Genomic DNA, 56,918 nt, shown 5'->3' with positions numbered 1-56,918 from the left:
GAAGGCCAAGCTCGCGAAACTGGTCGGCGCGGTAGGTCTCCATGAAGAAGCCGCGCGCGTCACCGAACACTTGCGGCGCCACCATCACAACTTCATTCAAGTGGACGGATTCTATGGTAAAGGGCATGAGACGGCCGGCTCCAGAAGAATGCTGTTCCAGGCGCCCAGCGCAAGGACGTGAGCGCCTGAATTGAACTTTGGAAAGCCAAGTAAATATAGCATTCTCTCCAAAGAGCCGGCCGCGGGACGGCGAACGCTTTCTTGCAACACCCGGTGATTATGCCTAGTGCCGCAATTCGGTGAGCTTGTCCAATTGGGCCGGAGTCAGCGTGTTTTTGATGCGGACCATCAGTAAAACCTGGGCTTTCTTGATATCGCGTTCCAGGTTCAGGACGCGGTCCACCTGCGCCAGCACGGCGTTTTCGTCCGAAGGACGGGCGCTCAGCAGCTTGACCAGCTTTTCTACTTCAGACTGCATTTCCCATTGCAAGTCCAGGAATCTGCTCTGCGACTTTTGGATCAGCTCCTTGATCGCGCGTGATTGGTTTTCGTCGAGCCCGATTTCGTTGTGGTACTTCATGATGAGCTCGGGAGCAACGAGCACGTGTTTGAAGACGTCCTCGGCGTTCGGACCCTGTGCGCGCAGGGCGGTGGCGGGCAAGAGCAGCATCAACAACAAGGTCAAGGTAGAGACAGCGCGTTTCATTATTGGTTCCTCCCCAATGAATTGATTTCAACTCTTCTTTTTGCCGGCCGGCGTGGGACTTTCCGCCGGCGGCGGCTCGGTCGCCCATGGACCAAACGACGGCGTCTGCAGCAGACCGCGGCCAGGCGTTTCCAGCAGAAAATCCGTGGGCGACTTCCATTCCGTAATGGACTGCGTTGGCGGCGCGGGCCTGGGATAAAACTTGACCAGCAATACTGCGGCGACGATCACCATGGCCGCCGCAGCGGCCCATCTGCTCCAAGCCGGCCGTCCGCGGCGCGCACGGCGCTGCACGACATCGAAATCCGGCGCATGCGAGGCGTCTTCCCGGCGTAGGGCAGCGAAGCGCTCTCGCAGATCGCGGTCATTGTTTGAGTCATTTGACTTCATGGTGCTTCCTTTGTTCGGCATAATCCGATCCAATAAAATCCTCATTCGCCAAAATCGTCATTCGCTAATCTTCTATTCGCTAAAATCTTCATTCGCTAAAATCAGGCGCAAGCGCTTCTTGCCGCGCTCAAAATGGGTGCGCGCCGTTCCCACGGAGACGCGCAGAGTCACCGCCGCTTCTTCCACCGTCAACTCCTGGTAGAAGACCAGATGCAGCACTTCGCGTTGACGCTCCGGCAGTTGAGCCAGCGCAGCGCGTAACTCGCGATTGCGGCCGGCCTCGCCCAACGCCGCTTCCGGACCCGGCAGCGCGGCCGCTTCCGGCTCGTTCAAAAACCACTTCAGCAGCAGCGCATCACGCAGCCATCGTCGCCGGCGCTGCTCCGCCGCGGTGTTGCGGACCACCCCAAAGAGCCACGTCTGGAAACTGGAGCGGCCGTCAAATCGGGCGCGGCCCTCCAGCACCTTGAGGTACACGGTTTGCAGCACATCTTCCGCATCTTCGCGCCGCTGGCGGCAACACCATAGCGCCCAGCCAAAGCTTTGGGGATGGAGCCGCTCGAGCTCTCCCCGCAGGTCGTCATCGCGAACGGCCGTTCGCGGCAAGCCTTCGTTTTGCAAAGCTTCTTTCTGCAAGACGTCCTTCTGCAAATCGTCTCCCCGCAAATCTTCGTCCGGTAAATCAGCGAGATGCATATCGTTCCGGGGCTGGCTCGCGTTCGTCTTCATGGTATGGGTGAGTTATCGGGCGATCTTATATGACACGGCCAGGCGAGGAAATGCGCGCGGGACGTGACACATTTGCGGCCCCGTCGTGCTCTAACTATTATGATTGCGTGAAGACCGGGGGCTGTTCATGAAGAAATCAATTGCAGGATTCTTGCTGGTATTTGTTCCTTTCTCCGTGGCCGTTGCGCAGTCGCCGCTGGACAAACTCAAAGAGAAAATTGGAGTCTCCAACAGCAGCAATCTGAGCGATGACAAAGTCGTCTCCGGCCTGAAGGAAGCGCTCAAGGTCAGCACCGGAAAAGCCGTGGCCAAGACGGGCCGGCCGGACGGCTACTTGAAGAACCAAGCCATCAAGATCCTGCTGCCTCCCAAATTGCAGACCGTGGGCAAAGGCCTGCGCATGATCGGCCGGGGCAGCCAAGTGGACGAGCTGGAAGTCGGCATGAACCGCGCCGCCGAGCAGGCCGCGCCCGAAGCCAAGGCAATTTTTCTTCGCGCGGTGACCAAAATGACGTTCGACGACGCGCGCAAGATCCTCACCGGCGGCAGTGACACGGCCGCAACGGAATACTTCAAGCGCACCAGTTCACCCGAACTGACCAAGACTTTCGCGCCCATTGTGCACAAGTCCATGGAAAAGGTGGGCGTGGTGCAGCAATACAACCAGCTGATGCAGAACTCCATCGCCGCACCGCTGGCCAAGGACAAGAGTTTCAGCCTGGACGACTACATCGTCGCCAAGGCCCTGGACGGCCTTTTTTACATGCTGGGCGAAGAAGAGAAAAAAATCCGCAAGGACCCGGCCGCCCAGACCACGGCGCTGCTTAAAGAGGTATTCGGCGGCCTTCGCAAATAATCACGTCGCCGTCCAGGACTTTGATTTTTTTCTTGTAACGCCGCGCCCGGCAGCCCGCACTAACCATCAGGTTCAGGTTGGACCTGCTGGCCCAGCCTCCATGCTGATTAACGCATGGCCCTTAATTGACTGGATGCCGTTCATCCAAAGCCAGGTTGACCCCGTGCCAGGTGTCGCCTGGCGAACGCAAAGCAAGAAGAACAATGAGTTCTCCTTGGTCCAGTGACGTGCCGGAGGAAGGAGTCCGGCACGTCTTCTTGTCTTCCCCTACAACTAAAGATATTAGGTGGCTAGCAACCCCATGATCGCACTGCGGCGAGTGATGCACCGTCCCTGGCGCGCGACGATTCAGCGGGACGGTTGCGATGCGCGGGCCAGGATCATCGCCGCCGCCGACCTGCCCCAGGCGGCGTAGGTTTGCGCCGAAGGGTGGAAGCCGTCGGTAGCCAGCATGCCGGGCTCGGTCAGGTTGCGGAGTTCGACCAGGTCGCATCGGCTCATTGTGGGAACAAATTCACGCAGGGCGAGATTGAAGCGATGCGCTCGCTGGCCTAGAATCCAGCGCAGCGGCTCCGGCAGCGCCGCGAACTTGTGCATGGGCGGCAACGCGGTGAGCATGACGGTCCGGACCTGAAACCGCGTTCGCAGCAGTTCCACAAGTTGCGTCTGCAGCCGCAGCCACTCGCTCACCGACAAGCCTGACGTGACATCATTCACGCCAAGACTGGTGACGGCAATGTCAAAAGTCTCCGCAGGACAAGTGGCAAGTTCGCTAAGGGCGCTTTCCGTAGTTGCTCCGGTCTTGGCGAAGAGGCGCCAGTGGACCGCAAATTCTTCCTGGAGCGCCGCTGTGAGTTGTCCGGAAAACGCTTGCTCCTGGCGATCCACGCCGACACCGGCCGCAGCAGAGTCGCCCACGATGAGGATGCGCACAGCTGAACCGCGGCCTGCGTTGCCGGCGCGAGATCCAGCAGCTTCCGGCAGCTTAAGGGTGACCGCGCGGGTGTAGATGCCTTGCAGGAAAAACAACGGCGCAAGCAGAAGCAGCGCGGGGTTTTCTTCCCACATGGCCGCCATAAAACGGAGCACGGTTCGCATAGCGCTACGGCTTGGCGCCGCTGCGGCGCTGCCACTCACTCCAGGGAACAACGCCCATTTCTAGCTGCGGCGCGTCCGTCAGCATGGTGATGTATTCCAGCAGATGGCCGTCGGGGTCGCGGAAATAGATGGAAGCAGCCGGCATCCATGCCAGGACAACCGGCTCGGCGGCGCGATTGCCGTCAAAATCCAACGGCGCGATTCCCGCCGCCTGCAAGCGTTCGGGCGCATGCAAGAGATCTTGCAGGTCCACGGCGAAGGCCAGATGCAAGCTCATACTCATGGGCGCGCTGCCTGCTTGCCACAGTCCAAGCATGGATTTCCCCCGTCCGCCAATCCAGTAGAACGCAGCTTTGCGTTCAGGAAAAGTCTGCGCCAATTCCAGTCCAAGAGCGCCGCCGTAGAACCTCATGGACCGCTCAAGATCAGCGACGACGAGATGGCCTTCAAAAAGATGATGCGTGGGGATCACGGCAGAAAACTCTATCCTTCGCCCGACTGGCGGCTCAGCAGAAGCAGTTCGTTGGCGCGGCGGATCAGCTCGCTGCGGTCAGCGTCGCGGTATTGTTTGGGCAGCAGGTTCTTGCTGGTGCATTCCAGCACGGCGACGATGTTCTGCAAGTCAATTTCCGTCGGATACGAGGGCGGGATGAAGTCTTCCACCGCAGCTTTCAGGTCGCCCTCATCCACGGCGGTCTTTTTCTCCAGCGCGGCGCGCATGCGGCTGCGGATCAGCACGGCTTCTATGTCAGCGCCGGAAAGATTTCCTGAGTGATCGAGAAAGAATTGTTCCAGGTCGGCGGAAAATGACGGCAACCCAGTCTTTTTGAGCATGGCGCGCAGCAGGGCGCGGCGCTCGTCCGGCGTGTCCGGGTAGAACAACGCGATGTGTTCTTCCGCGCGGCCCTGGCGCTTCAAGTCCACCGGCAGCAGGTCAGGACGGCAGGTGAGCAGGAACCAGATGACCTTGCCGCGATACTCAGTGTTGCCCATGAACTGCGCGATCTGGGCGAACACACGGTTGCTCACGCCGCTGTCGCCGGAGCTGGAGCGGTCGCCGAGCTGGGCGTCGGCTTCGTCCACAATCACCGCGATGGGACTCATGGCCTTGAGCAGGTTGAGCACGCGTTCCAGATTGCCTTCCGTTACGCCCTGCCACATGCTGCGGAAATTTTTGAGCGTAACCGCCGGAATGCCGACTTCGCCGGCAAAACAGGTGGTGATGAACGTCTTGCCGGTGCCGACGGGGCCGCAGATGACGTAGCCCATGGGCAAATAGTCGGTGGCGCCGATGCGGATGGCCGCCGCGGCGTCCTGCAATTTCTTTTTGGCCTGATCATTGCCCGCGACGTAAGTGAGATCGAAGCGGCTCTGCACAAACTCCAGCAGCCCGCCCGACTCGGCTTCAATCAGGTCTTTCTTGCGGTCGGTAAGAAATTTGAGGGTGAAGGGCTGCTTGTTCTGCACCGCGTGCGAAAGCAGGCTCTGCAGTTGCACGCGCTTCAGGCCCGCGCCCAGCTTGGCCAGCACGGCGTCCGTCACTTCCGACCCCGCCGGCAGCGGACGGTCTTTCAGCTGCCACTGCACAAACTCCAGCCGCTCCTGCTCGTCGGGCAGGGGAATCTCAATGGACGCCACGCCCGGGTTTTGCACGATGCCCTGGTTCAGCTCCGTCTGATTTTCTGAAATCAGGCAGATGGTGACGTCAGCGTTGAGAAAGTCGGCGTTGCGCGCCCAGCGCTTGAAGATGACCAGCGAGTTGCGGTCTTCGGCGGACATGCTGGAGACGTCGCCCGCGGGCGCGATGGTCTCGGCAAAGTCCACCACCAGCGCGATTTTCTTCGCGTCGGCAATGCGCAGGCGCAGGTAGTTGTCCAGAATGTTGAGGACGGCGTCAGGGTTCCGCGGCAGGCCGCCTTTGGCGAAGCTGGTGCCGTGAAAACTGTCATAGCCTTCCAGCGCGCGGCGGAAGTCAGACTGGCTGTTCGGGTTGCCGAAGCTCAGGCCGCCGCGGTCGTAGTGCAGCACCAGGTCGCGCTGGCCGAAGAGGGCGCTGGAGAGAAATTGGTCCAGAGAAAGAAAGTCGAGCCCGTTCTGCTGGCGAAAGGGGATCACGTCACGCACGTTGCCGTAGAGCACGAACATGGCGTAAGAGCGCGAATAGTACTTTTCTGAGAGATCGCGCGCCCACGCGGGCAGGGCGTCCATGTATTTTCCGGTGGTGGTTGGCGATGACATGGTTAAGACCAGATTGGTAATTCAGTAATCGGGTAATTGAGTAATTGAATTTGGTAATTGGGTAAATTGGCAAATGAGTAAGTTGAAGAGCCGCTGTTGACCGGCATTGTTGCGAATGCTCTCCGGTTTTTCATTTACAAAATTACCAAATTACACATTTACCAATTCTAACGTCCGCGAATAGAGCGGCGATCAAAACATGCCCAACGTGCTCGCAAGCCCAGCAGATCTAACTTCCAATCTTTGTCCTCTGCGGCGAGGTTGACGTAGTATCCGAATCCGGCGTTTGCATGATGCCTTCCATGTCCGGCGTCAGGCTGCTGAAGATGGCCTCCACCTGCTGCACGGTCTGCTCGGTCTGCTCCACGTCATGCACCAGGTTGGCCAGCTGGTCGCTTACCTGTTGCGGGTCACGCATGGTGACGGACTGGTCGCGCACCAATTGCAGCACGTCTTCCACCGCGGCGCACTGGGCGTCCACCACTTGGCGGTTCTCCAGGATCTTCTGGAATTTCTCCAGCCGCTTGCCCAGGATTTCAATGCGCTTCTTGTTGATCTCCTGGACCTTGGGCGGATCGCTGGTCAACCGCTGCTGCAGTTGGGCGATTTCTTTTTTGATGCTGTCAGAGTCAGACGTCTTTAGATATTGCCTTTGCTGCCAGGCGGCCAGCAACAGGCGCGCGTAGCCGTGCAGCAGGCCTTGCAGCCGCGCGTCCATCTGCTGAACAAAAATCTGCGAGGTGGCGGTTAGCTGGGAATAGTTATTGCGGATGGACGCGCACACCTGGGCCAGGTTTACGTAGCGCTGCTGCAAGTCGGGAGGCAAGGTGCGCAGCAGATCGCCCAGGTTGCGCTCTTTGGCTTGTTGTCCTTGCGCAAATTTCCATGAGCGGACCAGCCGCTGGAAGCGTGAATTCTGGGAAACCGTGGCCAGGTACATCAGTTCCAGGCCGCCGGCCATGATCAGCGGCAGCACGCTGGCGGACACCAGGGCCAGGGCGCCCATCCCCGCCAGGGCGATCCAGTTGTACTGGATATTGAACGCCTCTTTGACGAAGTTGATGTCTTTTTCGCCGGAGTCCGGCCCGGGCGCTTCCGGCATACCGGACCCTCCCTGGAACCCGCCGTAGCTCATCAGATACTCACCCTCACGTTGCCGCCGGCGCCGGGAGCCCGCCGCAAACGTCCCAGGACGTAGTGCTGCAACTCGTGAAACTCGTTCTTTTCTTTGAGTTCGAGTTCGCGCGGACGGTCGAAGGGCACCTCAACGTCTTCCACAATGGTCCCCGGATGCGAGCTCATAATAAAGATCCTGTCCGCCAGGTACACGGCCTCTTCCACGTCATGCGTGACAAACAGAATTGTACACGCGGTCTCATCCCAGATTTTCAGAAGAAGTTGCTGCATTTCGCTGCGGGTCTGGGCGTCCAGGGCGCCAAAAGGCTCGTCCATCAGGATGACGGACGGACGCAGGGCCAGCGTGCGGGCGATGGCCACGCGCTGCTGCATACCGCCGGAAAGCGTGTCCGGATAAACGTCAGCAAATTGCGAAAGCCCCACAGCGGTGAGCAGGTGGTTGGAAGTTTCCGCGCGTTGTGGGGCGGGGACGCCGTTGATCTTCATCCCATATTCCACGTTCTCGCGCACCGTGAGCCAGGGGAACGACGTGTATTTCTGGAAGACCATGCCGCGGTCTTTGCCTGGACCGGTGACTGGCTGGCCGTTGACCAGCACTTCACCGCTGCTGGGCTGGTCCAGGCCGGCGATCATGCGCAGCAAGGTGGATTTGCCGCAGCCGGAAGGCCCCAGGAGCACGCGGAATTCGCCGATGTCGCGCCCGGCGGAAGAAAAAGCATCTTCCACGTCCAGGTTGATGTCTTTGAGCGCTTCAATCTTTTCGCCCTTGGGTGAGTAAAAAGTGCGGGCCAGGTTGCGGATGGTGATCTTGGATTTCTTATTTTCCATCAGGCACCGCCTTGCCGCGCCGCACGCTGGGGACAGACACGCGCGCTTCCGATGCCTGCGTCACCTGGCGCCAGGGGAACAGGACTTTTTCCAACAGCGTTAAGGCGAAGCGGAACAGGAACGCCGCCACGCCAATGGCGATGATGCCGGCGTACACCAGGTCCGGCCGGTGAAATTCATACGCCGATTGCACCATGGCGCCCACGCCTTTCTTGCGGTTCACGATCTCCGCCAGAATCACGTACGTCCATCCAATGTCATAAAGGATGCGGAACGAAGCGAAAATGCCGGGTATCGAAGCCCGGAACATCAGCCACAGGACTTGCATTCGCTTGGCGCCCAGCGTGTAGGCCGTCTCCAGTAAAGAAGTGTCCACGCGGTTGACTTCTTCCACCACCACCGCCAGCAGGTAAAAGAACATGCCGAACCACAGGAACGCGACTTTCATGGTCTCGCCAATGCCGAACAAGCCGATAAACGCCGGAAGAAATGCGGTAATCGGCATGGAGCGCATGGGCGCGGCCACGGGATTGATCAGGTCATACAGCCAGCGGAAGCTGGCCATCAGCAGCCCCAGTGGAATGGCGATGACGGCGCACCACAGGAAGGCCTGGCCAATGCGCAGCCAGCTGGCGTAAACGTTCTCCAGCAAGCCACGCTCCCGGAAGAGCGGAGCAAAAGCCTGCAGTACTTCGCCCGGCGTGGGGAAAACGTAACTGCTGATCAGTTCCCATTTGGTGATGAGCACCCAGGCCAGGATGACCGCCACCCATGCCACTACGGCCAGCGTGATCTTGGTGCCGCGCGTTGTTTCCCTGCGAATTGTGAGGAGTTCAGCCATGTTTTAGCTTTTCCGGGGCTGACGCCCCGAGTATTAACAGCTATTACCAGGTTACAGAAAAACAAGTGTCATCCTGAGCGACTCCGAGTCCGGGCAAGCCCGGACGAGGGGGAGTCGAAGGACCCCGACAATTTGTTAGCTACCATGCAACATCAGGGCATTTTCTAGAGAACCCCTGACGCTGCGTCGTGGGTACGTAAATCCTCGGGGTCCTTCGACTTCCCGCCTGTCTGTGAGTTTTGCCGGCAAATTCTCGTGGCGCTTCGCTCAGGATGACAAATCCCGATGACAGTTCCTGACGTGATGTCTTCTTCCCGCACGATTTTCTTAAGCTCCGTTTCCGCCCTACTCGCCCGGGTTCGCGTACACCTTGATGTCCGTGCGCCGGTTCTTTTCGCGGCCTTCCGGAGTCGCGTTGGTTTCCAGCGGCTTGTCCGGGCCGTTGCCGGCAATGCGGAAGCGGGCGCCGGGGAAGCCGTACTTCTCCATCAGGTATTGTTTGACGGCGTCGGCGCGCTGGCGCGAGAGCTGCATGTTGTAAGCGCGGGCGCCGGTGGAATCCGTGTTGCCTTCAATGTCCACAATGGTGTTTTCGTAGGCGCGCATCTGCCCGCCGATTTCGTCCACCACCGCGCGCGAGTCCAGGCTCATGCGGGCGGAGTTGGGATCAAAGTAGATGGAGCGGTGCTGCGTGGCGATGGGAACCGCGCCCTTGGACGGCGCCCGGTACTCGATGGGCGCCTCCGACGAAGCCGTGGAGAAGCCGCTGTTGGCCAGCGCCTGCACGTATCGGCGGTCCAGGCTGTCTTCCGCGTTGCTGGTGTGCTTGATCATCCGCAGCTCGCGATACATGCCCTGCGCCTGGCCAAAAATGTTGGCGTAGTCGGACTTGCCGTTGTTGGCGCCGAAGAAAGAGGTATTGTCCGCGTAGTCAGCCAGCTTCACGCCGCCCAGCATGGTCTTGGCCAGGTCAGAAGGAATGTTGAAGTCCTTGACCGTGCCGATCAGGTTGTAAGCGCGCTCCGGCTGGGTGCGCACGAACTCCACACCTTCCAACCATCCCTGGGCAAATTTGAGCAGTGTTTGGGGATGGGCGGCGGCAAAGCGGTCGCTCACCACCAGGATGTCGGCCACCAGGCGGTTGGCGATGCGCGTGTCATAAATCTTCTTGGCTCCCGCGCGCTTGGTCACCGCGTCACTCATATCCGGGTCCCAGGCCACGGCGGCGTCAACCTTTTGCTGGGCAAAGAGCACGGCAGGCTCGATTCCGTCTTTGGTGTGGACGGCGTTTTTGAAAATGTCATTCTTCTGGTCGGTGCTCAGTCCGGAAGTATTCAGGCCGTTCCACAACAGGAAGTGGGACGGCGTATACGGCGCAAACGCCACGGTCTTGCCGGCCAGGTCTTCAATGCTGTTGATGCCCTGCTTGCCGATCACGCCGTCGGCGCCGCGTGACCAGTCCACCATGAGAAACGCATGCGAGCCGAAGCCCTTCTCCTGGAACTGGCCGTAGTCTTTGGCGTAGACGTCCAGCGTGGTGAGCATGACGTCAACGTTGTTGGTGGCCAGCGCGGAGGCGCCTTCCGTCCAGTCGTCAATGATCTTGAAGGAGACTTTCAGGCCCTTCTTGCCGAAGATGGAGTCCGGCGCGGTTTCCAGGCCGCCGTTGGCGACCAGACCGCCGACGCAGCCCACCCAGACGTTGACGCGCACGCGGATTTCCGCGCTGTCACCGCCGCCGCTGCTGCCCGAAGAAACCGGCACTTCGAGCGGCTTGGACGTGTCAATCTTGCTGCCGGAGGAGCCCTTGCTGCCGCCCGTCCACTTGCTCATGTCGAGGTAGCCATAACGGTTCAGGCCGTAACCCACCAGGACCAAGCCAATAATGAAGATGAGGATCCAGCCACCTTTTTCGATTTTCACGGCCATTCATTCTCCTTGTCGCTTCGCTCCAAACCGCTTACGAGTGTCGTATGCGCCGCGATCTCCCGGCGCTTGATGCAGGCGGCTCGGCAAGCTAGCCGGCCTCGCCGCTCAATCCTTATTGCTATGACGTCTTCTGCGGCTCTTTGCCGCCGATGGTTTTCTCCGACGAGCCACCCGCCGCAGGCGCGGCCATTCCCATTTCAATCTTGAACTGCTTCACCAGTTCGGCGGCCTGCAGCTTTTGCGCGTCTTCTTCAATCTTCATCTTCTGCTGGTCAACGTTGCCCATGGCCATGTCCATGCGCGCTTCGTTGACGGCGGTCTGCTCTTCGATCTTGCGCAGCATTTCGTCGTGCGTCTGGCTGATGCCGGCGACGTTGAATTGTTCCATCACGTCAGCCACTTTCTTCTGCCACTGGGCGCGGCGATAGTCGGCAATGGCGCTGAGCGCTTCCTGCGTCTTGCGGTCTTTTTCGTCCATAAATGCTTTTTTGACCGCCATGGCCTTGTCAAAGGCGGCGCGGGCCGTGGTGAGCTGTGCTTGGGTACGTGCCAGCGCGGCCTTGGTGGTCTGGAGTTGCGCTGCATAGCTGCCGGCAATGTCGTCGCGGTTGCCCTGGATGGCCGCTTTGACCTTGGCGGTCAGGTTGGCAACGTCCGTTTGATACTTGGCTTCTTCGCGCTCCAGCAGCGTGGCGTTGGCTTTGACCATGGCGATACTCTCATTCATGCGCGGCACCTGGTCATTCATGTCACGAATGTTCTGCTGCAGGATCATCTCCGGGTCTTCCGCCACGGAAATGAAGAAGCCGATGAAGGACCGGATCATGCGGGTGAAACGTTGCCACATAAAAGAGCTCCTTTAGCTTAGGTCTTGGAACCGGGTTTGGGCGCGACGGACGCCGCGGGTTTCGGCGCCGCAGGCGCGCTGCTGGTGGTAATCGGATTTTCGCTCACGAACGGGGCCACGGCCTCATAGATTCTCTTTTCTTCCTGCTGTTTCTTCAGGCGCCAGCCGAAGAAGCGCTCTTTTTCGCGCGTGACTTCATCGTTGTTGGCCTGCATCTTGGCGCGCTGCTCGGAGACGAACTTATCAATGTCCGCCTGGATCTGGGCGTTTTCCTGATTGTTTTTGGTTTCCAGCTCGGCCGCGGCTTTTTCCTGGACGTGCTCAAAGGTATCGAGCGCGCGGTCGCGGCGGACGGCGTCCTGGATCACGTCTTTGATGTCCACGCCGGCGGCATCCAGGGCCACCAGGATTGAAGATTTCTTGACGTCGGCGGGCATGCTGCGGATGTGCTCGCTCTGCATCATCTCCGCTACCTTGACGATGGAGTAGCCGTGCGGCGGGTCTGGGATCTCGGCGGCCTTGTAGATTTCGTCGAAAGAGGCCGCGTTGGAGACGGGGCTGGTGAACTTGGGTTCGGAGGTGGCGAAGCCCGCCGCGATTTCCGCCACGGTCTGCGCGGCGCTGGGCGCGCCGTCACTTGGGCCTGCGCCACGGCCAGGGGTTGCGGCGGCATCGGCCTGAGCGGCGGCCGCGTTGGCATCGTCTACCGATACGAAATAGTTGTACCACTTCTTGGTCATGCGACCTCCCGCCCGGCAGTTGGCTGCCGACGCAGCTTCCGGTCATTTTGGGGGAAGAGCCCGCGCAAAGAAAGCAAACTCAGGACTGAAAAAACTACTTCCGATCCAACCGTTTGTCAATTTCCATCCGCGCCCGGACTCGGCTTCCCACACTGCCAAAAAATCATGTACAAAGATTATTAAGAAGTAATCAAAAAATTGCGGTCTGCGAATACCCCGGACTCTTGAACAACTCCATTTAAGCTGCACCCATTAAAGCCGCTATGGGGCAAGAAATCAATTCAGCTACAATGTGCTTTTTCACCGTTCAAAATGACGCTGTTTTTGAACTGACAAAATCCTGGTTCCGGGATACATAAGTGCCTGCCAAAACCCTGTCCAACGTCCTCAGCCGCGTGGTGGAAGCCAAAGCCGAATACGACCTGCGACTGCTGGCCCAGCAGCTGGGGACCAACTACCGGTCCTTAATGTACTGGCTGCGCGGCGACCGCCATCTACCCGCGTATCTGCTGCCGCGGCTCTGCCTGCTGGTGAAGAACTTTGAAGCCTTGGATTTGCTGGAAAGCCAGGCGGGACGCGTGGCCTTCAAAATCCCGGACGCCCGGCAGACTTCCGAAGCGCAGTTCCGGGCGATCTCCGCGCTGATCCGCGAGGTGGGCGAAGCCCTGGAGAGCATCGCCAACACCATGGCGGACGGCGTGGTGGAAGAGCACGAGCTGGCAGCCACCGTCCCCAAGCTGGAGGCAGTGATCCAGGAGTGCGCGTCACTGAAGTACAGCCTGGAAGAAATGGCGCGCCGGAAGAAGAAGGCCAGAAAGTAGCTGGCGATCCTCCCGTCCGCGCGCGCCACAGCCTACTTCACTTTGTGGTCTTTGTTGTCCAGCTTGAAACCCGCAGGGACTTCAAACAGGCTGGCGTCAATCGGCTTGACCGAAATGGACGTGACTTCCATGCTCATGTCCATCAACGAGCCCGCAACCCCGGCGGGAGCCTTTTCCTGATCGTCGTCATCGTGCTTTTTCTTTTTGCTGAACACTCCGCCAATGCCCCGGGTGATGGGGTTGCCGGACGACTCTTTCTCCTCGCTTTTCGCCGGACGCGCAGCGGCGTCAGCCGTGCCCATACCCACGCTTACCAGCGACTGCAAGGGCATCCCGTTTAAGTCGTTGGCGCTCTTGCGATACTCCACCATGGCCGGGCTGATCTGCGCGTTGCCTCCCAGCGCTGCTCCGGGGACCCAGTCCAATTCTTTGGCCATGCGCATGTAGAAATGCTTGACTTCGTCATAGCCCCGCACCGGGGCAATCCAGGAATCCGCGCTCACCCACATGTTGGCGCTCTGGTCTTTATATTTCGGGTCTTGCGATTGCACTTCCATGTCCACGCGCGTTTTGACTTCTTTGGCGGTGTAATCCAGGATCTTCTTGGTGTCTTTGCCGGGGACGATTTTCACACGGGGAATGATCTTCACCTGCGGGTCTTCACCTTTGCTCTTGCCGTGTTTGGCCTGTTCGGCAGCGGCTTTCCTGCGGGCTTCTTCCATTTGCGCGCGCATTTCGTCGAACGTGACCTCGTAATAGGTCTTGTGCTTCAGGTCCAGGTGGATGATCTTGCGCGCGTCCAGGTCATAGATGGCGACTTCGCCTGCGCTTTCGTCGCGACGCATCTTATTGCGCTTCACGCTGACGGTGGCTTCCATGCCTTTGGTGGCCTGGCGCGCGTCTTTGCTGAAGATGCCGGCCATTTTCATGGCTCCGGCCGCGGCGCCGCCGGTCATCTTGCTGGTTTCTGTGTATTGAAAATCTGCGAAACAAGGTGCGGACAGGGAAAAGATCAGCGCCAGCGCGAGCACGCCGGAAAAAGCCCTATACATGATGGGTGATGCCTCCTGGTTGGAACAAACTGAGAAGCATTATAAAGCACGCCTCCAAAACGGCCGTGTTCGAATCCGCCGCGGAGACGCAACCATCAGTTCATGGCCCGACACAGCCAACCGTTCGCGGCTAGGGACTGTTGGCGCGGCAAACCCTCGTTCGGCGAAGTAGAATAGAAACATATGAGTCCGAATCCACTGGCCAACACCGCCCGGCGCACCATGCTCTTCAGCGAGATCGTGAGCATTGCCGTGGATTCCTTCCGCACCAGCAAAGTGCGCTTCGCCCTGACCGCGCTGGGGATGGTCATCGGCACCGCGTCGTTGATCATGGTGGTGACCATCGGCCTCACCGGCAAACAGTACGTGATGAACCAGATCCAGGCCATCGGCGCCAACCTGATTTACGCCTACTATGAAGGCGCCACCAACACCACCGGCGGCAACAACGGCACAGACTACCTGACCATTGAAGACATGCAGGCCGTGGTGCTGCAGGTCCCGGGGATTCGCGCGGCATCGCCCATGCTGGAGCTGCATGACCGCATCGGCGTGGGCGGCGGCAAAGAGCGCGACATCCTGGTGCTGGGCGTGGCCCCGCAGTATTCCGCCGTGCGCAACCTGGAGATCCTGGCCGGCAGGTTCTTTGACGAAGAAGACGCCAAGTCGCGCGCCCACGTTGCCGTGGTGACGCAGCAGTTCGCCCAGCGGCTGTATGGCTCACAAGAAGCAGCGAAAGGCCAGGGCATCAAGATCCGCAGCCTGCCGTTCGTCATCATCGGCACCTTCCGCGAGCGGGTGGAGACCTTTGGCCAGTCGGAGATTGCCGGCGACACCATCCTGATTCCCTACAGCGTGGGCCGCTATTTTACCGGCAACGACGCCGTGAAACAGGTGTTCTTCTCCATCTCTGACGCCGGCCAGGTCCCGCAGGCCACGGAGTTGATCCGCCACGTGCTGCAGTCGCGCCACCGTCCGGAGTCGGTGTACCGCGTGGAGAACCTCACCCAGCTTCTGGACGTGGCCGCCAAAACCGCCAACGCGCTTACCCTGGTGCTGCTGGGCGTGGCCGTGCTGGTGCTGGCGGTGAGCGGCGTGGGCATCATGAACATCATGCTGGCCAACGTGCGCACCCGCATCCGCGAGATCGGCATCCGCAAGGCCATCGGCGCCACCAACCGTGAAATCCGCCTGCAGTTTTTGACCGAAGCCGTGCTCATCTCCCTGGCCGGCGGCGTGCTGGGGACCTTGATCGGCCTGGCCATACCGTTTTCCGTGCGCTTTTTTAGCGAATACCGTGTGCCGATTTCCGGTTTGTCGGCGATCATCGCCCTGGCGACGGCGTGCCTGGTGGGCGTGGTCTTCGGTACGCTGCCCGCGACCCGCGCCGCCCAGCTTGACCCGGTGGAAGCGCTGCATTATGAGTGAATCTGCTTTTTGCCTTTCCGATCACCGGATGACCCGATCACGGGCGATCACCCGATCTTTCTTCGCCCCCCTCCCCTCCCCGTTCATCCCCGGAAAATAAGGGGTTAGCTCAAGTCATCCCCGGCGATACGCTTGTCATTCCGAACGGAGTGAGGAATCTGCTTTCCTCTTCCCGATTACGGCGATTTCGGCGATCACGCGCGATGTCGGCGATCACCCGATCTTTTTCGCCCCCACCCCCCATAGACTCCTTCTTATTGCAAACAAAGGCTCAAGTGGATTCAACCGGCCGGTCACCGGCCAGTCATCGGTCGGTCACCGAACGGTCACGGCTCCGTCGAAGCCTCTGTTGAGGAATCTTTGGAGTTTGCTTTGGCTTTTGCTGGTAGCCAATTTGCTAAATTGCTGATTTTCAAAGAGCGATTTCCCGCCGCCTGGGCGGCCCGGGTTTTTCCGACTTTGCCTTAAGCTAGTTGCCAGTGGCTAGGAGCTAGTCGCTAGCTTATCGTCTTTTGTTCGCTAAAGCAAGGACGAAGTAGTTCATCGTCCCAAAAACCTCGATTGTCCCGTGGAGTGCGTGAATCTGTGGAGCGTGTCCGCCCACGGCCGCGGCTTTTGTTTCGCTAACGGCTAATGGCTTCTTTCCTCGCGCCGCAGGCCGTCGCGCAGGGTAACGGCGCGACCTAAGAAAGCCCAGCCGAAGCGCAGCGCGCTAGAAATCTAGCATTTGGTCACAGCCGGGAATAGAATTCTCTTTCTTCACTAAGAGCGAATTGAAGATTGGGGAATTCATCGAATGGCCCGAAAGAAAGGGACGAGCGCCCCACCCCGCAAGCGTCCCATCGAGAGTTACGAACACACAGACAAGAAGCGCATCAACAATCCACCTGTCGGGCTGGCTACGCCGCAGACTGATCCGGTTGCGCCCACGCACAAGGTCTATGACTACGTGACGCCGGTGCCTTACTGGTGAGGGATGAAATTCTACGTCGCCATAACGGACCTTTCTTGGTACTCGTACCTAGCTGACCAAAGGCCAGATGAGGTCAACTTCTGGCGACCGTCGGGCCTAGACACGTTCCGAGCTGTTGAACCAGGCGAACCGTTTCTGTTCAAGCTGCATAGTCCGCGAAATTTCATAGTCGGCGGTGGTTTCTTCAGTCGTTTCACTCAATGCCCGGTTCATTATGCGTGGGACGCATTCCAATACAAGAATGGAACGCCATCGTTTGCAGAATTCCGTGAACTCCTCGGCCAACGTCGCCACCTACCGGGCCCAATCGGGCAGGAGGAGATAATCGGCTGCATTCTGCTACAGCAACCGTTCTTTTTTAAGCCCAATGAATGGATTCCTGCCAGTGATTGGCGTCCGGGAATCCAACGAGGAAAAACGTATGACACTGAAACGTTCGAAGGGCAGAGCCTTTGGCAGGAAGTTCAGGCCCGTCTGGCGGGATCCTCCCCTGCTTTAGATGAGTCCGTTAGCATCGCTATTCAGAAATACGGCAAACCTCAAGTTATCCTCCCACGCCTAGGTCAAGGAGCGTTCCGAATCATTGTCGCCGACGCGTACAAGCGTCGATGTGCGTTCTCCGCATCGCGGGTTTTGCATGTACTCGAATCAGCGCATATCAAGCCCTACGCTTCGAGCGGCACGCATTCCCCTACGAATGGCATTCTGCTACGCGAAGATATCCACACCCTGTTTGACTTGGGCTACCTCACCGTGACGCCTGATTACAAAGTTGAGGTGAGCAAGAAAATCAAGGAGGAGTTCGACAATGGTGTCGAATACTACAGCATGCACGGCAAAGAGATTCGTCTGCCAGATATTGAACAGTTTAGACCCGCTAAGGAGATGCTGACTTGGCACAATGAGAAGATTTTTCGTCCTTGATAATCACGAGCCGGTATCCGAGCGCCGAGCACAGTGTGAGATTGTGCCGGCGATATGATTCGAATGGACCACGGATGCCGCCCGCAGTTGGGTTTAGCGCGCTCCGCTTCGCTGCGCGCGGGCCTGCGGCGCGAGGAAAGAATTCTGATTCGCGCTATACGGCACGGTTTCGCTACGCTTCATCCAGGGCTTAAAGCCCTGGACTACCGAGCCGGTGCCCTGATACCTACAGAGGCTAAGCCCTCCGCACTAAACTTAGCTCGACCGTCGCCGCTTTGACGGCTTGGCTTTCGCGGACGCGGGCGACTCATTCTCCTTCTCGCATTTCCCGCGTGCGAGGTCAAGGCTGGAGAACCGGCCGCTTTCGCGCTGCTCGATCCACTCCGCCACGTCGCTATTGATGCCGGCGCGGACCTCCTCGATCATGGCCTGGGCATGCCGCAGGGTGGTCCTGCACGGGGAAGTCTCCTTGACCAGTTCCGCCAGCGCGTTTACGGCCTGGAGCAGGCTCCGGTTGGCCAGATACAGATTGCGGAAGACGTGCAGTTTCATCGGATGACTCTCATACTTACTGGCAATGCGACAGGCCGCCAACTGTTACTTAAGATAATCATATTAAGTATAATTAAAGACATAAAATTGAGCAATGCCGATGATGCAGGAGTGGCCGGCAAAGTCAGCAAGAAGCTCAAGCGCAAAACGGAAACCCTGGGACAGGCGATTGGCGCTGTTATCACACAGCTCCGGCTTGAAAGAAATTGGTCCCAAGTCGACCTCTCGATCAGGTCTGGCTATTCGACTGGCTGGATCAGCCAGCTTGAAAACGGCAAGATCAATCCCACGCTTGAACTGGTCATTGCTTTCGCCGACACCTTTAAACTGAAGCTCTCGCAGTTCTTTGCCCGCGCCGAACGAAAGCACTTGAAAAAGCCTGTCGCCGCATCCCCTTCCGGCAAGCTCAAAAAGAAGAGCTAAATATCAGGCATCTCTTGTATATTCTTGCCGATGCCGCGGAAAACACCGTCGCTATTCGTTCATTTGCGCCTGAAAAAGGAACTGGTGGAGAAGCTCGACGAATTCCGGTTCACCCACCGGTTTGAGTCGCGGACCGAGGCCATCCACTGGCCGCTGGAGTTTGCCTTGCGCCAGGATCCTAAGCCGAAAAAATAGGATCCTATCGCGGCCCTTAAAGGGCCGCTCTTCCACCGACAGCCGAGGGCGGCTGTGCTACACGTGCATCGCGCGGGCTACAGGCGCGAGGAAGGAATCTTCTTTCGCTCTCTTCCCGGCTTTTCACTTTCGTTTATTCTGGGATAAATCCCAGACCTGGATCTTCTTTCTCGCGCAAAGCGGGACTTGGGTAACGCACCTCGTTTCGCCCTTCGGGCTCAGGCAGGTCTGAAGGTCCTGCCCTACCAAAAGCTATTTGATACAAGGGCACTGGCCATATTTATGGCACCCGTGCGATAATCACCCCATGAAAGAAGAATCAGTACGCACCACGGTTGATATTCCAGCGCCTCTCTACCGCCAACTGAAAGAGCAAGCTGCCGCCCGGGGCCGCTCCGTCCGCGACCTTGTTCTCGCCGGTGTTCGCACTGTCCTGCTTCAAGGTAAGCGTCCGCGACCCAAGCGAGTGCAGTTTCCACTCATCGTTTCCGAAGGGCCAAAAGTAAACCTAACTAGCGAACAGATCTATGAACACGTTGAATTTCCTTGATGCCAACGTGTGGTTGGCGCTTCTTTGGAGCCGGCACGCGCATTCAGAGAAGGCCAGGTCTTGGTTCGAGCAGGCCGCCAACGAGCAGTTCTTCTTCTGCCGTTTTACTCAAATCACCGTTCTCCGGCTCCTAACAACTGAGGCGATCATGGGCCAAGACGTTAAGACCATGTCTGAAGCATGGGCCTTGTGGGACCGCCTGTGGGCTGACAGCCGCATCATGTTCCTCGCTGAGCCCGACGACCTCGATAAAGCTTTTCGCGCCTTCTCGCGCATGTCCAATCGCTCGCCCAAAGTCTGGGCTGACGCCTATCTTCTGGCCTTCGCCTCGGTAGCGGGTTTGAAGCTCATCACGTTTGACCGAGCGCTGAAATCCTACGATGCGAATGTGCGTTTGCTCTAGAAACGGTGCATCGGGCAAGTCGCAAACAAAGTTCCCCTTTTCTTCGCTACTCGTGTATATTTATAATCGCCTGCGGTAACAGGCACACGCCGTCCGATAAAAAAGCGATTTCAGCGCAGGAGTAGCGCGCTACCCGGAGAGAAAGAATGGCTGACGAAAGAGCAGAGAAGAACCGAGCGATTGATCTTGCGCTGTCGCAGATTGAAAAGCAGTTTGGCAAGGGGTCCATTATGCGGCTGGGGAACAAGGAGGCGATTGTCCCCATCGCGGTGATCTCCACCGGCTCCATTTCCTTTGACGCCGCGCTGGGCGTGGGCGGCTTCCCCCGCGGACGCGTGGTGGAAATCTTTGGCCCGGAATCCAGCGGCAAGACCACCGTGGCGCTGCAGGTGGTGGCCGAAGCTCAGAAGGCCGGCGGCATGGCCGCATTCGTTGACGCTGAGCACGCCCTCGATCCCGCGTACGCCAAAAAGCTGGGCGTGGACGTGGACAACCTGCTGGTCTCCCAGCCTGACTGGGGCGAGCAGGCGCTGGAAATTGCCGAAGCCCTGGTCCGCTCCAACGCGATTGACGTTCTGGTGGTGGACTCGGTGGCCGCGCTGGTCCCCAAAGCCGAACTGGAAGGCGAAATGGGTGACAGCCACATGGGCCTGCAGGCCCGGTTGATGTCGCAAGCGCTGCGCAAGCTGACAGGGATTGTTTCCAAGTCGCGCACCTGTCTGGTGTTTATCAACCAGATCAGAGAGAAGATTGGCGTGATGTTCGGCAACCCGGAAACCACCACCGGCGGACGCGCGCTGAAGTTCTATTCGTCCGTCCGCGTGGATATCCGCAGGATTGCGGCGATTAAAGACGGTGATGTGGTGGTCGGCAACCGGACCAAAATCAAAGTCGTCAAGAACAAGACCGCGGCGCCCTTCCGCGAAGCTGAATTTGACATCATGTACGGTGAAGGCATCTCCCGCGAAGGCGACCTGATTGATCTGGGCGTGGCCAAAGAGATGGTGGAGAAGTCCGGCTCATGGTTCAGCTATAAGGGCGAGCGCATTGGCCAGGGCCGCGAAAACGCCAAGCAGTTCCTGAAAGACAACCAGGACGTGATGGTCAAGCTGGAAACCGAGCTGCGCAAAGAGCTGGGATTGAAATCACTTGTCCCCGAGCCGCCCGCGCCCACGCCGGAGCAGAAACAGGCCGTCGCCGTGACGCACGGGAAAGTGGCGACGGTGGGGAAGAGATAGGTGCAGCTTTCGTCTACGGCACCTTGACCCAGGCCGTGGTGGTGCCAATGAGCCGCGTGCTGCGGTCCACCACGCCCAGCACCAGGCTGTACTTGCCCGGCTTCAGGTCAATGGAGCGTTCGCAGCCCAGCGCGCCTTGCATGAGTTTAGGAAGGTCTTCCTGCTTCACGGAGGCGTTCATGCTGTTCATCTCCTGCTTCACGAAGACGCCTTTTTCCGTATACGCGGCCACCGCGCAACTCACCGCGGCTTGCTGGTGCGAATCGTCCTTTTTGCTGAACGCCAGCGAGTGCGGATCAATAGCGAACTTCACCAGCACCTTGGGCGTAACCGCGGCCACCTGGGCCTTGAACTGTACGGACGTGGCGCCGGGAGCGTCCAGGCTGAGCGCGCTGCTGAATTCGCGCCCCAGGGTTTTCTCCGTGTCCTTGCCGCCGCCAGCGGGATCGAGCGCGTAATAGCCTTGGCGATGGCGCAAACTCACGCCGTTCCGCGTGAGCTTCACCTGGACGACGCGAAATTTTCCGTCCCAGGTCTTGTTCTCCGGATAATAAGCCAGCGTGTAATACGTGGAGCCGTCGTCCACGCTGGTGCGGACGCCCAGTTCCAGATTGTTGCGTCCAAAATAAGCTTTGCCGCCGGTGCGTTCAGCCAGGCTCTGCATGGTGCCCATGGCGTTGAATCGGTTCGTGTTCTCCAGGCCCGCGGCGTCCACGGGATAGATGGCCACTTGCGCGGCCATCATCAGGTTGGCCACTTTCTCCACTTCGGCGGAGAAGTCGCGGTCGGTATCGGTGCGGGAAGAAGGATCGTTGGCAACCGTGGCCGGAACAATCGGCCCGGCGCCGGGTCCGGTGAACGGGTTGGGATCGTTCATGATGATGTCCGGGAACAAGGTGAGCGGGAAAGCCTCGGAGAGCCAGATCAGGTTCTTGCGTCCGGGATAGCCAGTCAGCGCCTGGGCCAGGTTGTTCAGCGCGCCCAGCGTAGCATCCGTGCTGCGGCCGCTGCTCTTGAAGTCGCCGCCTTTGCGCGCAAACGGCGAAGCGCTGCTGTACACGTCCATCACGTGCGTGCCGCCTTTGGGCTTGTAGTCGGCGATGACATCTCGCAGAACTTTGGTGTTGGTGGTGAAACCGTAAAGCAGCGTGAGCTTTGCTTCCAGCGCGTAAATCGCCGTCGGTTGGACGGAAGGGTTGCTGTCAAGATATTTGAGTAACTGGTCGCGAGCGTAGGCATAGCTGCCAAACTCCGCGTTCAGGTAGTCCAGCAGAATGACGTTGAGCGACTGCGCATCTTTATACTGCGGCGCGTTGGAAAACACGCCGGGACTGTTGCTCGCGGACGCGGTTGGAGCCGCGCCTCCGTGCTGGAAACTGAAGCTGCTGATCTTTTGCGGCTTGCCGTCTTCGTACACCACGAAATCAGCGGCGTTCAAACCCAGAGCGGGTGAGCCCTTGCTGTCCGTGGCCACCACGTCCACGACGACTAAGCGCGTTGTGGACTTCAACGTTTCCGGCGACTGGAACACCGGCTGGTTGGCCGGCTGTTTTTGATCGGCAGTAGGTTCTTGCGCCAAAGCGCTTGAGAGCAGCGCCGCGCAAGCCAGAGTGACAACAGCAATACGGCCATGATGGAACGATGACGGCATAAAAAACTCCTCTACGAACGAACTCGCTTTACTTAACTTTGACCCAGGCAGTGGTGGTCCCGATCAGGCGTGAGCTGCGGTCCACCACGCCCAGGACCAGGCTGTAGTTGCCGGGCTTCAGTTCTATGGCGCGTTCGCAGCCCAGCGCCGCGGCCATCAGTTTTGGCAGCTCATCGTGTTTCACCGTGGTGTTCATGCTGGTGATCTCCTGCTTCACAAATGCGCCCTTTTCCGAGTAAGCCGCGACGGCGCAACTGACGAAGGCCCGCTCCTGTCCTTTATCTTTGCTGCTGAAGACCAGCGAATGCGGATCAATGGCGAATTTCACCAGCACTTTCGGCGTGGTCTGCGCTATCTGCGCTTTGAACTGTACCGCGGTGGAACCAGGAGAATCCAGGCTGAGCGCGTAGCTGAACTCGCGCCCCAGCGCTTTCTCCGCGTCTTTGTCGCCCGGCGACGGATCCAGCGCGTAGTATCCCTGGCGATGGCGCAGCGTGATGCCGCCCCGCGCGGTCTTCACCTGCACCACGCGGAACCTTCCGTCCCAGTTCTTGTTCTCCGGGTAGTAGGAGAGCGTGTAGTAGGTGGAACCATCATCAATGCTGGAGCGGACGCCCTCTTCCAGATTGTTGCGGCCGAAGTAGGCCTTGCCGCCCGTTCGTTCCGCCAGGCTGCGCATGGTGCCCATGGCGTTGAAGCGGTTGGCGCGTTCCAGACCCGCGGCGTCCACCGGATAAATGGCCACCTGTGCGGTCATCATCAGGTTGGCCACTTTCTCCACTTCTTCCACAAAGTCGCGGTCCGTGTCAGTGCGGAAGGAAGGATCATTCGCCGTGGTCGCCGGAACAATCGGCGTTGAAGGTCGATGGGTAGCTGGATCGAATGCCGCCGGGTTCGGATCATTGGAGATGATCTCCGGGAACAGCGTGAGCGGAAAAGTCTCGGAGAGCCAGATCAGGTTCTTGCGTCCCGGATATCCCGCCAGCGACTGCGCTAGGTTGTTCAGCGCGGCAATGGTTACTTCCATGCTGCGGGCGCTGGTCTTGAAGTCGCCTTTGCGCGCAAACGGTGACGCCGCCGAATACACATCCAGCACGTGCGTCGGGGCCTTGGGCCTGTAGTCCAGAATCACGGCTTTCAGCACCTTGGTGTCTACGGTAAAGCCGTACAGCAGAGTGAGTTTCTCTTCCAGCGCGTAAACCGCGGTCGGCTGGATGGATGGCCCGCTATCCAGGTACTTGATCAACTGGTCCCGAGCGTAGGCGTAGCTTTCGAACTCCGCGTTCAATGCGTCCAGCAGGATGATGTTGAGGGAGTGAGCTTCTTTGTAAGCGGGCGCGTTGGAAAAGACGCCGTTGGGTGTGGCCGGGGCCGCTACCGGAGCTGCGCCTCCGCGTTGCAGGCCAAAGCTGCTGATCTTTTGCGGCCTTCCGTCCTCGTAGACTACAAAATCATCCGCCTGCAAGCCCAGCGCAGGTTGCCCCTTGTTGTCGAACGCCACCACGTCCACAACTACCAGCCGGGTTGTGGACTTTAACGTCTCCAGCGACTGGTAAACGCCGGCTTGCTGTTCCGCGGGCTTCTGTGGCTCTTGGGCTGCGGCGGTGGCCAGCAACGTGATGCAAGCCAGATGTAACGCGAGAACGCGGAGCTGGCCACACGAGAACGATGGCATAAATGAACTCCTACAAAGAGTGACCCAAATTGTTGCCGCAACCTTATTCGGCAATTCTAGTCCGTTTTCGCCGCGAAGTAACAGCTTCAGGGGACGGTCACTTCCGTGGTGGTGCTGCCGATGAGGTTGGTGGTACGGTCCAGCACACCGAGCCGAAGCTTGTAGTGGCCGGGCTTGAGTTCCATTGTCCGCTGGCAAGGAAAGCGGCTGCGCATGAGCTGCTGGAAGACGTCTTCCTTCAGGGCTGCGGTAGCTCCGCCTTCAGAACGGACGGGCTCGCCCTTCGCGGGGTAGGCCCAGACCACGCAATTTACGGCTGCATGTTGCAGGTCGTCACTCTGTTTCTCAAAGGCAATGGTGTGCGGGTCAATGGCAAACCTGACCAGCAATTTGTTCTGCGTCTTCGGCGATGGCGGCGTTACCTCCGCCAGAAAACGCACGGAGGTGGACGAAGGGAAGTCCAGGTCCATGGCGTGGCTGAAGTCGGTGGCCGCGGTAGAAGCGTCGGTGTGTGCTGTGCTGTTCGGGGCCAGCGCGTAGTAGCCCTGGCGATACCGCAGCTTGACGGACGGACGGTCCACCTTCACTTGAATGCTGCGGAACCTGTGGTTCCAGTCTTTGTTCGCAGGATAGTATTCCAATGTGTAGTAGCTGGATCCGTCGTCGATGCTGGTGCGGACGCCCATATCAATGTCATTGCGATTGTAGAAAGTCTTGCCACCGGTGCGCTCCGCCATGGCTTCAAGGGCCGTCCGGGCAGAAAACCGGTCGTTTATGCTCACGCCCGCGGCATCAATGGGATACAAAGCCACCTGGGCGTCCATGAGGGCGTCGGTAATCTTCTCGACCATGGGCGAATAGTTTTCAATCGCTACTACCTGCTCGCCCATCAGCGCTTCAGGAAAAAGGTTCAGCGGAAATCCTTCGGAAAGCCACAGCAGGTTCTTGCGTCCGGGATAACCCGCCAGCGCGCGCGCCAGGTAGTTAAAAGACTGCAACGTAAGTCGCCTGCTTTGGTCGGTCACCTGGTATGAACCCCGGCGAGAAAATGGCGACGCCGCGGCATACACGTCAGCGATGTGTTGTGGACCTTGCGGTACAAAGTGGGCCAGAGCATCGCGCAATGCTTTGGTGTCCGTGGTGAAGTCATGCAGCATGCGCAGCTTGCCGTCCAGGGCGAACACCGCCGTCGGCTGGATGGGCGGTCCGGTTTCCAGATACTTGATCAGCATGTCCTGGGCGTAAGCATGGTTGGAAAAATCGGTGTTGATGGCATCCAGCAGAATCACGTTCATGCAGCTGTTGCTGCTGTACAGAGGATTGTTGCCGGTCACATTGGACGGCAATGCGACAGGCGCCTGCGCCGATGCCCCAGGACGATGAAAGCTGAAGTCGGAAATCTTCTGCGGCTTGCCGTCTTCGTTGACGATGAAATCTTCCGCTTTGAGGTCGGGAATGAAGTTCCCTTTTTCGTCCGTGACCACTACGTCCACCACCACCAGGCGCGTGGTGGACCTGAGAACTTGCTGCGATTGGAACACCACCAGCGGGTCCGGCTGGGGCTTTGGGCTGGTCTGCGGCTCTTGCGCCACCGCGGACGCAATGAGGACCAAAGAAAGGACTAGCTCTGTCAACCTGCCAAAACTACGCCCGAATGCATGCATCGCCTACCTCCGAACTTGGCGTAAGTATATAGAAAATCTTAGATCGTCTTTGCTTCCTGATAGTACGCCGCTAGTGCGTTGTATTCTCCAGCGAAGCTGCGAAAGTGCGGATGGCCTCAACATATTTTGCTCCGGCAACTATTTCCAGGTCGTTATGGCCGGCGCCGGGAAAGCCGACGAATTGTTTGGGCTGGTTGGAGATGGCGAACAGCTTCTGTCCGTGCCGGAAGGGAATGACTTCGTCTGCCTCGCCGTGAATCACCAGCAGTGGGCAGTGGACGTTGCGAATATCACGAGCATTGGGAAAACGGTCAAACGGCAGAAGGGGAACGCGCGTCAACACGCGAAATGCCGAGAGAAAGGGACTCTGCAGGATCAGCCCTGCAACCGGTCTGCGCGCAGCAATGTGCACCGCCGGACCTGAGCCCACCGATCGCCCATAGATAATGATCCGCTCGGGCGGCGTGGCCAGCTGCTTGACCAGATAGTCGTACGCCGCGTTCTCATCTTCGTAAGCCCCTTGTTCCGTGGGCTTGCCTTGGCTGGTGCCGTATCCCTGGTAGTCAAACGCCAGCACGCTGAACCCGGCGCGGCGCAAGTCCTCAAGCCAGTAACGGTCATCGCCCAGGTCTTCGGCGTTGCCGTGGCTCACCAGCAAGGCGAAGCGCGCCTGAGGATTCTGCAGGTACACCGCGGAAATCCTCGCGCCGTTGGCGCTGCTGAGCTTGATGATCTCCGGCGAGTCGCGATACGAAGACGGATGCGGCAGAAACATTAGGCCCTCCGAAGAGAAGAACGCCATGGCCATGAACGCCAAGTACACCATTGCCACCGTCAGCAACACTCCCATGAGGACCTTCTTCAGAGGCCACAGCCTGTTCTTGGGTTTACCGCCATCAAATGACGTCATCTCCTGAAGAACGCATCTTTACTTCTTTCCGCGCGGCAGGAAGCTCATTTTTCGGCGAAGAAATAGGCGAACGTCGCCGGCCCGACGCGCGACATTGCCAGGATTCGCAGCACGGCTCCGCCCAGTCTCTTCAATGGTTTGGCCCAAGCCAGGAGGCTTCTCAACATTAATTCCTCTCATTTTCACAAGAGGAAGCGTCTTCTTGCTGTTTCTGCGTATGGAATTAGTGTAAGCTCTTGCCACCTGCTTCGTCTTCCGAATATCGCCATGAAGAAACTTGGACAAGGCTTTAACCGTCTGTTGACGGTGCAGGGAAGAATTCTGTACAAGCTCAGCCTGGTTGCGCTGGCGCTGGCCCTGGTGGGTTTTCTCTACCAGGAATACGTCCTGCACGCCTGGGCGCAGACGGACGCCATCATCAGCGGGGCCACCGCGTCGTACGCGCTGGATAGCGCCGCCACCACCTGCACGGCGGACTACCGCCTCAAATACAAAGTCGGCGAAAAAGAATATGTCGCGGTGGACCGTAACCGCGCCGGCGCTGACTGCGCCGCGTGGGGCAACCAGATGGACGCCCGCGTCGGCACAACGGAACACATCTACTACAACCCGCTGGATCCCTCCGCGATCTACCTGCGCGCGGGATACAACACGGAGTTTTTCTTTCTGCCGCTGCTGCTCGCGAGCCTGGCCGCTGGGTTGTGCATCCTGGGCTTCTTCTGCATACGCGCCGCGGAATGGAATGACATGGAAGAGACCACCAGGATTGATCTCTCTCCAAAATCGCCCGTGCGCGCCCGCCGGACGGCAACGCCCCTGCGGCGACGCGCGTAAAGCGAGTCTGTGGGGCCCTGAGCTAGTCGGCGCTTTCCAGCGCTGCGGCCAGCTCTTCCCATTCCGCCATGCGCTGTTCCATCTCAGATCGCGACCGATTCAGCAAGTCCGTTTGCCGCTGGGTTTCTTCCGCGCTCACAAAATTCTGCAACGCGGTTTCCGCCAGCGCGATGGCCGTCTCCAGCCGCGCGATCTCCTCTTCCAGCTCGTTGCAGCGTTCCCTCATCTGCTTGAGCTTGATGGGATTCACGCGCTTCCTGGCTTCCCCATCAGGAGCAGCATCTGCCAGATTCGCCGATTGCGATCTCTCCGCCGGCGCCGGCGGCCGCGCGCCGTTATTCGTGAACTCGTTTCTGACGAAGCCATCGTTCTTCGCCGAACCGTCTTTTGCGAACCCAACATCCGGCGCCGGCTTGGCCTTGCCTTCCTTGCGCCACAAGTAGTCTTCGTAATTGCCGGGAAAAATCTCCACGCGCCCGTCGCCAATCTCAAAGACGCGCGTGGCCAGCTTGTCAATGAAGTAGCGGTCGTGGGAGACGAACACCACCGTCCCGGTGAATTTCTGGAGGGCATTCAGCAGCGTGTCTTTGGCGCGCAGGTCCAGGTGGTTCGTGGGCTCATCGAGCAGCAAAAAGTTTGACGGATGCAGCAGCATGCGCGCCAGCGCGTAGCGATTGCGCTCCCCGCCGGAAAGCACGCCGATGGTCTTGAAGACATCATCTTCAGAAAACAGGAAGCAGCCCAGCAGGCTGCGCAGTTCGGTCTGCGTGGAGCGCGGCGCCGCCACGAACAAGTCGTCCAGCAGGCGGGCTTCCGTGTCCAGGGCTTTGTATTGGTCCTGGGCAAAATAATCCACGTCCACGTTGTGGCCCAGCTTGATTTCGCCTGCTGTCGCTGGCTCATGCCCGGCCAGCAGCTTGATCAGCGTGGATTTTCCCGCGCCGTTCACCCCCACCAGCGCGATGCGGTCGCCCCGCTCGATGACAAAATTCACCTTGGAGAAAACATGTTTTGGCCCGTAGCTCTTGGCCAGGTCCTTGGCTTCCACCACGGTGCGTCCGCTGACCGGTGGCTGCGGGAAAGAAAAGTGGATGGTCTTCTCTTCCGGCGGAATTTCCACTTTCTCCATGCGCTCCAGCTCTTTGATCCGGCTTTGCACCTGTTTGGCTTTGCTGGCGGTGTAGCGGAAACGGTTGATGAACAGCTCCAGTTGTTCGATTTTCTCTTTCTGGTTGCGATACGCGGCTTCCAACTGCTCACGGCGCTGCGTCTTCTGCGCCAGATATTTTTCGTAGTTGCCGGTGTAGAACCAGACTTTCTTGTTCCAGATTTCCGCGGTCTTGTTCACCGTCACGTCCAGAAAGTAGCGGTCATGCGAGATCAGCACGTACGCGTAGGGATAGTCATGCAAATACTCTTCCAGCCAGTTGCGTGTCTCCAAGTCCAGGTGGTTGGTCGGTTCGTCGAGGAGCAAGAGATTTGGCTTTTCGAGTAACAGCTTGGCCAGCGCGATGCGCATCTGCCATCCGCCGGAAAACTCTTCTGTCCGCCGCTCCCAGTCTTCTTTCTTGAAGCCCAGGCCGTTGAGCACCGTGCCCACTTCCGACTCAATGTTGTAACCGTCGCGCGAGTGGATTTCCGCCTGCACCCGGTGGAAGCGCTCGGCAATCTGCTGGTATTCGGCACTCTCGTGTTCCACGGTTGCCATGCGATGGGAAAGGTCCTCCATCTCCTTTTGCATGGCATGGACGTCACTGAACACGGACAGGCACTCGGCAAATACCGTGCGTCCGGAGAGCGAGAGGCCGTCCTGCGGAAGGTAGCCGCAGCGTATGCCGCGCTGGCGGTTCACCGCGCCATAGTCCAGACCTTCGATCCCGGCCAGGATCTTCAGCAGCGTGGTCTTGCCCGTGCCGTTGCCGCCGACCAACCCTACGCGGTCCTGCGGCGTGATGAGCCAGTCAAGGTCCTGGAAGAGGACTTTTGGGCCAAAGCGTTTGCCGGCGGCGGAGAGCTGGAGCATCTGCTTCTATCTAAACACAGTCGGCGGAAAGTCCACCACGGAGACGCGGAGGCCGGAAGAACTACGCGGAGGAGAGCAGGGAATGGGGCCTCGCTGAACAACGGTTGGTCCTGCTTCGCGTGACACGGGCAGATCTTCACTTCCGCGGCGGGTCTAGCACCCTGGCCTGGCGGCCCACAAAAAGCAATCCCGGAGAAGAAACGTCCACCCCGAATTGGTGTAGTTTCTCAACCGCTTTTTTCAAATTATCAGGAGTGTGCGCATGAAACGCTGTATTCCGCTTAGCTTTGCAGTTGTGTTTGCGGCCGGCGTGTTCTTTGCTTACGCGCTGCCCGCATCGGCCCAACAAGCCGGCTATGACCTCTTGCAAACTCCGAGTGGGGCCTCCATTGGCGTCCCGGGAGTCTCGCCGTCCACTGTGGAGCTGCAAGGTGTGCCCATCTGCGCCTGCACAGGCCCGGCGGACACCATCATGCATCGCTCGGCCAACATTGGCGGCCACGCCAGCCTGACCGTGGTCGCGCTGTTTCTGAAGAACAGCATCCCGGTGACCCGCGGCGGCAGCAACGTTGATGTTTACATCACGGTAAACAATTCTGACGGCGTGATCGGGCAAAGCGTTTTGCCGCAACCGGATGCCCTTCCGGCTTCCACGGGATCACTGACCATCCGTGCCAACGGCACTTTTGATTCTTCCTTCATCGTCCATGCCGATATTATCATCGTGCCCGCGGGAGCGGACGTGAGGAACCCGGCCACGCACCTCGCCCACATGGCGGCTGCGCCGGTGACTCTGGGAGCAAGCAACAACGTGTGGAGCGCTCTGCCGCCGGCGGGCTATCCTCCGGAGTGCTTCTTCCCGGCGAACGGGTTCTATCCCGGCGGTCCAGTGCCGGAGACCGCGCCCACAGGGCCACACCAGCATCCCGTGGTTCCCCCTGGGCCGCCGGGGCGCGCCGACGGCGCGCACTGTGTCTACTTCAACCCGGCCACCACGGCCAAGCAGATGGTCAGCGGGCGCTGGAAGGTTGTGGACGGTGGTCACATCTTGTTTGACTTTGACAGCCGGGAGTCCGACGCGCAGCGCACCGTGGACATCATTAAGCATTTCAATATGAACGAAACTTGCACGGTGGGCACGAACCTGCCCGGAGAGCTGATGCCGCCGATGCAGTTCGAACTGGTCGGCGGCGCTGCGCCGACCGGGACTCTGCCGGGCGGTGGCGAAGACTGCATCCCCGACAATCTGGCAGCGGTCACCGTTCTGGATGAAAACGGGTTCTTCACGATCGTCGATGACCGGCAGCGCATGTTCTATTTCCTTAAGCAGAAAACCGCAGCCGACCAGGGGGCCGCGATCATCAAGCACTACGCTTTCAACCAATTGTGCTTCGTCGGCCGGCCTGATACCGGCGGACGGTACGTGTTCGTTTACATGAAGGCTGGCCCGGCGATCCACTTCACAGGCCCCTTCCGAAAGGACATGGAGCTCAAGAAGCTGCCGCCCATCGGCCCGGGGCCGGTGGAGAAGGAGATCGAAAGACCTAAGGAGATCGTAAGACCTAAATAGGGCCGCTTTATTGAGTGCTATCCGGGCCCTGACCGCTCGCTTGCAATCTGAGGCGAGTCGCCAGGGCTCGCGTTTCTGAGCAATCGAGCATCGCGTGTTTCTGCCGCAGTCACCCGATGCCAATGATTGTTGGCCATTGGATCCTTATCGTCTGATCGAATTCTTATCTCCGCTGGTGGACGCGACTCTTCGATAAGATCGATGGCTGATGCCGCTCTCCCATCATCTGTCCATTGGATTCTTGACCTGCGCTCTACACCGTGATCTCACCGCCGACGACCTCATCCTCGCCCGCGCGCTGGAACGTCGCGGTTCGAAAATTGTCCCCGTGGTTTGGACGGAAACGCCGCCGGAATCTCTCAGCTGCGACCTGCTCGTACTGCGGTCGGTGTGGGATTACCATCTGCACCCGGACAAATTCGTGCATTGGCTGACCGCGGCTGTGCGGCGCACGAAAGTCGTCAACGCACCGGAGATTGTCCGCTGGAACATGGACAAACATTACTTAAAGGACATCGCAGCCGCCGGGTTCGCCGTGCCGAAGACTGTGTTCCTGGAGCGAGGGTCGCAAGCTGACTTGCAAGAGCTGATGCGTTCCACGGGGCTCACGTCTGCGGTTATCAAGCCGGCAATTTCGGCCTCCGCCTTTGAGACCTACCGGATTGAAGCCGCGCAAGCCGCGGACTTCAGCCCCAAACTCAACACTCTGCTGCGTGACCGTTCGATGATGGTGCAGGAGTTCATTCCTGAGATCGCCACCGGCGGCGAATGGTCACTGATCTTCATCGGAAATGGACAAGGCGGCCACGAATGCACCCACGCGGTCAATAAGCTGCCGCGCCCGGGCGACTTCCGCGTACAGGAAGAACACGGTGGACTGCACGCGCTCGCCTCGCCGCCCGCCGCAGCCGTGCACATGGCCCAGGCCATCCTCGCTCGCTTCGCGCCAGAGACCGCTTACTGCCGCGCGGACATCGTCATGCGTGGCGGCACGCCGACGCTCATGGAATTGGAGCTGATTGAGCCTCTGCTGCACTTTGAACTGGCGCCGCAAGCGGCGGAGAAGATGGCAGACGGTCTGCTTTGCATCCTTCGCGGCGACAAAGAATAGCTCAACTCGTCCATGACGACATTCGCGCTAACGGCCCTTGTATAGAGCGAATTGCACTTCCACGTAAAGCACCACCGCCACGGGCTGGCCTTGGCGCGTCGCGGGCTGAAAGCGCCAGGCGCTTATCCCCTGGACAGCCTTTTCATCCAGCCCCATTCCAGCAGGCCGGACTATCTGGATCCGGCGGACCACGCCCATGCCATCCACCACCATGTCCACTCCAACGGTGCCCTGGAATTGGGCCTTGCGGGCCTCCTCTGAAAACTCCGGTTCGGGTTGGTACGTGACTTTCGGAGGCAGGGTGCCTTCGCCTACTGTGAAAACACCTTCTCCATCGTTGCCGAGCTTCTCCATGGGCTTGTCCGGGGCGCGCCGGGCATTTTTTGCCTGCGGATCAGTGACTCTGCGATCATCCGGCGCCAAGCCAAGCTTGACTTCGAGATAATGCCGCCAATATTCCGGTGCGGACTTTACTAGTTCCTCATTGGAAAGGGCAAACACGCGACCCAGGATTTCCGTCGCTTCGTTCGCAGAGGCTGGCGGTTTGTCGAGCCGTATCGTCAAGCGCGCTTTCTCTCCATCTTTGGAGGGCGCCAGTTGATGGGTTTCATTGTCGGGGGAATATGGGACGCGTTTCCCTTCGATCTCCATCTGGTCTGCCTTGACTTGAATCTGCTTCACCCGGATGCGCCCGTAGAGCGTCCACGGCCCTTCAGAGTTGTCGCCGACCACAGCGCCGCTTGCATCGTATTCCTGCTTGTTGACCTGCCGGGGATGGCGCAGCGCCAGGATTTTGTCCTTGTACTGTGCGTTCAGAGTTTTTTCCAGGTCCTGGCCAGACGCCGAAACTGTCGCCATGACCAACAATGTCCATAAGACCAACGATAATTTCCGCCGCACCTGGGTCACTTCGTGTATCTCCTGTGTGAAAAAGCGTTATGATTCGGGAAACGGGCCAGTGTACCTGAATGGGAACCGCCCAGCGTTGACATTTCCTGGCGCAATTGGGTATCCTTTTATCTTCACTGCTCTGCAGTTAGCCCGCCTTGTGTCTTCTTCGGAAGTAGTAAGCGGCGTCATTCGAGCGGTCTTTCTAAGCGATTTATTCTCAGGAGTTTGAGGCATGGTTACCCGTTTTCCAAGCGGGCAGAACATTGCGCGCAAGTGGTTCGTTGTGGACGGCTCAGGGCACACGCTGGGACGCCTGGCTTCCCGTGTGGCCAGGATTCTGGCAGGGAAAGAAAATCCCCAGTACACGCCCTTTATAGACACGGGCGACCACGTAATCGTTATCAACGCGGAAAAAGTCCGCGTCACCGGCATGAAGGCCGACCAGAAAGTTTACCGGCATTACACCGGTTTTCCCGGCGGCCTGCGCGAAGAGGATTTTCGCCACCGGTTTAACCGCGCGCCGGAGCGCATTGTCCAGGAAGCAATCCTGGGCATGCTGCCCAAGAACAAGCTAGGCAAGGCCATGGGCAAAAAGCTGAAAGTTTACAAGGGCGACAAGCACGACCACCAGGCACAGAAGCCTGAGTCGCTGGTACTGGCCACCCGGTAGGGCAAAAAAGTTTCGTCCCTTGCGGGACAAGAGTTTGGATCCAGGAAGTTTGGATACCAAGGAGTCTGAATAAAAGATGGCTGATCAAGTTCAGTATTACGGCACCGGACGCCGCAAGTCGAGCGTAGCTCGCGTTTTTCTGCGTCCTGGAAGCGGCAAATTTACGGTCAACGATCGCGACCTGGACAAATACTTTCTGACGGAAGCGCAGCGGGTTGAGCTTCGCCAGCCTCTGGTCACCAGTGAGACCACGTCAACGTTTGATATCACCGCTAACGTGTCCGGCGGCGGCATCAACGGCCAGGCCGGCGCTCTCAGAATGGGTATTGCTCGCGCCCTGCTGGAGTTCAACTTGGAACTGCGCAAAAAGCTCAAAGCGGAAGGCTTCCTCCGTCGTGACGCACGCGGCAAAGAGCGCAAGAAGTACGGACAAAAAGGCGCTCGCAAACGCTTCCAATTTTCGAAGCGCTAAAGATCTTTGCCGGGACGCTTTGCTTGCGTCCCTTTTTTCGGCAACAGATTTTTCTGGCTTAGCTCGCCGTTTTTGGGTCCTGAAAACGGAATGAGCTTGTGATCCAGGACCACAATTTTCCCTCCCGCTGCAACGGGAGCGGACTAGGGAATCAATCCCGAGCGGGCTCGACTGTCGCGGAGGATGCAATTCAACAAGGAGGTCGTTTGGCTACTATCACCATGAAGGAGTTGCTCGAAGCGGGCGTCCACTTCGGGCACCAGACCAAGCGCTGGAACCCCAAGATGAAGGAATACATCTTCGGGGAGCGCAATGGTATCTACATCATTGACTTGCAGAAGACGCTCAAGATGTTCAAGGACGCAAGCAAGTTTGTACAGGACTCCGCTGCCGAAGGCCGGACTGTCCTGTTTGTCGGCACCAAACGCCAGGCGCAGGACGCCATTGCGGAAGAAGCACAGCGCTGCGGCATGTTCTACGTGAACAACCGCTGGCTGGGCGGGTTGCTGACCAATTGGGTCACCGTGCAGAAGTCGGTGAAGCGGCTCAAGGAACTCGACGAAATGGCCACCGACGGCCGTTACGAGCTGCTGCCCAAAAAAGAAGTCATCAAGCTGGAGCGCGAACGCAAACACCTGCAGGCCAACCTGGCCGGCATCAAGAGCATGAACCGGCTGCCGGACATCGTGTTTGTGATTGACTCCAACAAGGAAGCCATTGCGGTGAAGGAAGCCCGCAAGCTCGGCATCCCGGTGGTCGCCGTGGTGGACACCAATTGCGATCCCACGGAAGTGGACTGGGTCATCCCCGGCAATGACGACGCGCTGCGCGCCATCCGGCTGTTTGCCTCCAAGGTGGCTGACTCTATCGCGGAAGGCGCCCAGGCCGCCACGGACAAAGAGACGGCAGATATCGCCGGCGCCATGGCCGCTCAACAGGCATCGGAAGCTGTGCGCACTCCAACTTCGGCTGATCTGATGGAGGAAGAGGAGCTGAACATGGAGCAGGTGCTGGGTGGAAAAGGCCGCATTGAGGCCGAGCCCGCCGCGGATGTTCCGGCTGATGCCGCCGCGGACGTGACCGCTGAAGAGCCGAAATCTGTCTAGCCGCTAGCGCCGGTCATTAGTTCTTGCGCGGCTGTCTTTTGCGCAACATCGCTGAAGAGCCCACTTCTAGATTTATTTTTTCCCCGCCATCAAGCTTGCGGGGAAGTGTTTGTAGAGAGGTTTTCCAAGATTTATGAAAACGGAAGGTTCCATGACTACTACGGCTGCCCCGGGCGGGAACGACCCCAAGAAAACCAACATTACCGCGGACCAGGTGCGCAAACTGCGCGAGCGCACTGGAGCGCCCATGATGGATTGCAAGAAGGCCCTGGAAGCCACCAGCGGCAACGAAGAAGCCGCCGTGGACCACCTCCGGAAGCTGGGTGTCCACACCGCCGCCAAGAAAGCGGCGCGCGTGACCAGTGAAGGCTCGGTGGCCAGCTACATCCACGCCGGCGGCAAGATCGGCGTGCTGGTGGAGATCAACTGCGAGAGCGACTTTGTCGCCCGCACCGATGACTTCAAAGACCTGATCAAGGACGTCGCCATGCACATTGCGGCCGCTGATCCCAAGTTCGTCCGCAAGGAAGACGTGACGCCCGAGGCCTACGAGCGCGAAAAAGAAATCTATCGCGCCCAGGCCGCTGGCACCGGCAAGCCGCCGGCGGTGGTGGAGAAAATCGTGGAAGGCAAGATGGCCAAGTTCTACGAAGAAGTTTGCCTGCTTGACCAGCCTTTCGTGAAAGAACCGGGCATCAGCATTCACCAGTTGATCGCCAGCAAGATCGGCAAGCTGGGCGAGAATATTTCCGTCCGGCGCTTCGCCCGCTTCAAAGTCGGCGACGTGGGCGAGACCGTGGCCATCAGCAAGCCGCAGCAGGACGCGAAACCCGAGTAAGGCAGCTACTGGCCGATGGCTTCTAGCTACTAGGGCGGTGCGAAAAGCGCCGCCTTTTGTTTTTGCTCAACGGGCAAAAAAGATCAAACAGATGCAGGCTGCCAAATGCGTCCCTCCAACAAGATTCGCTCGTCCGTACTATGCCTCAATTGCAACAGCGGATTCACCAAATGCTTGGACATAACTAGAGCTGACACAGCAGCATCAAATGCGTCGTCGGATCTGGAAGCTTTTTCGCGAAATGCCAAGTTCAGGTCAGGGAGGCTTTCTCGCAGATACTTTTCTCGCTCACCTTGATCGTTCTTTTTGACCGGCCCGGTTAGTAAGCGCGGGTAAATTTCTATTGCACACGGCAGACAACTGGAATCAAAGGGCCAAATGGAAAATCCCTCGCGGCGAAGCTTCGAAAGGAACGGCATCCCCCGCAATGAACCGGTACCTACGGCACCAGCACCAAAGATTTGAAAGACTGATTTTGCATTGATGCCTTTGACAGACCCGACTTCCTTTTCTGTCCATCGATAATGCTCTGGAAGTTCGGGACGGTGCCGGCCAGGGCGACCCCAAAAAGGTGGTTGGCAACTTCGCAGCCAATTCTCTCCGTTACTCGCGACGAAGTCCCATAACTCATCACAACAGCTGATGTTGTGTTCTCGTATGAACCAAATGGGCATAGAGAAAGCAAAATCGAGGCCCAAGACAATGTTGGGATTCCTCCGCGCGTGCTCAACCAGTCGGTCAGCAACGCGCTCTCGAGAAAGCCCGTTTTCCAGCTCGACAAGGGTGTTCCCTACGCACCGCGCTAGCCAAATTGTTTTGTGAGCCCCAACTGCTGCTCCTGACCAATCAACAGCAATATATTCGAGCTGCATTCCCATTCCAGTAAGTGCTAATGGTTAAGTGCCATTTGCCATTTGCTAATTGCTAGCTGTCTTACTCAAACTGCTTCTTAAAGCCTTCCATCTGTTGCTTCAGATCGCTCATTTCGCGGCGAAGTTCTGCAACTTCATTTTCCAGGCGCTCAACCCGTTCGTCGTCGCCGGCCGAGCGGGCGCTGGCTCCGGCCGTCTCCGGCGGCGCTTCCCAGCCTTCCACGTCGCCTGAGAGCAAATGCGCGTAGCGGGCTTCTTTGGTCCCTGGCTGCCGCGGCAGCATCTTCACCAGCGAAGGCGTGCGCTGCATCAGCTTCTGCAGCGTCGCCTGGACGTCTGAAAGTTCTTCAAAGCGAAACATGCGCTCGGTGCGTCCGCGCAGCTCGCCTGGCGTCTGCGGACCGCGCAGCAGCAGCACGTCCATCACGGCGGTTTCCGCGCGGGTGAAGTTGAAGACTTCCTGGATGCGATGTTCGTACTTGGTGACGCGGCTGTCCGCTCCGCCCGCCGGCCCGGCCAGATGTTTTTGCTGCAAGGTGTACAGCGCGTCGCGGACGGCGTTTTCGTTCAGGCTCATCACCGGATCGCGGTTGTTCTTCTGGTTGCAGGCGTTCACCAGCGCGTTGATTGACAGCGGATAGTAATCCGGCGTGGTGCTGTCTTTTTCAATCAGAGCGCCCAGCACGCGGGCCTCAACTTCACTCAGTACGATGTCCATGCGCCGTTTAGTCTACCCAATCCGCAATGAAGATGTTGGTCTCGTGCGGCTGCTTGCCGTTGCGGTTTGACGCCCACACCAGCCGCTTGCCGTCCGACGTGAACATGGGAAACGAATCAAAGTCGGGATAGAACGTGACCCGCTCCTGGTTGGTGCCGTCCACGTTGATGATGAACAGGTCAAAGCCGCGCGCGCTTTGCGGATCGGCCACGTTCGACGCGAAGATGATGCGCTTGCCGTCCGGCGTGAAATACGGCGCAAAGTTGGCGGCGCCGTTGTTGGTGACCTGGTGCTTGTGCGTGCCATCCGCGTCCATCACCCAGATTTCCAGGTTGCCGGGCTTGATCTTGCCTTCTTTCAGCAACGCCTTGTACTCTTCGGCCTCTTTCGGCGTTTTCGGATGCTCCGCGCGATACGCGATCTTCTTCCCGTCATACGACCAGAACGGCCCGCCGTCATAACCCAGCTCATGCGTGAGCTGCTTCACGTGCTTGCCGTCGGCGTCCATTACATAGATGTCCAGATCGCCGTTGCGCATGGAGGTGAACGCAATCTTTTTTCCATCGCGCGTAATCGTCGCTTCCGCGTCGTACCCGCGTGTGTTGGTAAGCTGCTTCAGGTCGCTGCCGTCGGCGTTGGCCGTGTAAATGTCGTAACTGTCATACACCGGCCACACGTAGCCTTTGGAGTAGTCCGGCTTCGGCGGACACTCCGCTCCCGCGGCGTGTGTGGACGAAAACAAAATCCGCTTGCCTGACGGAAAGAAGTAACTGCACGTAGTGCGGCCTTTTCCCGTGCTGACCAGCTTGGGTATGGCCGGCTTGCCGTCCGGCGTGTTCACCGGGATGGTGTAGATCTGGTCGCAGGCGACGCCGTCTCCCTGGTGCTGGAAGATCAGCGATTTGTCGTCGGCGGAGAAGTAAGCCTCGGCGTTTTGTCCGCCGAACGTCAGTTGGCGAATGTTGCGCAAATGCTTCTCTTCTCCCGGAGAGACCAGAGAATCGCTCGCGCCGTCAGCAGGTTTCTGCGCAAAAGCCACAGGTAGTGCGGTCGCCAGAGTAAGCAGCAGGAAGAAATATTTTGTTTTCGACATAAGTAAAAATCAGCTACTAAGCATAACAAACGCCGCGCCAGAGCTCGATCTCACTGCAAAGGACGCTAAGGTCGCAAAGGATCTCGGGAGCAACATCTTTACCGCAAATCACGCAAAGGTCGCAAAGCTCGCAAGAAAGCTTGAAGACTGATCCTCTGCCTTTGACTGCTCGCCGTGCAGGAATCGAAAATCGCCGCATGGAAAATCTCAACCACCCTTTGCGTCCTTCGCGACCTTTGCGGTAAATCATGCGTTTATCTTCTCTGTTCCAGCGTCACCGTAACCTTCAACGGCTTCCCGTCGCGCAGCACCGTCACGTCCACAACGTCGCCGATCTTGCTGCGCCGCAGCGCGTCGGTAAAGTCGTACAGGTTCTTGATCGGCTTGTCGCCAAACTGGATCATGATGTCGCCGCCCTTCAATCCCGCCTTGGCCGCCGGAGAACCCGCGCGCACGTCGGAGAACTTCACTCCCGTTTCCACCTGGCCAAAGTCGGGGATGGAGCCAAAGTACGGCCCGTATCCGCCGCCGCTGCTGACGCCGCCGAGCGGCTTCTCTTCCACCACGGCTTGAAACGCCGGGCGGTCCGCGGCCGCGTCCAGGTCTTGCGCCACGCCGGCCACCAATTCCAGCAGTTTTATCGCCGACGCCGCATTGATCTTCTCCCACGTGTCAGAAGGCTTGTGATAATCCGCATGCAGCCCGGAGAAAAAGAACAACGACGGAATCTTCTTCACCAGAAACGATGTATGGTCGCTCGATGCCGGGCCTCCCGGCGAATATTCAATCTTCAGTGGGACTTTCTTGTCTTCCTTTTCCAGCGCACTCTTGAACGTGGAGCCCGTGCCCACGCCGCCGATGTAAACCTTGTCGTCCTTGATGCGTCCGATCATGTCCATGTTCAGCATGGCCACGGCTTTGTCCAGCGGCTTGGTGGGTTCTTTCACCCAGGCCTCTGAGCCCAGCAGCCCCAGTTCTTCGCCGGCAAAGCTCATGAACAGTATCCCGCGGCGCAGTTTGCCTTTCACGGGCGCAAAATGCCGCGCCAGCTCCAGCACGCCCGCCGTGCCGGAAGCATTGTCGTCCGCGCCGGGATGGACCTGCCCGGTAAGCGCGGGCGCCAGCGAATGCTCGCCGCCGTAGCCCAGGTGGTCGTAATGCGCGCCCAGGATAACGTATTCGTCCGTCGTGCCCGGCAGGTAGGCGATCACGTTGTTCACCGTGGCGTGCGTGTGCTCAATGCTCACGCTGGCCGTTACCCGCAGGTCATCGGGAAACGCGAACGACGCCGGCTTGGTCGCGCCGTTGATCTGCTCCTGCACTGCGGCCAGAGTCTTGCCGGCTTTCACAAACCACTTGTCCGCCGCGTCATTCTTTGCCTGCTGCAACAGGATGCCTGCGTCGGTCGGCCCCGGCTCGCTCCCAAAGCGCTGCAAAATGTCTTCTTCTTTCGGCAGCAGTTTTCCGTGAATCATCACCAGGGCTTTCGCCCCGTGGTTGCGCGCGTTGATGGCTTTGGTCACCAGTTGCGAATGGTGTGTCACGTTGCCGGCCTTGGTGGAAAAACTGGGTGGCTCGCCACTGAGCACCAGTACGATCTTGTCCTTCACGTCAATGCCCGCGTAGTCGTCATAGCTAAACTCGGTCGCCGACGCGCCGTACCCGGCAAACACCAGCGCGCCGCTCGCCTTCCCCGACGACGAAAAGCTGATCGGCACAAAATCCATGCTCAGCTTCAAGTCGCTCTTGCCTTCGGCGGTTTGCACCCGCAGATGATTGTCGCCTTTGAGCTTGGCTCCGGTGATGACCGTGAATGGCTGGCGATAGCCCTGCGTGCCCGCCGGCTCCAGTCCCAGGCTTTTGTAGCGCTGCTCGATCAAGTGCGCGGCGCGGGCGATTCCCTTGGTGGCGTCCCCGCGGCCTTCCATCTCCGGCGCGGTGAGCGCTTTCACGTCATCCAGATAGCGCTGGGCGTCCTTTTGGACCACCGGCGTCTGGGCAACCGGCGTTTGGGCGAAAAGGGAGCCGCCGAGGAGCGTGACTGCCAGCGCCAGGCGAACGAGCCTTGTATTTTTTCTGCTATGCATGTTCAACAGACTACCTCTTTGCGGCCTTCGCGTCCTTCGCGGTGAATACTTGGTTTTTCCGATCACGCGCGATGCCGGCGATCACGTGCGATCACGGCGATCTGCCCCCCATCCCCGGTCATCCCCGAAAAATAAGGACTTAACTCCAATCATCCCCGGCGATATCCCCAGCGTAACGCCATTCTCACCCCGGCGGTAATCTGTCCCATCTCCGGGGATGACTGCCAAGGACTGCATGTCCGCCAAAACATTGTAAATAAACACGTTAGCATAGCACAACCAGAGGCGAAATTCAACCGAAAAGGCCACCGCTTTCCCATTTCCGGTCGTCCGCGGTGAGACCTCCTGCTCACCAATTTCCGCTCTCCTCGTCTCACCTAGGCATAGACAGCCTAGGTCTTTATGCCCTAGGGGTTCCATAGCCTAAAATGTCGGTTCTATGTCATTTGAGACATCGCCCGGCAAGCGTACTTTACTCAGAGGGAAGAAAGAATTATGAAGCGCATCGGCCTTCTTGGTTTTGATGATGTTGCGGGACTCGATCTCGCCGGACCGCTGGAAGCCTTCGCCAGCGCGGTCAGCGACGAAGACGGCAAACTCCGCCCCTGCTATGAAACCGTCATCCTGGGTCTGACCGGCAAGCCTTTCGTCACCGAAGCCGGCATGACCATCACCCCGCATCGCACACTGGCCCGCGCGCCTGAGCTGGACACGCTCATCATCTGCGGGGGACGCGGCCTGCGCAAACCCGCCGTTAATGCCCAAGTCTCAGCCTGGATCAGCGCGCGCGCTCCCCGTATTCGCCGCATCGCGTCCGTGTGCACCGGCATTTACGCTTTGGCGCCCACCGGCCTCCTGGACGGACGCCGCGTCACCACGCATTGGCGCTTCGCTGACGACGTGGCCCGCCGTTTTCCTCTGCTGCGGGTTGAGCCCAACGCCATTTTCTTGAAAGACGGATCTTTCTACACTTCCGCCGGCATCACCGCGGGCATTGACCTGGCCCTGGCCTTGATCGAAGAGGACCACGGACGGCGTGTGGCGTTGGCCGTCGCCCGCGAACTGGTGGTTTATCTCAAGCGCGAAGGCGGACAGGAACAATATTCTGAGCCGCTGCAGTTCCAAACCGGCTCAGACGACCGCCTGGCTGAGCTTGTTCCCTGGATCGCCGGCAACCTGCGGGCGGACCTTTCCGTGGAAGCGCTCGCCGGCAAGGCTTGTCTTTGTCCCCGGCACTTCAGCCGGCGCTTTCGCGATGTCTTTGGCGCCACGCCCGCTGACTTCGTCAAGCGACTGCGCCTCGACGAAGCCCGCCGCCGTCTCGCCCAGCGCAGCACTTCCATCGAGCAAGTCGCCGACTCCGTGGGCTTTCACAGCGCGGATTCTTTCCGCCGGGCGTTTGAACGGCGCTTTGGCACCAATCCCAGCAGCTACCGGGAACGTTTCCAGATCCATGCGATTCCGGCGGCGGCTGCCGAAGGCCTTAGGGCTTGAAAATGGCGCAGAAATTTGTTCGCTCGCTGCTCACAAAATTTGTCTTGCCAAGTCTCATACAGGCATAGACAATCTAGGTCTTGGTAAACTATGGCTAAGAATGAAATGATCCCCGGAACCTTAGGCATGCTGGTGCTGCGCGTGCTCCAGCCTGGCGCGCTGCATGGCTACGCCATCGCCCAGCGCATCCACACGCTTTCCAATGACCTGCTTCAGGTGGAAGAAGGCTCTCTCTATCCCGCGCTCCAGCGCATGTTGATCAAAGGCTGGGTGCAGGCCGAGTGGGGCGTCTCTGAGACCAACCGCAAAGTGCGTTTTTACAAGCTCACGGCCGCCGGACGCAAACAACTGCAATCCGAAATGACGGACTTTGACCGTGTGCTGCAAGGTATTCAGGCCGTGCTCTCCAAGGCCTGATTGGTTTTCATTGAGGAGGTCTTATGGGTGAATTCTTCCGCCGCATTTATTTTCTGCTGAACCGCAGCAAGCTGGAGCATGACCTCCAGCAGGACATCGCCGTCCATCGCGAGATGCTGGGCGCGGAGCACCGCAAAGACTTCGGTAACCCCACGCTGCTGGCCGAGCAATCGCGCGAAGCCTGGGGTTGGGGATGGTTGGAGCGCCTCCTCCAGGACGCCCGCTATGCCTTCCGCATCCTGAAGAAGAATCCCGCTTTCACCCTGGTGGCGATTCTCGCTCTTGGTCTGGGCATTGGCGCAACACCGCGCTGTTCAGCATGGTGTACGGCGTGCTCCTCAAGCCGCTGCCGTACGCGCAAGGCCAACAATTGGTGGTATTGCGCCAGGTGTTCCCCAAAGTTGGCGCCAACAACGTCGGGTTTTCCGTCAAGGAAATCGCCGACTACCGCCAGCAATCGCGCTCCCTCGCCCAGCTGGAGGAATATCACCAGATGAGCTTCATCCTGCTGGACGGCCACGAGCCCTCGGAGGTCCGCACGGGTGTTGTCTCCGCGCATTTCTTTGATCTTTTGGGCATCCGCCCGTTCATGGGCCGTTTCTTTGCTGACTCTGACGATGTGCCCGGCGCCGAAGCGGTCCTGGTCCTGAGCAACGAATACTGGCGGCAGCACTACGGTGGCGACCCCAACATCGTCGGCCGCCGCTTCCGTATGAATGACCGCGTGCACACCGTGATTGGCGTGCTGCCTCCGGTGCCGCAATACCCGCGCGAAAATGACGTGTACATGACCACCATCGCGTGTCCGGCCCGCTCGTCCAATGACATGAAGACCGGGCGCAGCCATCACATGATGCGCGTCTTCGCCCGGCTCAAGCCCGGGGAGACCGTCCAGTCCGGCATCACCGACGTGTCCACCATCGCTGCGCGCTTTCCCCAGGCCTTTCCTGACAGCTACCCTAAAGACGCCGGCTTCTCCGCCTCCATGGACAGCCTGCACGCGCAGCTCACGCAGGACGTCCGGCCCAAGCTTCTCATTCTGCTCGGGGCTTCTGGGCTGGTTCTGCTGATCGCTTGCGCCAACGTCGCCAACCTGGCGCTGGCGCGCATGATGCGTCGCGAGCAGGAACTCGCGGTCCGCGCCGCGCTCGGCGCCAGCCGCTCGCGCCTCATCCGCCAGTTACTCACCGAAAGCACGCTACTCAGTCTCGGTGGCGGACTGCTGGGACTATTTCTTGCATCGCAATGCCTAACGCTGCTGGTCAGCTTTGTCGCCCGCTTCACCACGCGCGCTGCGGAAGTCAGAATCAGTACAACGGTGTTGCTCTTTACCCTGGGCCTCTCGCTCCTGACGGGGATCGTGTTTGGCGCCGCGCCTGCGTTCTCGCAGCGCGCCAGCCTGGTGAACTCGCTCAAGGAAGGCAGCAACTCCGCGACCGTGCGCGTTGACGGCAACCGTGTGCGCAACCTGCTGGCCATGGGACAGGTGGCCATCAGCTTCATGCTGCTCATCGGCGCCGGTCTGATGATCCGCAGCTTCATCAAGCTGCAGCAGACTGACGCCGGATTCAACGGCGACCACGTGCTCACCGCCAATATCTCGCTCAATTTCAGCAAATATGGAACTGACCAGGACTACCGTCGCTTCTTTACCCAGCTGACACAGAAACTCAATGCGTCTCCCGGCATTCTGGCCACGGCCATCAGCAGCGGCGCTCCGCTCGCGCCCGGACGCCCTTCCAATATCATCTTTGAGATTGAAGGCCGTCCGGTGGACAACAAGCAAGCCAAGCCGCAAACCAACGTTGAAATCGCCACCCCGGCGACATTCAAGCTGCTGGGCGTGCCTCTGCTCAGCGGCCGGTACTTTACCGACCAGGATACTGAGAAGTCCGCCGAGGTCGCCATCGTCAGCCGCTCTTTCGCCCGGCACTATTTCCCCGGCGAAGATCCCATCAACAAGCGCATCACCGGCGATAGCAGCGGCAAAAAGTGGACCACCATCGTGGGCGTAGTCGGTGACGTGAAGCAGTACGGTCTCGATAAAGACCCCGTGGACACCGCCTACCTGCCCCTGGCCCAGCAATCCATGGCTTCCACCATCCTGGTCAAGACCGCCGGCGATCCCATGAATTACGCCAATCAGCTTCGGCAAGCGGTTTTCTCCGTGGACCCTGATCAACCCATCCGTGACGTGAAGACCCTGGACGAACTCCGCGGTGACAGCCTGGCGGCGACGCGGCTCACCAGCGTTTTGCTGGCGCTCTTCGCCGCCCTGGCGCTGATCATCGCCGCCACCGGTCTGAGCGGCGTTACGGCTCTGCTGGTCAGCCAGCGCACGCGCGAAATCGGCATCCGCCTGGCGCTGGGCGCGCAGCGCGGCGAAGTCCTGGCCATGGTGGTCAAGCAAAGCATGCGCGTCATTCTGCTCGGCCTGGGTGCGGGCATCGTGGGCGCTCTGCTGGCGTCGCGCGTGATGAGCACACTGCTGTTCCACACGCCGCCCACCGACCCGGTCACGTTTGTTGGCGTGGCGCTGGTGCTGCTGGCGGTGGCTCTGGTGGCCAGTTACCTGCCTGCGCGCCGCGTGACGCGCGTGAACCCGCTGATCGCCTTGCGGGCCGAGTAAGGTCTTGGAGAAACATCAATGCGCGAATTCTTCCGCCGCATTTATTACCTGCTCAATCGCAATAAGCTGGAACGCGAGCTCCAGCACGACATTGCCGCCCATCGCGAGATGCTGGGTGCGGAAAACCGCAACGCCTTCGGTAATCCCACGCTCCTCGCCGAGCAATCCCGCGATGCCTGGGGTTGGAGCTGGCTGGACCGCCTCTTCCAGGACCTGCGTTTCGGCGCCCGCCTGCTGCGCAAGTCGCCCGGACTGGCGTTTACCGCGATCACCGTGCTGGCCCTGGGCATCGGCGTGAACGTTACGGCCTTCAATATCGTGGATGTGATGTTCTTCAAGCCGCTGCCGGTGCGCGATCCTCAATCCATCATGCGGTTGACCACGCGCTTTCTCCAGGGATCGTCCACCGAGGTGGCTTATCCGGCGGCGGTCTTTTACGGGGAACACAGCACGGCTCTCTCCGCCATGGTGGCCCAGAGCAGCAGCAACATGACCTTTGCCCAGACCACCAGCCAGAACATTCATGCCGGGTTGGTCACGGGAAATTACTTCACTGAATTGGGGGCCGCCGCCTCCTACGGCCGCCTCTTCGACCCAAAGAGTGATGAGGCGCCGGATGCGCCCCCGGTTGTTGTGCTCGGCTACCGTTTTTGGCAGGGCCAGTTCGGCGGCGATCCGTCGGTCATCGGCAGGACCATCCGCCTCAACCAGCATCCGGCCACGGTGATCGGCGTCACGTCGTTTGATTTCGTGGGACTCGACCCCGAGCACGGTGAAATGGACGCAGTGTGGCTTCTGCTCGATAAGATCCCGTATTTCGTTCCCGAAAGTAAGATGCTCACCAGCTTTGACGCGAATAACTCCGGTGTTCATATGTGGGGCCGGGTCAAGCCGGGCATCAGCTTTAAGGCGGCGGAAGCCTCATTGCAGCCTCTCGCCGAGGAACTGGTGCGGCAACATCCCAGCGACCTGCAGGAAGGTGAACGCCTTGTGGCCGCGCCCGGCGGTTATGCCGTACATCTGGATCCTGCCGACGCCGGCATGCTGCCGATCTTCGGCATCTTCGCGGCCCTGGTCCTGTTGGTGCTGGCTGCGGCTTGCGGCAACCTGGGCAACCTGGTGTTGAGCCGGGTCATGGCGCGCGAGCGGGAAATCTTCATCCGCCTGTCCTTGGGCGCTGGTCGCGGCCGCATACTCCGCCAGCTAATGACGGAAAGCCTCTTGCTTGCTCTGCTCGGCGCTGCCGCCGGTTTGTTCCTGAGTTGGCTGGTCTCCCGGCCGCTGGTGATTTGGCTGGGTGGCCCCGGCGTCTTACCCTTGGCGCCCGACTGGCGCACCACCCTGTTTGCTCTTGGGGTCGGCGTTCTCGCCTGCGTGTTGTTTGGTTTGCCTTCGGCCCGGCAGGCTCTGCGCTCTTCGCAGCGGCCTTCTCGCGTCCGGACCATCTTCATGACGTCCCAGTTTGCCGCCAGTTGCGTCCTGCTGATTGTAGCCGGGCTGTTGCTGCGCGCTCTTCATCGCGCCGTGACGGTTGATCCAGGATTCGACTACACCCATACGCTCACCATTAACCCGCACCTTGACGCCCACGCGTACACCCAGGAAAGAGCCGGCGCATATTTCTATGACATGCGCGCTCGTCTGGCCCAGGTCCCGGGAGTGCAAGCCGTCGCGCTGGTCAACAACCCTCCGCTGGGAAACCGGCAGACCTCGGGGACCGTCCGCGGCCCGGTCACCTTCCGCGTGTATATGTACGAAATAACTCCCGGTTACTTTGCGTCGCTTTCCATCCCGCTGCTGGCCGGCCGCAGTTTTCAGGAGAGCGATCAGGACGTGGCCATCGTCAGCCAGTCTTACGCGCAAAAGCGCTGGCCAGGCAAGGATCCCTTGCGCCAGGAGTGCGAGTACGCCGGGAAAAAGATGCCGGTGATCGGCGTGGCGCGCAATGCCCGCACCTTGGCCCTGCGCGACAGCAATGCCGCTGAAGCGTATTTCCCGTTGCGCAGCAATAGTCTTGGTTACAGCGTGCTGGTGGTGAGAACTTCGTCGCCGCCGGAGCAGATGTCGGGCGTGCTCGCGGACCTGGCACGCTCCGCTGATCCCCTGCTCAGCCCTGACGTTGTGCCCTTGACCGCGGCCTTCCGGGAAAAGCTGGGCGACACGCAGAAAATGGCCGGCATCATTTCGTTTATGGGCGCTTTGGCCCTGGTGCTGGCGGTTGTCGGATTGTACGGTGTCGTGTCTTACAACGTAATCCAGCGCACGCGCGAAATCGGCATCCGTGTGGCCCTGGGCGCAACGCCGGCCAGCCTCATCGGCGCCTTGCTGGCTGGCTGGATGCGGCCGCTGGGCTTGGCAGCAGCTTTGGGCGCCTTGCTGGCCGCGGGCTTGTCGCTGGTCCTGCGCAGCGAACTCTATGGCGTAAGCAACCTTGATCCTCTCAGCTACCTGGGGGCCCTTGTTCTGCTGGCCGTCACCGGCGGCCTCGCCGCCCTGATTCCCGCTCGCCGCGCACTCAAAGTTGATCCCATGGTGGCGTTAAGGTGTGAATGAAGAAGCACTCAGCACTCAGCCTTGAAGCTGCATTCACAATGACAATAGAACCTTGAGACACGGAGGACAGAGGAGTAAGCGGAGGAAATTGATTCAGTGGTATTGCGAGGATTGCACGCCTCAAATCCTCCGCTACCCCCGTTCCTCCGTGTTGCAAAGGTTTTGGGCTTGGGTTTTTCGACAATCGCTGCCCGGCTGAAAGCTGAGTGCTGACGGCTGACTGCTTCTTTCCGCTGCTATACTTATCCTCAGTATGCTGGCTTTTAAGCGCATTCTTCTCAAGCTCTCCGGCGAGGCCCTGGCCGGGGACAAAGGTTTTGGCGTTGAGACCCAGCGCATTCACGCCATCGCCGGAGAAATCAGAGAGGTCCGCGAACTCGGCGTGGAGATCGCGCTGGTTGTCGGCGGCGGGAATTTCTTCCGCGGCGTGGCCGAGCAGGCGCGCGACATGGACCGCGTCTCCGCCGACCACATGGGCATGCTGGCCACCGTCATCAACTCCCTGGCCCTGCAGGACGCGCTGGAAAAACAAGGCGTGCATACCCGCGTGATGTCCGCGCTGGAGATGCACCAGATCGCCGAGCCGTTTATCCGCCGCCGCGCTTTGCGCCATATGGAAAAAGGCCGCGTGGTCATCTTCGCCGGCGGCACCGGCAATCCTTATTTCTCCACCGACACCGCCGCGTCCCTCCGCGCCATGGAGATCAAGGCTGACGTGATCATGAAGGCCACCAAAGTTGACGGTATTTACGATGCCGACCCCAAGGTGGTCACCACCGCCACCATGATTGAGACCATCAGCTATATTGAAGTCCTCAAGCGCGGCCTGCGCGTCATGGACGCCACCGCCATCTCCCTCTGCCAGGAAAACAGCCTGCCGATTGTGGTCTTCAATTTGAATGTCCACGGAAATATCAAGCGCGTGGTGCTGGGCGAGAAGGTGGGATCGCTGGTTTCCGCGTAACTCAGCCTTCGTCAGTCCTGAAATCGCCCCGGGCGAATCAAACGTCTCTTATCCACGACGTGCCATTCCGAAGCCGAGCCGCGAAGTTTCGTGTTCTAACGTAATCTCTATGCGAGGCTGAGGAACCTGCTCCGCTGCTGCTGATTCGAAGCGACGATCTTTTCTAATCAAATCAGGAACGATATTGCGGAACCCAGAACCAGCGGAGCAGGTCCCTCACGCTCCTCCGGCTCACCAAGGTTCGCCGACGGGGTTCGGGATGGCATGTCGTGAGAAGCGCACCATCCTATATCACCCGCCGCATCACCTGAATCAGCGCCCACAGCAGCAACAGGCCGAAGCCGCCGGCAAACAGACGCATCATCCACACGCGGCCTTCCGCCTTGGCGAACAGGGACACGGCGAACGCCACGAACCACACTAAGAGGGCTATTTTGAGGAGCATCTAGCGCGAATTATACATCGGCCGCGAGACCGGCTCGCGCGTCGAGCGGCCTGTGTGAGGAGCAGAAGGATGTAATAAGGAGCCATGCGCGCCGGCGGTTTGGAGCGAAGCGACAGCTACTGAAGCACCCAGCTCTTGCCGCCGTCGTGGCTGGTCCATGTCTGGTTGGAAGAAGTCTTCACCACAACGTTGGCGCCGGAAACCTCAATGCCAACCACCGTGCCGGTAGCTGAGTCGCCGAGAGCAATCTTTTCCCACGTGGCGCCGCCATCGCTGGAATGGATGAGAGTCGCGCGGCTGCCGCCAGCCCAGACCTCAGCGTCGCCCTGCCAGACCATGGAAAACTCCATGCCGCTCACGCTGGTCATCTCTGCGTGGCCTTTTGCCTCGTCATAAAGCTTGCCGTGGTCAACGCTCCATCGCAAGCCGCCATTCCACTGGTCGTTGTTTCGTCCGCGCATTCCGCTCGCACTAAATGCCGATGACTCTTTGAGCGTCATGCTTTCCGGCTTCGCCGGCGTTCGGGCCGCTGCAACTTCTGCTGCCTGATCGGTGGGAGGAGCGCCTGAGGCCATGGCAAAACTCTTGATTGCCTCGGCCGGAATCGCCGGGCCTAGTCTCTTCGCCCGCATGTGTTTGCCCACGTCCGCAATCTTGCCCAGCAGTCCCGCAGACTCGTGCGCTGCCGGCGGCTGATACAGGGTCATTCCGCGCTGGCTTTGTTTCACCGCGTTGTTGGGGATGTCCGCGAAAATGGTGGGTTGCCCGGCGGCCAATGCTCTGGCCTGAGTGATGGTGCTCGCCGCCGGCGAAGGCGCCGGCGCAGACGGCAGTTCGCCGCCGGACGCTCCCTGATACGAAGCATCGGAGGCGAACATCTGCAGATTCACGTAATCTCGCCGGGCTGGCGCCGCGGAAGCCAGCTGCGCTCCGCCAGAGCCTGCATCTTTCTTCTTGGGCTCAGGCCGGTTTGCTGACGAAGCCGGACCCGTCGCTGACGCCGCTGCCTTTCCCGCGGTATCTTTCAGCGGGGCGTTCCGGGCTTCCACTTGCAAGCTCCGCGCACCGGCAACCTTCTGGTTGTTGGCCGTGTTTCCAGCGAAGCCTGGCATGCCTTTCGGCGGCGGAACGGCGGCTGATGAACTCGTGCGGGCGTCTCTTTCCGCGGGACTAGGCTGCGATGAGTCAGATCTTGTAGAACCCGGCTGCGCGGGCGATGAGTCAGCGGAACCGGAATTGATCGCCGCGGGAGGGACCGCCTTGGCTTCTTGCACCGTTGCCGGTTGCGACGGCTGCAAACGCATGACGATTCCCACGCCTACGGCCATGGCTGCCACGGCGGCCACCAGCGCAAATTGCGGGGTAAGGAACCAGCGGCGGCGCGGCATCGCGACCAATACTGGCGCCTTTTCTTCCGCTACGGGCTCCAGCGCCAGCCAAACAACGTCACGGCATTGGCGGCAGGCCGCCAGGTGTTCCAACACCTGGCTGCGCTCACTGGAGGTCAAAATCTGTTCGGCATAAGCCGTGAGCAGGTCGGCATCCGGATGGACGCCGGCCCCTTGACTGGCCTTGGCCAGCCCGTTTTTCAATAAATTGGACAACTCAGGCATTGCTAGTCTGAACCTTTACCTTCTTGGAACGCTTGCGCCCGGTTTTCTTGCAGCTTTTTGCCCACATCCACCTGTAAATAACGCACATCGGCTTCCAGCGCCTCTTCCGCCTGGCTGCGGTTCATGCCTCTGGACACCAGCCCCGCAAGCACCTGTTTTCGCAGGCCTTTCAGCAGCTTTTCCAGGCGCCGGCTGATGGTTGATTCGTGTACCCCAATCAGCCGGCCGATCTCGGTCAGGGTCCGGCTGTCCAGGTAATAGGCCCCCAGGACGAGCCGGTCCTCCGGGGAAAGCTGGCCCAGGGCGTCATCTACGGCGCCTCCCAGGCGGGCATCCGCCGGAACCACGGGATCGGGAGCGGCTGCGGAAAACTGTACCCCGTCTTCCTCCCGTTCTTCAAGACTCACCAGCCGCTTTTGCTTGCGATAGCGGTTCACGAACTCCTGCGCCACCACGGTGCGCAGCCAGCCTTCCAGCGACCCCCGGCCCATGTAAAAGCTCAGGCGGGATACGCGGCGGCCGGCCTTTTCCGCCGTGCCGAAGAGGTCGCCGTAAATGGAGTCCGCCAATTCGCGCGCGCTGGAATCTTCTTTGGTGATGCCCCGGGCAATGTCGTACAGCCGTTCCCGATAGCGTGTGAGAAACACTTCCCAGGCCGGCTCGCGGCCCGCGGCGCAGGCCCGCGCCAGCGCCAGCTCTTCCAGCTTGAGTTCCTGCCAGAACTGCACCCGCTGCTGCTGCGGCGCGGATGGAATGTACTTCAGCGCCACTTGTTCCAGCACCACGCAAAATTCTTCCTGGGTCAGACCGTAACGTTGCCCCCCGCTTTTCTCATAGAGATAACGGGTGGATTGTTCTGCAGTCTCTGCCGGCCTGGGCCCAGTGCTCATGGTGACGATAGGTTCAATTTTACTCGCAAGATGGCTGCCTTTTTCCATTCTTAATTTGACACCACAAGGGGATACGCAAGCTGGAGGGTGTTTCTATGAAAAAGCTAGTCTTTACGGGAACTTTCCTGGCCCTTACAGCCATGCTGTTTTGGGCCTCAGCCACCGCCGGAACGCCGGGCAATCCGACCATCAGCGATTCGAAACTAGTCAGTGACCTTAAACTACTGGAACCTATCACCCACGGCGACCTCACCATCTATCCGGTCGTCACCAGCAAGGGCCGGGACACCAGTGATTTCATCACCCTGGACGAAGGCATCCGTTCCGGCGACGTGGTCGTCACGGAGACCGGGAACCTCCATCCCCGCATGATTCGGCGGTCCCACGAGCAGCGGCCGTCCGGCGGCGCTGAAGTCAACCGGCTGGTGCTGGTCAACAACTCCAAGCGTCCGCTGATCCTGCTGGCCGGTGAAATTGTGACCGGAGGCAAACAGGATCGAGTGGTGGGAAAAGACCGCATCGTCCCCGCGGAAAGCGATCCCGTGGACTTGGCGGTCTTCTGCGTGGAGCCCCACCGCTGGACGGAAACTTCTTCAAAGTTCAGCGCGTCCGGGTTCCTCATGGCCCAACCCAGCGTGCGCGCCAAAGCCATGGCCGATAAAGACCAGGGGAAGGTCTGGGAGGAAGTGAACAGCGCCCGGCTCAGGACCTACGCGAGCATAGCCCCAGCTAAGCCTGCTACGCCCGCCGGCGGAGGTGTGGGCGCCAGCAGCGGGTCGGCGCCACGAACCATGACGTCAACGGTTGAAGTCCAGGCGGCGCAGGCCGAGATTGCCGGCACGTCGTCGTACGCCGTGACCCGCGAGAACAAAGTTGTGCAGAAGCAGCTGGCAGACATCACCGAGCCCATGCAGAAGTCTTATGAAAGTGTGATCAAACAACTGCGAAACCAAAACGCGGTTGGCGTCGTAGTAGCTGTTAGAGGGCGCATCGTGTGGGCTGACATTTTTGCCAGCCACGCGCTGCTGAACAAGTACTGGCCCAAGCTGCTGCAGTCGTACGCGGCCGAGTCCATGACCGCCACCGGCCAGCACGGCGAGGCCACCATGAAAGACGCGCAGCATTTTCTCGAAGACTGGGCGGCACGGCATGAGACCGTGGACAGCGAACCTGGGCTCTATCGCCAGCGCGAGCTGGTGGGCGACCACTTCCGCGCCTTCGAATTGACTTGCTTGCTGAGTAAAGACGTCTTTGATCTCCATCTCAGCAAAATGGCCAACTGAGTTGTGTTAACCGGGGGCAAAGATTTGTCAGCAAAATGCATGGCTGAGTAAAAGCTTTGTAAGCCGCGGGCGGCGCGTTGCCGGGAAGTTGTTCAGGACGCTGGAATTACTTTCGTCCCGTTACCTCTGTTCAAGTATTTTTGATTTTCTTTGCAACAAACCGGGCGTATCACGTGTCTAATGTAGCAAGAGCAGGTTAAGGATTCGGAGGTGACGGATATGACGATGGGAGAAAAATTCTCGGTAGCTGAGGTGGCGGCGCTCCGCAATGAACTTCTGCAAGGTGGCTTGGATTCATTCCAGACAGCGGAGCTGCTCAAAATGTTTCTTTCCGGACGCGGATACGGAATTTCGCCGGAGTCGGCCTTGGACGCCGCCGGCAGGATTGACAGCGCGGGTTGGGACGTAGAGGCCTTGCATCAGGAATTGGAAACCTTGGCGCTGGTGATGTAACGAATTAGTGATGTAACCGCATCATTTTGCAGTAACGGAAACGAGCCGGGCCAACCAGCCCGGCATTTCTGTGTTTGGTGGCTCTTTGCTTTTTATCCCGAACGCAGTTTCTTCTGAAATCCCGAGCGGAGCGAGGGATCCCTATCGCCTCAAAGACTTCGAGGGCAACACCTTTGAAACACGGAGGAACTGAGGAACCGGAGGGATGGAGCAGAGCTTTTTCTGAAATCCCGAACGCTGCTTTCTGTAATCCCGACCGGAGCGAGGGGATCCCTATCAACTCCTGAGACTTCGAGGGCAACATACCTGAGGCGCGGAGGAACGGAGGAACCGGAGGATGAGTGGGATTTGCTAATCCCAAGCGCTTGTTTCCTCCGGCTCATTCTTCCGCGTTGCAACGCCAAGTCTGGCGGACGACGCTGGCCCGTAAGAAGTCAAAACCATTTTTCCCGCGCCTGACCTAACGCCCCGCCTCATTCGGGTTTGTTCGCGTGCATTCGCGCTAAATTTCTTCCTCCGGTTGCTCCGTTCCTCCGTGTTTCAAAGGTTTTCGACGCAAACCGAAATCGACAGGGCTCACTGAGTGCTGACTGCTGATTGCTGAATGCTTCCCCTGCTACACTCTTATCTCTTATGTCCGACCATCCCTCCGTCGCGGCCATGGCCGAATCGTATGCGCAGAAGGCCGTGGAGCAGGCCCGCGACCTCCACGCCCAACTCGACTTCACCGAGAACTCGCTGCTGGACCTGGAGACCATTCTTGATCGCGTAGCGCAGAACTTGCCTTTGCCTGGGTCTCCTGCGCCCGCCGGTGCTACTTCGTCGACTGGTGCTCCCTCATCCGGGTCTGCCACATCCGCTGGCTCCGCCTCCGCTTCTGCCTCCAGTGACGTCCTCACCGAAATTTGCAAAACCTGGGGCTGCTACCTGGGAGAAGTGGTCCGCCGGCGCTTCGGCGGCGAGTGGAGCATCGAGACCTATCCTGGCAAGCAATTCGCCACGCTGACTCTGACCGTGCAGGGCAGCAAGATCTTTCCTTCCATGAAAATCCACCGCCGCCTTACACAAACCTCCGCCGACGCCGACAACGTCTGGGCGTTTTTCAAAATGGTGAAGCAGCGTCTGGAAGCCGCGCCGAGGGTGCATTGATTTTTTGAGAAATAAAAGCGAAAGAAGGCCGGAGATCTTATGCTAGAGTGGTAACACTTTTTGGAGGTACACATGTCCAACGAACTCAAAGAACTTTTGGCTGCGGCGAAGAACGCGGACCTGACCTCCGAAGAGAAGGAAGCGCAACGTCGCAGCTTTGCTTATGGCAACACGAAAATTGAGAACGACCGAATTACGCGAGATCTAGTGGACCAGGAAGCTGATCGTCTGAGCAATGACAAATAGCAATGACGGATGAAGAGCGGCACAGTCGAGCGCTGGATGCCGAACTAATTACCGATCCGGACCTCAAGGCCAAGAGAGAAGTCAGCAACGGCCTCAAGCAATTTGATGCCGTTGCGGAGCAGATTGAATACTGGAACGATCCTCAAAGGCCTTTCAAATTCAGACTGTCGGCAATTTTGGGACTGCAGCGCGTAGCTTTGGAAGGAATAACTGCTCTGGCAGGAACATTCCGGCCCGCCGGCATAGAAATCTCAGGCAGCAAACATCAGCCTGTTGGCGCGCATCTCGTTCCGGGTCTCGTAGAGGAGATGTGCGACTACGTCAACGAAAACTGGCGCAAGAAATCTCCTGTACACCTTTGTGCGTACGTCCTGTGGCGTCTGAACTGGATTCATCCTTTTGTTGATGGAAACGGCCGTACGGCACGTGCAGCTTCGTATCTAGTTCTTTGCGTAGCGTTGGGTTACCGGCTCCCTGGTACCAAGACAATTCCGGAGCTGATTGCCGAAGACAAAGGGCCTTATTACAGCGCCCTCGAAACAGCAGATGAAGGCTTCAAGAAGACCGGCCTGCCCGACTTGAGCGCAATGGAAAAACTTGTCGAAAGCCTGCTGGCCAAGCAATTGGTGGAGGTTTATCACAAAGCGACGGGCGGGAGCATGTGACATTCCACCGATTCAGCACGCTGCGACACAAGGCAGAACCCACTTTCTCACTGGTGCATGTCCTTTTCGCAGAATTAAGAGGTCGCCCCTTGCGTAATCCGACCCAGGTCTGCTATAAAAGAAGACGAAGATAAGTGAGTGGCACCGGATGCAGGAACCAGCCGACGCAGCCGGGGACCCGACAAAGAATAAGAATCAAGACTCTTTTGCCGGTCATCGAATAAGTAAGCCACAATTTGCCCCAAGGCAGGTCCTGCGGGCAGCATTCGGGAACAGTGGTTCCTGAAGGGTTCTAAAAAAACCTCAAGCGATCTTTGGACATTTGATACGCCCCCGTGCCTGCGCGCGTGTTTTTCCGCGAGCAAGGCTGACGGGGTGCAAGTGCTGCGAAAGAAGCTAGCTAGCCGCTAGCGCCTGGCAGCTAGCGAGAAATCGCCGCGCCCGGGGGAAGCTCCCTTGATGCGTGAAATCAGGAAGAGCTGGATCGATTTAACAAAAAGATTCGCCCCTGAGTTTCACGTTGACAGAACGCGATCATTCGCGGTAAGTTTGAAAGGTTCGTCTCTAGTGTCTTAGGACACGGGGGACGTCAAGTTTCGAGGACAAGCCGGCCTTCGGGGTCGGAGGGTCTGAAATCGAAAGCGAGCCGCTCAGGCGGAATTCGTAATCGGTCTTTGACAACAAGGTTGAACGTGCCAGTCGTGAGATAAAACGAGGATTCAAGTCCGAGTGATCTCACAAAATAGGTAAGTATGCCATCCGGTGAATTCCGGGCGTTGGTTTGCGAAAGCAAAGCTGCGTCTTATTAGCCGGGATGGCGGTTCCCTGTGATTGCTGGCTCATCTGTCGCGCGGGCAACCGCAGGCGGAGGAGCAGGCGACCCGTCGGGGAACTTTCAGGTTTCAAACGAGAGTTTGATCCTGGCTCAGAATCAACGCTGGCGGCGTGCCTAACACATGCAAGTCGAACGAGAAAGTGGAGCAATCCATGAGTAAAGTGGCGACCGGGTGAGTAACACGTGACTAACCTACCCT

The 56,918-nt window shown here is 59.1% G+C and carries 54 protein-coding genes and 1 rRNA gene (1 of these 55 running past the window's edge); 27 read left to right on the top strand and 28 right to left on the bottom strand.

Annotated elements, in window-relative coordinates; all coding sequences use genetic code 11:
- From rfbC to LAO20_18475, 4 genes are all read right to left on the bottom strand, one after another.
- Positions 1–127, bottom strand: the 5' end (the start) of a protein-coding gene (gene rfbC, locus LAO20_18490; GenBank protein ID MBZ5533422.1) for a dTDP-4-dehydrorhamnose 3,5-epimerase. It extends 452 nt beyond the left edge of the window; 127 of the gene's 579 nt are visible here — the first part of the coding sequence; it begins with the start codon at positions 125–127; its stop codon lies beyond the left edge, outside the window.
- Positions 128–283: 156 nt separating this feature from the next.
- Positions 284–706 (bottom strand): periplasmic heavy metal sensor, encoded by a 423-nt coding sequence (locus LAO20_18485; GenBank protein MBZ5533421.1) that lies wholly within the window; start codon positions 704–706, stop codon positions 284–286.
- Between the two features lie 27 nt (positions 707–733).
- On the bottom strand, positions 734–1,096 hold the full coding sequence (locus LAO20_18480; protein ID MBZ5533420.1) for a hypothetical protein: 363 nt from the start codon (positions 1,094–1,096) through the stop codon (positions 734–736).
- A gap of 72 nt (positions 1,097–1,168) precedes the next feature.
- A complete protein-coding gene (locus tag LAO20_18475; GenBank protein ID MBZ5533419.1) occupies positions 1,169–1,792 on the bottom strand; it encodes an RNA polymerase sigma factor in 624 nt (207 codons plus the stop codon).
- A gap of 160 nt (positions 1,793–1,952) precedes the next feature.
- Between LAO20_18475 and LAO20_18470 the strand changes: the two genes are divergently transcribed.
- Positions 1,953–2,681, top strand: coding sequence for a DUF4197 domain-containing protein (locus LAO20_18470; GenBank protein MBZ5533418.1), 729 nt, complete (start codon positions 1,953–1,955; stop codon positions 2,679–2,681).
- A 348-nt stretch (positions 2,682–3,029) separates the two neighbouring features.
- Here LAO20_18470 and LAO20_18465 read toward each other — a convergent pair whose 3' ends face one another.
- The 9 genes from LAO20_18465 to LAO20_18425 all read right to left on the bottom strand — a co-directional run bounded on the left by LAO20_18465 (position 3,030) and on the right by LAO20_18425 (position 12,339).
- Positions 3,030–3,749, bottom strand: coding sequence for an SGNH/GDSL hydrolase family protein (locus LAO20_18465; GenBank protein ID MBZ5533417.1), 720 nt, complete (start codon positions 3,747–3,749; stop codon positions 3,030–3,032).
- A gap of 34 nt (positions 3,750–3,783) precedes the next feature.
- Positions 3,784–4,251, bottom strand: coding sequence for a VOC family protein (locus LAO20_18460; GenBank protein ID MBZ5533416.1), 468 nt, complete (start codon positions 4,249–4,251; stop codon positions 3,784–3,786).
- An 11-nt stretch (positions 4,252–4,262) separates the two neighbouring features.
- A complete protein-coding gene (locus tag LAO20_18455) occupies positions 4,263–6,017 on the bottom strand; it encodes an AAA family ATPase (GenBank protein ID MBZ5533415.1) in 1,755 nt (584 codons plus the stop codon).
- 229 nt (positions 6,018–6,246) lie between these two features.
- Entirely contained in the window at positions 6,247–7,119 is an 873-nt protein-coding gene (locus LAO20_18450) for a hypothetical protein (GenBank protein MBZ5533414.1), read from the bottom strand.
- 32 nt (positions 7,120–7,151) lie between these two features.
- Complete coding sequence (locus tag LAO20_18445) at positions 7,152–7,982, bottom strand: ABC transporter ATP-binding protein (GenBank protein MBZ5533413.1); 831 nt, start codon at positions 7,980–7,982, stop codon at positions 7,152–7,154.
- Complete coding sequence (locus LAO20_18440; GenBank protein ID MBZ5533412.1) at positions 7,972–8,823, bottom strand: ABC transporter permease; 852 nt, start codon at positions 8,821–8,823, stop codon at positions 7,972–7,974. Before LAO20_18440 ends, LAO20_18445 begins: the two co-directional genes overlap by 11 nt.
- A 345-nt stretch (positions 8,824–9,168) precedes the next feature.
- A complete protein-coding gene (locus tag LAO20_18435) occupies positions 9,169–10,752 on the bottom strand; it encodes an OmpA family protein (GenBank protein MBZ5533411.1) in 1,584 nt (527 codons plus the stop codon).
- Between the two features lie 118 nt (positions 10,753–10,870).
- The gene (locus tag LAO20_18430) at positions 10,871–11,599 is read right to left on the bottom strand and encodes a PspA/IM30 family protein (GenBank protein MBZ5533410.1); all 729 of its coding nucleotides are present in this window, start codon (positions 11,597–11,599) and stop codon (positions 10,871–10,873) included.
- Positions 11,600–11,616: 17 nt separating this feature from the next.
- The gene (locus LAO20_18425) at positions 11,617–12,339 is read right to left on the bottom strand and encodes a hypothetical protein (protein MBZ5533409.1); all 723 of its coding nucleotides are present in this window, start codon (positions 12,337–12,339) and stop codon (positions 11,617–11,619) included.
- Between the two features lie 359 nt (positions 12,340–12,698).
- On the opposite strand from LAO20_18425, the gene LAO20_18420 reads away from it, so the two are divergent.
- Complete coding sequence (locus LAO20_18420; protein MBZ5533408.1) at positions 12,699–13,160, top strand: hypothetical protein; 462 nt, start codon at positions 12,699–12,701, stop codon at positions 13,158–13,160.
- 32 nt (positions 13,161–13,192) lie between these two features.
- Here the strand turns inward: LAO20_18420 and LAO20_18415 are convergent, their stop codons facing one another.
- Entirely contained in the window at positions 13,193–14,212 is a 1,020-nt protein-coding gene (locus LAO20_18415; GenBank protein MBZ5533407.1) for a DUF4412 domain-containing protein, read from the bottom strand.
- Between the two features lie 183 nt (positions 14,213–14,395).
- Here LAO20_18415 and LAO20_18410 point away from each other — a divergent pair, with 183 nt between their 5' ends.
- From LAO20_18410 to LAO20_18400, 3 genes are all read left to right on the top strand, one after another.
- Entirely contained in the window at positions 14,396–15,640 is a 1,245-nt protein-coding gene (locus LAO20_18410) for an ABC transporter permease (protein ID MBZ5533406.1), read from the top strand.
- Between the two features lie 796 nt (positions 15,641–16,436).
- Positions 16,437–16,613, top strand: coding sequence for a hypothetical protein (locus LAO20_18405; protein ID MBZ5533405.1), 177 nt, complete (start codon positions 16,437–16,439; stop codon positions 16,611–16,613).
- 3 nt (positions 16,614–16,616) lie between these two features.
- A complete protein-coding gene (locus LAO20_18400; GenBank protein ID MBZ5533404.1) occupies positions 16,617–17,537 on the top strand; it encodes an HNH endonuclease in 921 nt (306 codons plus the stop codon).
- A 255-nt stretch (positions 17,538–17,792) separates the two neighbouring features.
- Here the strand turns inward: LAO20_18400 and LAO20_18395 are convergent, their stop codons facing one another.
- On the bottom strand, positions 17,793–18,089 hold the full coding sequence (locus tag LAO20_18395) for a hypothetical protein (GenBank protein MBZ5533403.1): 297 nt from the start codon (positions 18,087–18,089) through the stop codon (positions 17,793–17,795).
- A gap of 87 nt (positions 18,090–18,176) precedes the next feature.
- On the opposite strand from LAO20_18395, the gene LAO20_18390 reads away from it, so the two are divergent.
- From LAO20_18390 to recA, 4 genes are all read left to right on the top strand, one after another.
- Positions 18,177–18,512, top strand: a complete 336-nt coding sequence (locus LAO20_18390; GenBank protein ID MBZ5533402.1) for a helix-turn-helix domain-containing protein — start codon at positions 18,177–18,179, stop codon at positions 18,510–18,512.
- A 30-nt stretch (positions 18,513–18,542) separates the two neighbouring features.
- Positions 18,543–18,707, top strand: coding sequence for a ribbon-helix-helix domain-containing protein (locus LAO20_18385; protein ID MBZ5533401.1), 165 nt, complete (start codon positions 18,543–18,545; stop codon positions 18,705–18,707).
- Between the two features lie 527 nt (positions 18,708–19,234).
- A complete protein-coding gene (locus LAO20_18380) occupies positions 19,235–19,660 on the top strand; it encodes a PIN domain-containing protein (protein MBZ5533400.1) in 426 nt (141 codons plus the stop codon).
- A gap of 146 nt (positions 19,661–19,806) precedes the next feature.
- Positions 19,807–20,898 carry a recombinase RecA gene (gene recA / locus LAO20_18375; GenBank protein ID MBZ5533399.1) on the top strand — a complete coding sequence of 364 codons (1,092 nt, stop codon included), beginning with the start codon at positions 19,807–19,809 and terminating at the stop codon, positions 20,896–20,898.
- A 13-nt stretch (positions 20,899–20,911) separates the two neighbouring features.
- On the opposite strand, the gene LAO20_18370 is transcribed toward recA, so the two are convergent.
- The 4 genes from LAO20_18370 to LAO20_18355 form a co-directional block, all read right to left on the bottom strand.
- A complete protein-coding gene (locus tag LAO20_18370) occupies positions 20,912–22,549 on the bottom strand; it encodes a VWA domain-containing protein (protein MBZ5533398.1) in 1,638 nt (545 codons plus the stop codon).
- Between the two features lie 28 nt (positions 22,550–22,577).
- Entirely contained in the window at positions 22,578–24,224 is a 1,647-nt protein-coding gene (locus LAO20_18365) for a VWA domain-containing protein (GenBank protein MBZ5533397.1), read from the bottom strand.
- An 86-nt stretch (positions 24,225–24,310) separates the two neighbouring features.
- On the bottom strand, positions 24,311–25,837 hold the full coding sequence (locus tag LAO20_18360; GenBank protein MBZ5533396.1) for a VWA domain-containing protein: 1,527 nt from the start codon (positions 25,835–25,837) through the stop codon (positions 24,311–24,313).
- A 121-nt stretch (positions 25,838–25,958) separates the two neighbouring features.
- Positions 25,959–26,798 carry an alpha/beta hydrolase gene (locus LAO20_18355; GenBank protein ID MBZ5533395.1) on the bottom strand — a complete coding sequence of 280 codons (840 nt, stop codon included), beginning with the start codon at positions 26,796–26,798 and terminating at the stop codon, positions 25,959–25,961.
- Positions 26,799–27,065: 267 nt separating this feature from the next.
- Here LAO20_18355 and LAO20_18350 point away from each other — a divergent pair, with 267 nt between their 5' ends.
- On the top strand, positions 27,066–27,632 hold the full coding sequence (locus LAO20_18350; GenBank protein ID MBZ5533394.1) for a hypothetical protein: 567 nt from the start codon (positions 27,066–27,068) through the stop codon (positions 27,630–27,632).
- Positions 27,633–27,654: 22 nt separating this feature from the next.
- On the opposite strand, the gene LAO20_18345 is transcribed toward LAO20_18350, so the two are convergent.
- The gene (locus LAO20_18345; GenBank protein MBZ5533393.1) at positions 27,655–29,655 is read right to left on the bottom strand and encodes an ABC-F family ATP-binding cassette domain-containing protein; all 2,001 of its coding nucleotides are present in this window, start codon (positions 29,653–29,655) and stop codon (positions 27,655–27,657) included.
- Positions 29,656–29,917: 262 nt separating this feature from the next.
- On the opposite strand from LAO20_18345, the gene LAO20_18340 reads away from it, so the two are divergent.
- A complete protein-coding gene (locus LAO20_18340) occupies positions 29,918–31,225 on the top strand; it encodes a hypothetical protein (GenBank protein MBZ5533392.1) in 1,308 nt (435 codons plus the stop codon).
- A gap of 208 nt (positions 31,226–31,433) precedes the next feature.
- Positions 31,434–32,336 (top strand): hypothetical protein, encoded by a 903-nt coding sequence (locus LAO20_18335; protein MBZ5533391.1) that lies wholly within the window; start codon positions 31,434–31,436, stop codon positions 32,334–32,336.
- Positions 32,337–32,363: 27 nt separating this feature from the next.
- On the opposite strand, the gene LAO20_18330 is transcribed toward LAO20_18335, so the two are convergent.
- Entirely contained in the window at positions 32,364–33,194 is an 831-nt protein-coding gene (locus LAO20_18330) for an energy transducer TonB (protein ID MBZ5533390.1), read from the bottom strand.
- Between the two features lie 265 nt (positions 33,195–33,459).
- On the opposite strand from LAO20_18330, the gene rplM reads away from it, so the two are divergent.
- From rplM to tsf, 4 genes are all read left to right on the top strand, one after another.
- Positions 33,460–33,897, top strand: coding sequence for a 50S ribosomal protein L13 (rplM, locus tag LAO20_18325; protein MBZ5533389.1), 438 nt, complete (start codon positions 33,460–33,462; stop codon positions 33,895–33,897).
- Between the two features lie 76 nt (positions 33,898–33,973).
- A complete protein-coding gene (gene rpsI / locus LAO20_18320; GenBank protein MBZ5533388.1) occupies positions 33,974–34,369 on the top strand; it encodes a 30S ribosomal protein S9 in 396 nt (131 codons plus the stop codon).
- A gap of 206 nt (positions 34,370–34,575) precedes the next feature.
- Positions 34,576–35,475 (top strand): 30S ribosomal protein S2, encoded by a 900-nt coding sequence (rpsB, locus tag LAO20_18315; protein ID MBZ5533387.1) that lies wholly within the window; start codon positions 34,576–34,578, stop codon positions 35,473–35,475.
- 151 nt (positions 35,476–35,626) lie between these two features.
- A complete protein-coding gene (gene tsf, locus LAO20_18310; GenBank protein ID MBZ5533386.1) occupies positions 35,627–36,313 on the top strand; it encodes a translation elongation factor Ts in 687 nt (228 codons plus the stop codon).
- Between the two features lie 83 nt (positions 36,314–36,396).
- Here the strand turns inward: tsf and LAO20_18305 are convergent, their stop codons facing one another.
- The 4 genes from LAO20_18305 to LAO20_18290 form a co-directional block, all read right to left on the bottom strand.
- Positions 36,397–37,185 carry a hypothetical protein gene (locus LAO20_18305; protein ID MBZ5533385.1) on the bottom strand — a complete coding sequence of 263 codons (789 nt, stop codon included), beginning with the start codon at positions 37,183–37,185 and terminating at the stop codon, positions 36,397–36,399.
- A 61-nt stretch (positions 37,186–37,246) separates the two neighbouring features.
- Positions 37,247–37,903, bottom strand: coding sequence for a YceH family protein (locus LAO20_18300; GenBank protein MBZ5533384.1), 657 nt, complete (start codon positions 37,901–37,903; stop codon positions 37,247–37,249).
- A gap of 7 nt (positions 37,904–37,910) precedes the next feature.
- Entirely contained in the window at positions 37,911–38,996 is a 1,086-nt protein-coding gene (locus LAO20_18295; GenBank protein MBZ5533383.1) for a hypothetical protein, read from the bottom strand.
- A gap of 254 nt (positions 38,997–39,250) precedes the next feature.
- Positions 39,251–41,083 (bottom strand): M28 family peptidase, encoded by a 1,833-nt coding sequence (locus tag LAO20_18290; protein MBZ5533382.1) that lies wholly within the window; start codon positions 41,081–41,083, stop codon positions 39,251–39,253.
- A 495-nt stretch (positions 41,084–41,578) separates the two neighbouring features.
- Between LAO20_18290 and LAO20_18285 the strand changes: the two genes are divergently transcribed.
- The 5 genes from LAO20_18285 (at position 41,579) to pyrH (ending at position 49,140) form a co-directional block, all read left to right on the top strand.
- A complete protein-coding gene (locus tag LAO20_18285) occupies positions 41,579–42,577 on the top strand; it encodes a GlxA family transcriptional regulator (GenBank protein ID MBZ5533381.1) in 999 nt (332 codons plus the stop codon).
- Between the two features lie 90 nt (positions 42,578–42,667).
- Positions 42,668–42,994, top strand: coding sequence for a PadR family transcriptional regulator (locus tag LAO20_18280; GenBank protein ID MBZ5533380.1), 327 nt, complete (start codon positions 42,668–42,670; stop codon positions 42,992–42,994).
- A gap of 331 nt (positions 42,995–43,325) precedes the next feature.
- Positions 43,326–45,623, top strand: a complete 2,298-nt coding sequence (locus tag LAO20_18275) for an ABC transporter permease (GenBank protein ID MBZ5533379.1) — start codon at positions 43,326–43,328, stop codon at positions 45,621–45,623.
- An 18-nt stretch (positions 45,624–45,641) separates the two neighbouring features.
- Positions 45,642–48,176, top strand: coding sequence for an ABC transporter permease (locus LAO20_18270; GenBank protein MBZ5533378.1), 2,535 nt, complete (start codon positions 45,642–45,644; stop codon positions 48,174–48,176).
- A gap of 253 nt (positions 48,177–48,429) precedes the next feature.
- Positions 48,430–49,140: a UMP kinase gene (gene pyrH / locus LAO20_18265; GenBank protein ID MBZ5533377.1), complete on the top strand. Its 711-nt coding sequence runs from the start codon at positions 48,430–48,432 to the stop codon at positions 49,138–49,140.
- A 286-nt stretch (positions 49,141–49,426) separates the two neighbouring features.
- Here the strand turns inward: pyrH and LAO20_18260 are convergent, their stop codons facing one another.
- The 3 genes from LAO20_18260 to LAO20_18250 form a co-directional block, all read right to left on the bottom strand.
- Complete coding sequence (locus tag LAO20_18260) at positions 49,427–49,585, bottom strand: hypothetical protein (protein MBZ5533376.1); 159 nt, start codon at positions 49,583–49,585, stop codon at positions 49,427–49,429.
- A 116-nt stretch (positions 49,586–49,701) separates the two neighbouring features.
- Positions 49,702–51,198, bottom strand: a complete 1,497-nt coding sequence (locus tag LAO20_18255; GenBank protein MBZ5533375.1) for a zf-HC2 domain-containing protein — start codon at positions 51,196–51,198, stop codon at positions 49,702–49,704.
- A 2-nt stretch (positions 51,199–51,200) separates the two neighbouring features.
- Positions 51,201–52,136 carry a sigma-70 family RNA polymerase sigma factor gene (locus tag LAO20_18250; GenBank protein MBZ5533374.1) on the bottom strand — a complete coding sequence of 312 codons (936 nt, stop codon included), beginning with the start codon at positions 52,134–52,136 and terminating at the stop codon, positions 51,201–51,203.
- A 47-nt stretch (positions 52,137–52,183) separates the two neighbouring features.
- On the opposite strand from LAO20_18250, the gene LAO20_18245 reads away from it, so the two are divergent.
- From LAO20_18245 to LAO20_18220, 6 genes are all read left to right on the top strand, one after another.
- Entirely contained in the window at positions 52,184–53,371 is a 1,188-nt protein-coding gene (locus LAO20_18245; GenBank protein MBZ5533373.1) for a hypothetical protein, read from the top strand.
- Between the two features lie 219 nt (positions 53,372–53,590).
- Positions 53,591–53,824 carry a hypothetical protein gene (locus LAO20_18240; protein ID MBZ5533372.1) on the top strand — a complete coding sequence of 78 codons (234 nt, stop codon included), beginning with the start codon at positions 53,591–53,593 and terminating at the stop codon, positions 53,822–53,824.
- Between the two features lie 633 nt (positions 53,825–54,457).
- Entirely contained in the window at positions 54,458–54,973 is a 516-nt protein-coding gene (locus LAO20_18235) for a hypothetical protein (protein ID MBZ5533371.1), read from the top strand.
- 72 nt (positions 54,974–55,045) lie between these two features.
- On the top strand, positions 55,046–55,219 hold the full coding sequence (locus tag LAO20_18230; GenBank protein MBZ5533370.1) for a hypothetical protein: 174 nt from the start codon (positions 55,046–55,048) through the stop codon (positions 55,217–55,219).
- Positions 55,220–55,221: 2 nt separating this feature from the next.
- Positions 55,222–55,884, top strand: coding sequence for a Fic family protein (locus LAO20_18225; protein MBZ5533369.1), 663 nt, complete (start codon positions 55,222–55,224; stop codon positions 55,882–55,884).
- A 902-nt stretch (positions 55,885–56,786) separates the two neighbouring features.
- Positions 56,787–56,918, top strand: a 16S ribosomal RNA gene (locus LAO20_18220); the annotation flags it as partial.

It is taken from the genome of Terriglobia bacterium (genome assembly GCA_020072815.1).
Classification (GTDB): domain Bacteria; phylum Acidobacteriota; class Terriglobia; order Terriglobales; family Acidobacteriaceae; genus Angelobacter.
Note: the sequence above shows the minus strand (reverse complement) of the source record. Positions and strands in the feature narration are given on the sequence as shown.

Coding starts and splice junctions, on each gene's coding strand:
- LAO20_18480 (MBZ5533420.1), bottom strand. CDS start 1,096: ATGAAGTCAAATGACTCAAACAATGACCGCGATCTGCGAGAGCGCTTC.
- LAO20_18295 (MBZ5533383.1), bottom strand. CDS start 38,996: ATGTCGAAAACAAAATATTTCTTCCTGCTGCTTACTCTGGCGACCGCA.
- LAO20_18395 (MBZ5533403.1), bottom strand. CDS start 18,089: ATGAAACTGCACGTCTTCCGCAATCTGTATCTGGCCAACCGGAGCCTG.
- LAO20_18370 (MBZ5533398.1), bottom strand. CDS start 22,549: ATGCCGTCATCGTTCCATCATGGCCGTATTGCTGTTGTCACTCTGGCT.
- LAO20_18485 (MBZ5533421.1), bottom strand. CDS start 706: ATGAAACGCGCTGTCTCTACCTTGACCTTGTTGTTGATGCTGCTCTTG.
- LAO20_18260 (MBZ5533376.1), bottom strand. CDS start 49,585: ATGCTCCTCAAAATAGCCCTCTTAGTGTGGTTCGTGGCGTTCGCCGTG.
- recA (MBZ5533399.1), top strand. CDS start 19,807: ATGGCTGACGAAAGAGCAGAGAAGAACCGAGCGATTGATCTTGCGCTG.
- LAO20_18225 (MBZ5533369.1), top strand. CDS start 55,222: ATGACGGATGAAGAGCGGCACAGTCGAGCGCTGGATGCCGAACTAATT.
- LAO20_18385 (MBZ5533401.1), top strand. CDS start 18,543: ATGCCGCGGAAAACACCGTCGCTATTCGTTCATTTGCGCCTGAAAAAG.
- LAO20_18455 (MBZ5533415.1), bottom strand. CDS start 6,017: ATGTCATCGCCAACCACCACCGGAAAATACATGGACGCCCTGCCCGCG.
- LAO20_18250 (MBZ5533374.1), bottom strand. CDS start 52,136: ATGGAAAAAGGCAGCCATCTTGCGAGTAAAATTGAACCTATCGTCACC.
- LAO20_18440 (MBZ5533412.1), bottom strand. CDS start 8,823: ATGGCTGAACTCCTCACAATTCGCAGGGAAACAACGCGCGGCACCAAG.
- LAO20_18330 (MBZ5533390.1), bottom strand. CDS start 33,194: ATGGCGACAGTTTCGGCGTCTGGCCAGGACCTGGAAAAAACTCTGAAC.
- LAO20_18300 (MBZ5533384.1), bottom strand. CDS start 37,903: ATGGACATCGTACTGAGTGAAGTTGAGGCCCGCGTGCTGGGCGCTCTG.
- LAO20_18245 (MBZ5533373.1), top strand. CDS start 52,184: ATGAAAAAGCTAGTCTTTACGGGAACTTTCCTGGCCCTTACAGCCATG.
- LAO20_18280 (MBZ5533380.1), top strand. CDS start 42,668: ATGGCTAAGAATGAAATGATCCCCGGAACCTTAGGCATGCTGGTGCTG.
- rpsI (MBZ5533388.1), top strand. CDS start 33,974: ATGGCTGATCAAGTTCAGTATTACGGCACCGGACGCCGCAAGTCGAGC.
- LAO20_18465 (MBZ5533417.1), bottom strand. CDS start 3,749: ATGTGGGAAGAAAACCCCGCGCTGCTTCTGCTTGCGCCGTTGTTTTTC.
- LAO20_18290 (MBZ5533382.1), bottom strand. CDS start 41,083: ATGCATAGCAGAAAAAATACAAGGCTCGTTCGCCTGGCGCTGGCAGTC.
- LAO20_18230 (MBZ5533370.1), top strand. CDS start 55,046: ATGTCCAACGAACTCAAAGAACTTTTGGCTGCGGCGAAGAACGCGGAC.
- LAO20_18410 (MBZ5533406.1), top strand. CDS start 14,396: ATGAGTCCGAATCCACTGGCCAACACCGCCCGGCGCACCATGCTCTTC.
- LAO20_18365 (MBZ5533397.1), bottom strand. CDS start 24,224: ATGCCATCGTTCTCGTGTGGCCAGCTCCGCGTTCTCGCGTTACATCTG.
- LAO20_18345 (MBZ5533393.1), bottom strand. CDS start 29,655: ATGCTCCAGCTCTCCGCCGCCGGCAAACGCTTTGGCCCAAAAGTCCTC.
- LAO20_18445 (MBZ5533413.1), bottom strand. CDS start 7,982: ATGGAAAATAAGAAATCCAAGATCACCATCCGCAACCTGGCCCGCACT.
- LAO20_18335 (MBZ5533391.1), top strand. CDS start 31,434: ATGCCGCTCTCCCATCATCTGTCCATTGGATTCTTGACCTGCGCTCTA.
- LAO20_18380 (MBZ5533400.1), top strand. CDS start 19,235: ATGAACACGTTGAATTTCCTTGATGCCAACGTGTGGTTGGCGCTTCTT.
- LAO20_18450 (MBZ5533414.1), bottom strand. CDS start 7,119: ATGCCGGAAGCGCCCGGGCCGGACTCCGGCGAAAAAGACATCAACTTC.
- rplM (MBZ5533389.1), top strand. CDS start 33,460: ATGGTTACCCGTTTTCCAAGCGGGCAGAACATTGCGCGCAAGTGGTTC.
- LAO20_18475 (MBZ5533419.1), bottom strand. CDS start 1,792: ATGCATCTCGCTGATTTACCGGACGAAGATTTGCGGGGAGACGATTTG.
- LAO20_18255 (MBZ5533375.1), bottom strand. CDS start 51,198: ATGCCTGAGTTGTCCAATTTATTGAAAAACGGGCTGGCCAAGGCCAGT.
- pyrH (MBZ5533377.1), top strand. CDS start 48,430: ATGCTGGCTTTTAAGCGCATTCTTCTCAAGCTCTCCGGCGAGGCCCTG.
- LAO20_18350 (MBZ5533394.1), top strand. CDS start 27,066: ATGAAGAAACTTGGACAAGGCTTTAACCGTCTGTTGACGGTGCAGGGA.
- LAO20_18240 (MBZ5533372.1), top strand. CDS start 53,591: ATGACGATGGGAGAAAAATTCTCGGTAGCTGAGGTGGCGGCGCTCCGC.
- LAO20_18285 (MBZ5533381.1), top strand. CDS start 41,579: ATGAAGCGCATCGGCCTTCTTGGTTTTGATGATGTTGCGGGACTCGAT.
- LAO20_18355 (MBZ5533395.1), bottom strand. CDS start 26,798: ATGACGTCATTTGATGGCGGTAAACCCAAGAACAGGCTGTGGCCTCTG.
- LAO20_18400 (MBZ5533404.1), top strand. CDS start 16,617: ATGAAATTCTACGTCGCCATAACGGACCTTTCTTGGTACTCGTACCTA.
- LAO20_18340 (MBZ5533392.1), top strand. CDS start 29,918: ATGAAACGCTGTATTCCGCTTAGCTTTGCAGTTGTGTTTGCGGCCGGC.
- LAO20_18405 (MBZ5533405.1), top strand. CDS start 16,437: ATGGCCCGAAAGAAAGGGACGAGCGCCCCACCCCGCAAGCGTCCCATC.
- LAO20_18270 (MBZ5533378.1), top strand. CDS start 45,642: ATGCGCGAATTCTTCCGCCGCATTTATTACCTGCTCAATCGCAATAAG.
- LAO20_18305 (MBZ5533385.1), bottom strand. CDS start 37,185: ATGCAGCTCGAATATATTGCTGTTGATTGGTCAGGAGCAGCAGTTGGG.
- LAO20_18435 (MBZ5533411.1), bottom strand. CDS start 10,752: ATGGCCGTGAAAATCGAAAAAGGTGGCTGGATCCTCATCTTCATTATT.
- LAO20_18235 (MBZ5533371.1), top strand. CDS start 54,458: ATGTCCGACCATCCCTCCGTCGCGGCCATGGCCGAATCGTATGCGCAG.
- LAO20_18430 (MBZ5533410.1), bottom strand. CDS start 11,599: ATGTGGCAACGTTTCACCCGCATGATCCGGTCCTTCATCGGCTTCTTC.
- LAO20_18415 (MBZ5533407.1), bottom strand. CDS start 14,212: ATGTATAGGGCTTTTTCCGGCGTGCTCGCGCTGGCGCTGATCTTTTCC.
- LAO20_18425 (MBZ5533409.1), bottom strand. CDS start 12,339: ATGACCAAGAAGTGGTACAACTATTTCGTATCGGTAGACGATGCCAAC.
- LAO20_18470 (MBZ5533418.1), top strand. CDS start 1,953: ATGAAGAAATCAATTGCAGGATTCTTGCTGGTATTTGTTCCTTTCTCC.
- tsf (MBZ5533386.1), top strand. CDS start 35,627: ATGACTACTACGGCTGCCCCGGGCGGGAACGACCCCAAGAAAACCAAC.